General features: G+C 66.1%; 56 protein-coding genes and 1 pseudogene (1 of these 57 only partly in view). 21 read left to right on the top strand and 36 right to left on the bottom strand.

The window, feature by feature from the left end; all coding sequences use genetic code 11:
* Together ACPXCG_RS07330 and ACPXCG_RS07325 are read right to left on the bottom strand one after the other, a co-directional pair.
* Positions 1 to 57 carry the 5' portion of a cytochrome P450 gene (locus ACPXCG_RS07330; RefSeq protein WP_425790638.1) on the bottom strand. It extends 1,284 nt beyond the left edge of the window, so the window shows 57 of its 1,341 coding nt (coding positions 1–57); its start codon is at positions 55 to 57; the stop codon falls past the left edge of the window.
* 90 nt (positions 58 to 147) lie between these two features.
* Positions 148 to 1,143 (bottom strand): o-succinylbenzoate synthase, encoded by a 996-nt coding sequence (locus ACPXCG_RS07325; RefSeq protein ID WP_425790636.1) that lies wholly within the window; start codon positions 1,141 to 1,143, stop codon positions 148 to 150.
* 72 nt (positions 1,144 to 1,215) lie between these two features.
* Between ACPXCG_RS07325 and ACPXCG_RS07320 the strand changes: the two genes are divergently transcribed.
* Complete coding sequence (locus ACPXCG_RS07320) at positions 1,216 to 2,151, top strand: oxygenase MpaB family protein (protein ID WP_425790635.1); 936 nt, start codon at positions 1,216 to 1,218, stop codon at positions 2,149 to 2,151.
* Here the strand turns inward: ACPXCG_RS07320 and ACPXCG_RS07315 are convergent.
* From ACPXCG_RS07315 to ACPXCG_RS07280, 8 genes and pseudogenes are all read right to left on the bottom strand, one after another.
* Positions 2,088 to 3,062 carry a hypothetical protein gene (locus ACPXCG_RS07315; RefSeq protein ID WP_425790633.1) on the bottom strand — a complete coding sequence of 325 codons (975 nt, stop codon included), beginning with the start codon at positions 3,060 to 3,062 and terminating at the stop codon, positions 2,088 to 2,090. The two genes, ACPXCG_RS07320 and ACPXCG_RS07315, sit on opposite strands and share 64 nt — an antisense overlap.
* A gap of 50 nt (positions 3,063 to 3,112) precedes the next feature.
* Entirely contained in the window at positions 3,113 to 3,868 is a 756-nt protein-coding gene (locus tag ACPXCG_RS07310) for an alpha/beta fold hydrolase (protein ID WP_425790631.1), read from the bottom strand.
* A 55-nt stretch (positions 3,869 to 3,923) separates the two neighbouring features.
* Positions 3,924 to 4,832 carry an alpha/beta hydrolase gene (locus ACPXCG_RS07305; RefSeq protein WP_425792066.1) on the bottom strand — a complete coding sequence of 303 codons (909 nt, stop codon included), beginning with the start codon at positions 4,830 to 4,832 and terminating at the stop codon, positions 3,924 to 3,926.
* 338 nt (positions 4,833 to 5,170) lie between these two features.
* Positions 5,171 to 5,560, bottom strand: a pseudogene (locus ACPXCG_RS07300) (elongation factor Tu); the annotation flags it as partial.
* 181 nt (positions 5,561 to 5,741) lie between these two features.
* On the bottom strand, positions 5,742 to 7,409 hold the full coding sequence (locus ACPXCG_RS07295) for an FAD-dependent oxidoreductase (protein ID WP_425790629.1): 1,668 nt from the start codon (positions 7,407 to 7,409) through the stop codon (positions 5,742 to 5,744).
* A gap of 3 nt (positions 7,410 to 7,412) precedes the next feature.
* Positions 7,413 to 8,171 carry a crotonase/enoyl-CoA hydratase family protein gene (locus tag ACPXCG_RS07290; protein WP_425790627.1) on the bottom strand — a complete coding sequence of 253 codons (759 nt, stop codon included), beginning with the start codon at positions 8,169 to 8,171 and terminating at the stop codon, positions 7,413 to 7,415.
* On the bottom strand, positions 8,168 to 8,932 hold the full coding sequence (locus ACPXCG_RS07285) for an SDR family NAD(P)-dependent oxidoreductase (RefSeq protein WP_425790625.1): 765 nt from the start codon (positions 8,930 to 8,932) through the stop codon (positions 8,168 to 8,170). Before ACPXCG_RS07285 ends, ACPXCG_RS07290 begins: the two co-directional genes overlap by 4 nt.
* Positions 8,933 to 8,959: 27 nt before the next feature.
* Positions 8,960 to 10,138, bottom strand: coding sequence for a thiolase family protein (locus ACPXCG_RS07280; protein ID WP_425790623.1), 1,179 nt, complete (start codon positions 10,136 to 10,138; stop codon positions 8,960 to 8,962).
* A gap of 675 nt (positions 10,139 to 10,813) precedes the next feature.
* On the opposite strand from ACPXCG_RS07280, the gene ACPXCG_RS07275 reads away from it, so the two are divergent.
* From ACPXCG_RS07275 to ACPXCG_RS07240, 8 genes are read left to right on the top strand one after another with little or no spacing between them, the layout of a single operon-like run.
* On the top strand, positions 10,814 to 11,986 hold the full coding sequence (locus ACPXCG_RS07275) for an acyl-CoA dehydrogenase family protein (protein ID WP_425790621.1): 1,173 nt from the start codon (positions 10,814 to 10,816) through the stop codon (positions 11,984 to 11,986).
* Positions 11,987 to 12,002: 16 nt separating this feature from the next.
* Positions 12,003 to 13,655, top strand: a complete 1,653-nt coding sequence (locus ACPXCG_RS07270; protein ID WP_425790619.1) for an AMP-binding protein — start codon at positions 12,003 to 12,005, stop codon at positions 13,653 to 13,655.
* A gap of 29 nt (positions 13,656 to 13,684) precedes the next feature.
* Positions 13,685 to 14,851 (top strand): acyl-CoA dehydrogenase family protein, encoded by a 1,167-nt coding sequence (locus tag ACPXCG_RS07265; RefSeq protein WP_425790618.1) that lies wholly within the window; start codon positions 13,685 to 13,687, stop codon positions 14,849 to 14,851.
* A gap of 38 nt (positions 14,852 to 14,889) precedes the next feature.
* Positions 14,890 to 15,771 (top strand): HpcH/HpaI aldolase/citrate lyase family protein, encoded by an 882-nt coding sequence (locus ACPXCG_RS07260; protein ID WP_425790616.1) that lies wholly within the window; start codon positions 14,890 to 14,892, stop codon positions 15,769 to 15,771.
* A 28-nt stretch (positions 15,772 to 15,799) separates the two neighbouring features.
* A complete protein-coding gene (locus ACPXCG_RS07255; protein WP_425790614.1) occupies positions 15,800 to 17,290 on the top strand; it encodes an aldehyde dehydrogenase family protein in 1,491 nt (496 codons plus the stop codon).
* Complete coding sequence (locus ACPXCG_RS07250) at positions 17,290 to 18,507, top strand: CaiB/BaiF CoA transferase family protein (protein ID WP_425790612.1); 1,218 nt, start codon at positions 17,290 to 17,292, stop codon at positions 18,505 to 18,507. The genes ACPXCG_RS07255 and ACPXCG_RS07250 overlap by 1 nt, the downstream gene beginning before the upstream one ends.
* Positions 18,504 to 19,652, top strand: a complete 1,149-nt coding sequence (locus ACPXCG_RS07245; protein ID WP_267629947.1) for an acyl-CoA dehydrogenase family protein — start codon at positions 18,504 to 18,506, stop codon at positions 19,650 to 19,652. The genes ACPXCG_RS07250 and ACPXCG_RS07245 overlap by 4 nt, the downstream gene beginning before the upstream one ends.
* Positions 19,653 to 19,701: 49 nt before the next feature.
* On the top strand, positions 19,702 to 19,893 hold the full coding sequence (locus tag ACPXCG_RS07240) for an FAD-binding protein (protein ID WP_425790610.1): 192 nt from the start codon (positions 19,702 to 19,704) through the stop codon (positions 19,891 to 19,893).
* 313 nt (positions 19,894 to 20,206) lie between these two features.
* Here ACPXCG_RS07240 and ACPXCG_RS07235 read toward each other — a convergent pair whose 3' ends face one another.
* From ACPXCG_RS07235 to ACPXCG_RS07200, 8 genes are all read right to left on the bottom strand, one after another.
* Positions 20,207 to 20,737: a nuclear transport factor 2 family protein gene (locus tag ACPXCG_RS07235; protein ID WP_425790608.1), complete on the bottom strand. Its 531-nt coding sequence runs from the start codon at positions 20,735 to 20,737 to the stop codon at positions 20,207 to 20,209.
* Entirely contained in the window at positions 20,737 to 21,189 is a 453-nt protein-coding gene (locus tag ACPXCG_RS07230) for an acyl-CoA thioesterase (RefSeq protein ID WP_425790606.1), read from the bottom strand. Before ACPXCG_RS07230 ends, ACPXCG_RS07235 begins: the two co-directional genes overlap by 1 nt.
* 8 nt (positions 21,190 to 21,197) lie before the next feature.
* Entirely contained in the window at positions 21,198 to 21,605 is a 408-nt protein-coding gene (locus tag ACPXCG_RS07225; RefSeq protein WP_425790604.1) for a MaoC family dehydratase, read from the bottom strand.
* Positions 21,602 to 22,039 (bottom strand): hypothetical protein, encoded by a 438-nt coding sequence (locus ACPXCG_RS07220; protein WP_425790602.1) that lies wholly within the window; start codon positions 22,037 to 22,039, stop codon positions 21,602 to 21,604. Before ACPXCG_RS07220 ends, ACPXCG_RS07225 begins: the two co-directional genes overlap by 4 nt.
* Entirely contained in the window at positions 22,032 to 23,582 is a 1,551-nt protein-coding gene (locus ACPXCG_RS07215; RefSeq protein WP_425790600.1) for an AMP-binding protein, read from the bottom strand. The genes ACPXCG_RS07220 and ACPXCG_RS07215 overlap by 8 nt, the downstream gene beginning before the upstream one ends.
* 62 nt (positions 23,583 to 23,644) lie before the next feature.
* Positions 23,645 to 24,046, bottom strand: coding sequence for a nuclear transport factor 2 family protein (locus ACPXCG_RS07210; RefSeq protein ID WP_425790598.1), 402 nt, complete (start codon positions 24,044 to 24,046; stop codon positions 23,645 to 23,647).
* 40 nt (positions 24,047 to 24,086) lie between these two features.
* A complete protein-coding gene (locus ACPXCG_RS07205; RefSeq protein WP_425790596.1) occupies positions 24,087 to 24,647 on the bottom strand; it encodes a nuclear transport factor 2 family protein in 561 nt (186 codons plus the stop codon).
* Positions 24,644 to 25,120: a nuclear transport factor 2 family protein gene (locus ACPXCG_RS07200; RefSeq protein ID WP_425790594.1), complete on the bottom strand. Its 477-nt coding sequence runs from the start codon at positions 25,118 to 25,120 to the stop codon at positions 24,644 to 24,646. The genes ACPXCG_RS07205 and ACPXCG_RS07200 overlap by 4 nt, the downstream gene beginning before the upstream one ends.
* Before the next feature lie 220 nt (positions 25,121 to 25,340).
* On the opposite strand from ACPXCG_RS07200, the gene ACPXCG_RS07195 reads away from it, so the two are divergent.
* Together ACPXCG_RS07195 and ACPXCG_RS07190 are read left to right on the top strand one after the other, a co-directional pair.
* Entirely contained in the window at positions 25,341 to 26,960 is a 1,620-nt protein-coding gene (locus ACPXCG_RS07195) for a flavin-containing monooxygenase (protein ID WP_425790592.1), read from the top strand.
* A 44-nt stretch (positions 26,961 to 27,004) separates the two neighbouring features.
* Positions 27,005 to 28,441 carry an aldehyde dehydrogenase gene (locus tag ACPXCG_RS07190; RefSeq protein WP_425790590.1) on the top strand — a complete coding sequence of 479 codons (1,437 nt, stop codon included), beginning with the start codon at positions 27,005 to 27,007 and terminating at the stop codon, positions 28,439 to 28,441.
* 204 nt (positions 28,442 to 28,645) lie between these two features.
* On the opposite strand, the gene ACPXCG_RS07185 is transcribed toward ACPXCG_RS07190, so the two are convergent.
* The gene (locus tag ACPXCG_RS07185) at positions 28,646 to 28,843 is read right to left on the bottom strand and encodes a ferredoxin (RefSeq protein ID WP_425790588.1); all 198 of its coding nucleotides are present in this window, start codon (positions 28,841 to 28,843) and stop codon (positions 28,646 to 28,648) included.
* A gap of 141 nt (positions 28,844 to 28,984) precedes the next feature.
* Here ACPXCG_RS07185 and ACPXCG_RS07180 point away from each other — a divergent pair, with 141 nt between their 5' ends.
* Genes ACPXCG_RS07180 through ACPXCG_RS07160 form a run of 5 tightly spaced genes read left to right on the top strand, consistent with a single transcriptional unit; the run spans position 28,985 to position 33,552 of the window.
* A complete protein-coding gene (locus tag ACPXCG_RS07180; RefSeq protein ID WP_425790586.1) occupies positions 28,985 to 30,253 on the top strand; it encodes a cytochrome P450 in 1,269 nt (422 codons plus the stop codon).
* Positions 30,253 to 31,434: an NAD(P)/FAD-dependent oxidoreductase gene (locus tag ACPXCG_RS07175; protein WP_425790584.1), complete on the top strand. Its 1,182-nt coding sequence runs from the start codon at positions 30,253 to 30,255 to the stop codon at positions 31,432 to 31,434. The genes ACPXCG_RS07180 and ACPXCG_RS07175 overlap by 1 nt, the downstream gene beginning before the upstream one ends.
* Positions 31,435 to 31,462: 28 nt before the next feature.
* A complete protein-coding gene (locus ACPXCG_RS07170; RefSeq protein ID WP_425790582.1) occupies positions 31,463 to 32,245 on the top strand; it encodes an enoyl-CoA hydratase/isomerase family protein in 783 nt (260 codons plus the stop codon).
* A gap of 45 nt (positions 32,246 to 32,290) precedes the next feature.
* Positions 32,291 to 33,046, top strand: coding sequence for an SDR family NAD(P)-dependent oxidoreductase (locus ACPXCG_RS07165; protein ID WP_425790580.1), 756 nt, complete (start codon positions 32,291 to 32,293; stop codon positions 33,044 to 33,046).
* Positions 33,047 to 33,093: 47 nt separating this feature from the next.
* Positions 33,094 to 33,552: a MaoC family dehydratase gene (locus tag ACPXCG_RS07160; protein ID WP_267629964.1), complete on the top strand. Its 459-nt coding sequence runs from the start codon at positions 33,094 to 33,096 to the stop codon at positions 33,550 to 33,552.
* 92 nt (positions 33,553 to 33,644) lie between these two features.
* Here ACPXCG_RS07160 and ACPXCG_RS07155 read toward each other — a convergent pair whose 3' ends face one another.
* Positions 33,645 to 34,478, bottom strand: a complete 834-nt coding sequence (locus ACPXCG_RS07155; RefSeq protein WP_425790577.1) for a mycofactocin-coupled SDR family oxidoreductase — start codon at positions 34,476 to 34,478, stop codon at positions 33,645 to 33,647.
* Positions 34,478 to 35,518, bottom strand: coding sequence for an LLM class flavin-dependent oxidoreductase (locus tag ACPXCG_RS07150; protein WP_425790575.1), 1,041 nt, complete (start codon positions 35,516 to 35,518; stop codon positions 34,478 to 34,480). Before ACPXCG_RS07150 ends, ACPXCG_RS07155 begins: the two co-directional genes overlap by 1 nt.
* Before the next feature lie 240 nt (positions 35,519 to 35,758).
* On the opposite strand from ACPXCG_RS07150, the gene ACPXCG_RS07145 reads away from it, so the two are divergent.
* Entirely contained in the window at positions 35,759 to 37,372 is a 1,614-nt protein-coding gene (locus tag ACPXCG_RS07145; RefSeq protein ID WP_425790573.1) for a flavin-containing monooxygenase, read from the top strand.
* A 104-nt stretch (positions 37,373 to 37,476) separates the two neighbouring features.
* Here ACPXCG_RS07145 and ACPXCG_RS07140 read toward each other — a convergent pair whose 3' ends face one another.
* From ACPXCG_RS07140 to ACPXCG_RS07080, 13 genes are all read right to left on the bottom strand, one after another.
* A complete protein-coding gene (locus tag ACPXCG_RS07140) occupies positions 37,477 to 38,247 on the bottom strand; it encodes a FadR/GntR family transcriptional regulator (RefSeq protein WP_425790571.1) in 771 nt (256 codons plus the stop codon).
* Positions 38,248 to 38,370: 123 nt separating this feature from the next.
* Entirely contained in the window at positions 38,371 to 39,123 is a 753-nt protein-coding gene (locus tag ACPXCG_RS07135; RefSeq protein WP_425790569.1) for an enoyl-CoA hydratase/isomerase family protein, read from the bottom strand.
* Positions 39,120 to 40,688 (bottom strand): AMP-binding protein, encoded by a 1,569-nt coding sequence (locus tag ACPXCG_RS07130; protein WP_425790567.1) that lies wholly within the window; start codon positions 40,686 to 40,688, stop codon positions 39,120 to 39,122. The genes ACPXCG_RS07135 and ACPXCG_RS07130 overlap by 4 nt, the downstream gene beginning before the upstream one ends.
* Positions 40,685 to 41,224 (bottom strand): pyridoxamine 5'-phosphate oxidase family protein, encoded by a 540-nt coding sequence (locus ACPXCG_RS07125; RefSeq protein ID WP_425790565.1) that lies wholly within the window; start codon positions 41,222 to 41,224, stop codon positions 40,685 to 40,687. The genes ACPXCG_RS07130 and ACPXCG_RS07125 overlap by 4 nt, the downstream gene beginning before the upstream one ends.
* Positions 41,214 to 41,939, bottom strand: a complete 726-nt coding sequence (locus ACPXCG_RS07120; RefSeq protein ID WP_425790563.1) for an ABC transporter ATP-binding protein — start codon at positions 41,937 to 41,939, stop codon at positions 41,214 to 41,216. The genes ACPXCG_RS07125 and ACPXCG_RS07120 overlap by 11 nt, the downstream gene beginning before the upstream one ends.
* Complete coding sequence (locus tag ACPXCG_RS07115; RefSeq protein WP_425790561.1) at positions 41,932 to 42,684, bottom strand: ABC transporter ATP-binding protein; 753 nt, start codon at positions 42,682 to 42,684, stop codon at positions 41,932 to 41,934. Before ACPXCG_RS07115 ends, ACPXCG_RS07120 begins: the two co-directional genes overlap by 8 nt.
* The gene (locus ACPXCG_RS07110; RefSeq protein WP_425790559.1) at positions 42,681 to 43,580 is read right to left on the bottom strand and encodes a branched-chain amino acid ABC transporter permease; all 900 of its coding nucleotides are present in this window, start codon (positions 43,578 to 43,580) and stop codon (positions 42,681 to 42,683) included. The genes ACPXCG_RS07115 and ACPXCG_RS07110 overlap by 4 nt, the downstream gene beginning before the upstream one ends.
* The gene (locus tag ACPXCG_RS07105) at positions 43,577 to 44,461 is read right to left on the bottom strand and encodes a branched-chain amino acid ABC transporter permease (protein ID WP_425790557.1); all 885 of its coding nucleotides are present in this window, start codon (positions 44,459 to 44,461) and stop codon (positions 43,577 to 43,579) included. The genes ACPXCG_RS07110 and ACPXCG_RS07105 overlap by 4 nt, the downstream gene beginning before the upstream one ends.
* 64 nt (positions 44,462 to 44,525) lie before the next feature.
* Positions 44,526 to 45,683, bottom strand: a complete 1,158-nt coding sequence (locus ACPXCG_RS07100; protein ID WP_425790555.1) for an ABC transporter substrate-binding protein — start codon at positions 45,681 to 45,683, stop codon at positions 44,526 to 44,528.
* A gap of 214 nt (positions 45,684 to 45,897) precedes the next feature.
* Positions 45,898 to 47,055, bottom strand: a complete 1,158-nt coding sequence (locus ACPXCG_RS07095; protein WP_425790553.1) for an ABC transporter substrate-binding protein — start codon at positions 47,053 to 47,055, stop codon at positions 45,898 to 45,900.
* 104 nt (positions 47,056 to 47,159) lie between these two features.
* On the bottom strand, positions 47,160 to 47,996 hold the full coding sequence (locus ACPXCG_RS07090) for a mycofactocin-coupled SDR family oxidoreductase (protein ID WP_425790551.1): 837 nt from the start codon (positions 47,994 to 47,996) through the stop codon (positions 47,160 to 47,162).
* Positions 47,997 to 48,219: 223 nt separating this feature from the next.
* Complete coding sequence (locus tag ACPXCG_RS07085; RefSeq protein ID WP_425790549.1) at positions 48,220 to 48,642, bottom strand: nuclear transport factor 2 family protein; 423 nt, start codon at positions 48,640 to 48,642, stop codon at positions 48,220 to 48,222.
* A gap of 34 nt (positions 48,643 to 48,676) precedes the next feature.
* Positions 48,677 to 49,798 (bottom strand): NDMA-dependent alcohol dehydrogenase, encoded by a 1,122-nt coding sequence (locus tag ACPXCG_RS07080; RefSeq protein WP_425792065.1) that lies wholly within the window; start codon positions 49,796 to 49,798, stop codon positions 48,677 to 48,679.
* Between the two features lie 250 nt (positions 49,799 to 50,048).
* Here ACPXCG_RS07080 and ACPXCG_RS07075 point away from each other — a divergent pair, with 250 nt between their 5' ends.
* The gene (locus tag ACPXCG_RS07075; RefSeq protein WP_425790547.1) at positions 50,049 to 51,266 is read left to right on the top strand and encodes an MFS transporter; all 1,218 of its coding nucleotides are present in this window, start codon (positions 50,049 to 50,051) and stop codon (positions 51,264 to 51,266) included.
* A gap of 23 nt (positions 51,267 to 51,289) precedes the next feature.
* On the opposite strand, the gene ACPXCG_RS07070 is transcribed toward ACPXCG_RS07075, so the two are convergent.
* On the bottom strand, positions 51,290 to 52,186 hold the full coding sequence (locus ACPXCG_RS07070; protein ID WP_425790545.1) for an SMP-30/gluconolactonase/LRE family protein: 897 nt from the start codon (positions 52,184 to 52,186) through the stop codon (positions 51,290 to 51,292).
* A 174-nt stretch (positions 52,187 to 52,360) separates the two neighbouring features.
* On the opposite strand from ACPXCG_RS07070, the gene ACPXCG_RS07065 reads away from it, so the two are divergent.
* From ACPXCG_RS07065 to ACPXCG_RS07055, 3 genes are all read left to right on the top strand, one after another.
* Positions 52,361 to 53,278 (top strand): alpha/beta hydrolase, encoded by a 918-nt coding sequence (locus ACPXCG_RS07065; protein WP_425790543.1) that lies wholly within the window; start codon positions 52,361 to 52,363, stop codon positions 53,276 to 53,278.
* 10 nt (positions 53,279 to 53,288) lie between these two features.
* Positions 53,289 to 53,591 (top strand): EthD family reductase, encoded by a 303-nt coding sequence (locus tag ACPXCG_RS07060; RefSeq protein ID WP_425790541.1) that lies wholly within the window; start codon positions 53,289 to 53,291, stop codon positions 53,589 to 53,591.
* Between the two features lie 213 nt (positions 53,592 to 53,804).
* Positions 53,805 to 54,545, top strand: coding sequence for a FadR/GntR family transcriptional regulator (locus tag ACPXCG_RS07055; RefSeq protein ID WP_425790539.1), 741 nt, complete (start codon positions 53,805 to 53,807; stop codon positions 54,543 to 54,545).
* 93 nt (positions 54,546 to 54,638) lie between these two features.
* Here the strand turns inward: ACPXCG_RS07055 and ACPXCG_RS07050 are convergent, their stop codons facing one another.
* Positions 54,639 to 55,466, bottom strand: coding sequence for an SDR family oxidoreductase (locus ACPXCG_RS07050; RefSeq protein WP_425790537.1), 828 nt, complete (start codon positions 55,464 to 55,466; stop codon positions 54,639 to 54,641).
* Between the last annotated feature and the right edge of the window lie 247 nt (positions 55,467 to 55,713).

Here is a 55,713-nt window from a genome sequence, read left to right as displayed (position 1 = left end):
CGGCACCTCGAGCAGGTCGCTGCCGACCGGGGCCTTCGCACACACCGTCGCTGTCATGCCACGTCTCCTCACACCCACGGGTCAGGGGCCGACTGTGACCCCGATCGCATTCTCCCGAACCATTGGAACAGAATATCGAAAATGTTTCTAGTCCCGGTCGTGATCGACCCCCCGAGCGGACAGCAGCGCATGACAGCGGATCAGGCGGTCACGCCACCACCGCTCACGCCTCCCATCGGCCAGCGGCACGGCGCCCCGGTCGACGATGTGATCAGGCCCGAACCAGCGCGTGGTGACCGCCCCTCCCGCCGGGAGGAAGGGCACGGCCACATCGGCACCGAACAGGGCGCCGGTGCCGAGCCCACAGGCGTGGTCGAGGTTCGGTAATGCGGCCGCCGCGGCCAGCCCGGCGGAGATGCCCACCGCCGAGTCGAGGGCCGACGACACCACGACGGGCAGCCCGATCGCGTCGGCGATCTCGAGCGTTGCCCGCATCCCACCGAGGGGCGCGACCTTGACGATGGCCACGTCGGCGGCGTCGGCGGCGACCACCCGATATGGATCGGCCGCCTTCCGGATCGATTCGTCCGCGGCGATCGGGACGCCGACGGCGCGGCGCACTTCGGCGAGTTCCTCCACGGTCGCACACGGTTGTTCGACGTACTCGACGTCACCGATCGCCCGGATCGCGCGGAGCGCCTCGGCGACAGTCCATTTGCCGTTCGCATCGATCCGCACCCGCGCCACCCCGGCGCGGGCTGCGGCGACCCGCGCGACGTCGTCGTCGAGCGTCTGGCCGGGTTCGGCGACCTTGACCTTGGCGGTCGACGCCCCCGGATAACGAGCCAGAATCCCGGCGACCTCGGACGCCGGTACGGCCGGCACGGTCGCATTGATGGCGATCACGTCACGTAGCGGCGGCGGCGGCCCCTGATATGCCGCCTCGATGCCGGCCGCGAGCCACGCAGACGCTTCGTCGTCGTCGTACTCGACAAAGGGACCGAACTCCCCCCATCCGGCCGGTCCGCAGAAGACCATCGTCTCGCGCATGGTGAGGCCGCGGAACCGTGTACGCATCGGCAATCGGACCACCAATGCCGTGGCGAGCAGATCGGCCGTTGTGGGCAGTGCGTTCCCGGACATCACCGGTCCCTTCTCACGAGCCTCCTTGGAACAAATCTTTCACTTCGTTCCAAGCTGGGTTAGTCTCCTCACATGTCAGTCAACCAGGACTACGAGCAGTCGATCCGCGAGGCCGAACCGGTCATCGTCGACGACGATGCCGATGCGGCGGAGGCCTCGCCGCGTCTCGGCGCCGATTCCCTCGTCTGGAAGTTCTACGGCGACAGTCGCGGAATCCTCGGTTTCCAGCGCCTCGCCGGCACCGAGAACTGCATCGAGCAACTCGGCCAGGCGGTGCTCGACCATTCCGTCATCTTCGACGACTTCCTGGGCCGCGCACGGCGGACCGGACCACCGGTGATGAAGACCGTCTACAGCACCGAACCGCAGAAGTGGGGTCGCACGGTTCGCGACTTCCATCGCGACATCAAGGGCACGATCGGCGACGGATCCCGCTACCACGCACTCAATCCCGAGCTGTTCTATTGGGCTCATGCGACTTTCGTCGACCAGGTGCTCTACATCACCGATACGTTCATCCGCAGGTTGAGCTACGCCGAGAAAGTCCAGATCTTCGAGGAGAGCAAGGTCTGGTATCAGCTGTACGGGGTCAGTGCGCGGAGTCAGCCGCAGACCTACGAGGAGTTTCTCGCGTATTGGGATGACATGCTGAACCGGTTCGTTCCGCACAAGACCGTTGTGTACGCCACCGGCTACATCCGCCAGGGCCTCCCCCGGCCCAAGAAGGTCCCGGCGCCCGTGTGGAGGGTGGCTTCGGCCCCCCTGAACGGATTCATCCGGACGATCATCGTCGGCACGATCCCACAACAGATGCGCGACGTGTGCGGTCTCGAGTGGGATGCCAAACGGGAGAAGCGCTTCCAGCGTTTCGCGGCGGCCATGCGGGCGGCGAATCCGGTGTTCAACCGACTGCCACTGAAATGGCTCTACGTGCCATGGGCCTATCAGGCCTGGCGTGAGATCGGCGTGGACCCACGACCGTTGTACAACAAGAAGGGGTCGTCGTAGGACGACTCCCCCGGTGGTCGGAGGCGCGGCGTGGGCCCGAGGTCTCCGTCGAGCGCTCTGCTGATCGTTGGTCCGATCCGCGCGAAGTCGGCGGCCGCCGTCGACATCGGGTAGACATCGGCGATCAGTGCCAGCCAGTGATAGATCTGCCGGAGATCGTCGGTCGACAACGGCCCGTTGACCCAGTTGTCGCTCTTCCAGGTCTCACGTTCCCAGGTCTGCCAGGGGTAGTCCGCGTCGGCCGGCGGGGACACCGAGTACAGTCCCCGGACGATGACGTCGTTGCGAGCGGCCCCGGACTCCGTACGCCATCGGGCCACGACCTCCCCGAACCCGACGTAGTCGTCGGCCGTCCACGCGCTCACCGGGAATCGCTTCCACCCTGCACGACGGATCGTCCTGGCGATCTTGCTGTCGAGCACCTGGCTCGGATGGTCTGGTGCTCCGCCGCCCGCGAAGTACAGAAACCACGTGAAGCCGGTGGGCCCGAGGCGCTCGATCGTGTTGCCGCCACGTTCTGGCTTCAGCAGTTCGAAGGCGGTGGCCGGATCCTCGCGACTCGCCTGCGCCGCCTCCTGGAGCAATCCCCCGATCCGTCGTCGGTCGGTCGCCACCGCGACCATGCGGCGCTTGTTCTCGCCGGGGCGCCGACCGTGACAGAACGCGATGGTGTTCCACAGCAGGTTGATCGCATCGTCGGGAGACGCCAGGGCGGCGTCTGCCAGACCGAAAAGGCCTGTGCGCGATATTGTCTCGCCGCACAACACGCCGGGAAGACCGTGCTCGGCGAGTTGCTCGGCCCACCAGGGGCGGTCGACGCCGACGGTGTCGTCGAGGAGTTCTGTGGTGCGGTCGCCTGCGGCGAGCCAGTCGATCAGGATGGTCGGTGGTGCGAGATCGCGGGGACTCATGGTTCTTAGGACGCAGCCCGGCCCCAAACGGTTCCCGATGTCCGGGGGGGCTATGACGCCCTGAGGAATTCACCTGCCGCCGAGCCGAAGTCGGCAGCTCGGTCCCGATGCACACTGTGCCCGGCGTCGATCACGGCGAACCGGCCGTCGGGCAGCACCTCGCTGAGCGTACGGAGATGCTGTGACGGCAGGAAGCTTCGGCGGCCACCCGAGATGACCAGGGCAGGTGCCGTGACCGCCCGCAGACGCGTCCACCAGTCGGGGTCGGCGACCTCGAACTGGGTCGAGACGTCGGTGGCCACCCGTCGGTCGAATCGGATGATGGGAACCGGATTGCGCACGGCCCAGCCCAGTCCGCGCACGCGTTCGCCGAGCGATGCCGCGACGACGATGTTCTCGTCGAGATCGTGTTGATCCCGCGGCATCGGCGGGATCTCCTCGAGGACGACGCGCCGCACGCGGTTCGGCACATCCATCGCCAACCGGAGCGCGGAGTGCGCCCCGAGCGAATGCGCGACCACGTCGGCGACCTCGATGTCGAGGTCGTCGAGGACGAACCTCAGGTCGTCGCGGAAGTCGTCGAGCCGGTAGGTCGCGGCGTGCCCGCTCCGGCCGTGACCGCGGAGATCGACGGAGACGACCGACCTGCCCTCACGGCGTAGCGCCCTGGCGAAGGTGCGCCAGGTGCTGTGGTCGCCGGCCATGCCGTGCACCAGCACGACGGGCGGGCGATCGCGGTCGACCCCGGCGACCCGGACATTCAGTGCCAGTTCCCCGGAAGATGTCGATCGATGCAGCACGCGCATGCCATCGAGGGTAATGAGCGGTGCTCTCGCCGAGATTCCGGGTGCTGTCCGCGGGTCAGTCGCGGAACCAGCCGCTCTTCTTCGCACGCATCACCATGTCCTGCCAGTAACCCCACTGATGGGTTCCGAGCGCCGGATAATCGGTCGTGATCCGCACGCCGGCAATCGCCGCCCCGACCTCGAAGGTGCGGGTCTGCGCGAGCGAGATCACCTCGAGCGGGGTGCCCTTGATGGATCCGATCGCATCGGTGTTGTACTTCCCCCACAGGCCCGAGGCCGCTCCGACCCGGATGTGCATCCCACGCATCCTGGGGATCTGGACGAGGGCGTCGTTGCGAACCCACCGTTCGTTCCACGGCAGACCCCACATGGCGTCGGCGCTGAACGGACCGACCCCCGCGGCCATCCCCGCGTCGATGAGGGCCAGTCGCACCGCTTCCCGCATGGTCGGCGCGGACAGGTTGAGGAATCCCGACATCGAGAAGACATGGGAGATCCGCTTCCGGTGGTACGCACCGTAGATCATCGCCGCGTTGCCGCCCATCGAGATGCCCATGAGGGCATACTTACCCCGCGGCCCCACGGCGAGACCGCGCGCATCGAGTTCTCTCACAATGGTGTTCAGGCGGCACGTCCAGCGATAGCGGTACTTGATCTTGTTTCCCGGGCTGGCGGCATCCCAGTCGGTGTAGAAGCTCGCCAGCCCACCGACCGGTTCCACCACGTTCACGCCGGTGTCGGCGATCCGCTGAATCCGCGTCTCATGGCGCCAGCCGCTCTCGTCGTTCGTCGCCCGGAGCCCGTCGAGCGCGATCACCGTCTTGTAATTGCCCCATCTGGTCCACATGTCCACCGGCGTCGAGGGCATTCCACAACCCGCCACGTAGAAACGACCGAAGGAGGCCGCGTTTGCGGTCCCCGCGGCGACGACTCCCGTTCCGGCGGCCGCGGCGAGCGCGAGCAGAAACACGAGAAAGCGTCGCCGCGCGACGGCAAAGCGCCCGCGGTCGATGAGAACTGGCACCGCAGCACCGTAATTCGCCGGCACCGGCGATTGCCATGCTTGTGACCACAGCTCCGGCACATTGCAACCACGGTGTTACCAAAGTGGCTCATGTGATTCATGATGCGGACTCGACCAATCGATGAATCGCGTGCGACGCCGACACCTCGATGAGTCCGACAGAGATCACCGGACCGTGCACGTGCTCGTGACCGGCATGCGCAGACGACGAAGGCGCCCGGCCACTTTCGTGACCGGGCGCCTTCGTGTGTTCGTCTAGACCACTGTGACTGACAAGGTCACTTGTTGATCTTGGTGACGCGGCCGGCACCGACGGTGCGGCCACCCTCGCGGATCGCGAAGCGCAGGCCCTCGTCCATGGCGACCGGCTGGATGAGCTTGACGCTCATCTCGGTGTTGTCACCCGGCATGACCATCTCGGTGCCCTCGGGAAGGGTCACGACACCGGTCACATCCGTGGTACGGAAGTAGAACTGCGGACGGTAGTTGTTGAAGAACGGGGTGTGACGACCACCCTCGTCCTTGCTCAGGATGTAAGCCTGGCCCTCGAACTCCGTGTGCGGAGTCGTGGTGCCCGGCTTCACGATGACCTGACCGCGCTCGACGTCCTCACGCTTGAGACCGCGCAGCAGCAGACCGGCGTTGTCGCCCGCCTGTGCCGAGTCGAGCATGGCCCAAAAGCTACGGCGAATCGGACACCACCGATCACGAGTCCCTGGCGAGGAGGACACTCCGCTTCTCTGGATGAAACACATAATCCCGCAGCGGTTTCCGTAGAACGCATGCGGCGTCAGTTTCCGCCCACGACGGGTACTGGAGAACGTGACCGGGGCCCAACGCAGGCCGGCCTTACCCGGGGATCGGTCCGGTGGCGGCCTCGCGCAGCTTCGCGATCGTGACTATCTTGCGACGGACGCTTCCCACCGCGCGGCTCGCGGTGCGCTCGGCCTTGTCGATGTTCGACCAGCCGCCGCCGTCGATCGGCAGCACTCCGCGCGACGCGAGCATCGCGACGACGTCGTCGCGATGCAGGGGCGGTGTCGGCATCGCCCCGCCGACGATGTCCTCGACGATCACCGACGCCGTCTCCTGACCGCAGAACCGGTTGGTTCCGATACCGCCTGACGCGCCGCGCTTGAGCCAGCCCGCGACATACTGCCCGGGCAGGTGCTCGCCCTCGGTGTTGACGACGCGACCGGCATGATTGGGCACGGTACCCGTCTCCTCGTCGAACGGGAGCCCGTCGACGACTTGGCCACGGTAGCCGATCGATCGGATGACCAGGCCGGTGGAGATCTCGCTCGTCTCGCCGGTCGGGCACACCCGGCCCTGCGCGTCGTAGCTGTTGCGAACGATGCGCACACCGGTGACCGCCGAGTCGCCTAGCACCTCCGTCGGTGCCGTCAGGTACCGGAACACGACTCGTCGGTCTGCTGAGTGGGTGCCGTTCGCCGCGTACTCGCGAGCGAGCCGAACCTTCGATCCGATCGTGCTGTCGACGGTTCCGTCGTCGAGTTGCGCGGCGATCTGCGGCGACACTGTCAGATCGGCGTCGTCGATGACGACGTCGACCCCATCGACCAGGCCGGTCGAGAGGAACTCCGAGTTCGTGTAGGCGCCGTCGGCGATGCTGCGCCGGCCGAGAATCACGACCTCGCGGATCGACGACGTCCGCAGCGCCTCCAGTGCGTGCTGCGCGATGTCGGTTGAGGCGAGCTCGTCCGGATCGGTGAGCAGGATGCGCGCCACGTCGAGTGCGACGTTGCCGTTGCCGACGATCACCGCACGCTCCGACGACAGATCGTATACGTCGTCGGCGTGATCGGGATGCCCGTTGTACCACGCGACGAACTCGGTGGCCGCTACCGAGCCGGGCAGATCCTCGCCGGCTATCCCCAGCTTCTTGTCGGTCGACGCCCCGCTCGCGTGCAGCACCGCGTGATAGCGGTCGGCGAGCTCGTCGAGCGTGATGTCGCGACCGACGGTCACGTCGAGTCGGTACTGGAAGTTCTTCTTCCGCTCGGTCGAGGCGAAGGTTCGCTCCACCGCCTTGGTCGCCGCGTGGTCGGGCGCGACACCCGCGCGCACGAGACCGTACGGCGTCGGCAGCCGGTCATACATGTCGACCTGCACCGAACCGAACCTGACGAGTTCTTCGGCCGCGTAGAACGCGGCCGGACCGGCTCCCACGACGGCGATATACACGTCGCCGTCGGGGAGTTTCGGGGCCCGCCTCAATGGTGCCTCGCCCGCTTCACCATCGTGGTCGAGGTAATAGTCGGCGTTCAACCGGAGGTACGGCTCGTCCTCGTCGGCGAGTTCGCCGTCCGGGAAGATCGCACCGACCGGACACGCGTCGACACAAGCACCGCAGTCGATGCAACTCTCCGGGTCGATGTAGAGCATCTCGGCCGTGCGGAACTCGGGTTCTTCGGGCGTCGGATGAATACAGTTCACCGGGCAGACGCTGACGCAGCTAGCGTCGTTGCAGCACGGTCGCGTGATCACGAACGCCACGAATCAGCGTCCCTTCCACTGCGGCGCGCGCTTCTCGCGGAACGCGGTGGCCCCCTCTTTGGCGTCATCCGACGAACGGATCGGCTCGTAGATCTCCCACATCCGCTCAAAACGCTCGTCGTTGTCCCAGTCGCGCGCCTTGGTCCAGATCTCCTTGGTGCCGCGGACCGCGAGTGGACCGTTCTTGGCGATGCGCTGCGCCAGGTCGATGGCGGTGGCCAGCGCGTCGCCCTTCGGCGTGAGGCGGTTGATCAGTCCGGCAGCGCGCGCCTGCTCAGCGTTGACGAAATCACCGGTCAGGGCCCATTCGAGACCGAGTGCGTACGGCACCCGCTCGGGCAGCCGTAGCAGTCCGCCACCACCGGCGAGCAGACCGCGTTTGACCTCCGGCAGCCCGAAGACAGCCGTCTCGGAAGCGACGACGAGGTCGCACGCCAGGACGATCTCGAACCCGCCTGCGATCGCGTGGCCTTCGACGGCAGCGATGACGGGCTTGGCCGGCGGGGTCTGCGCGATGCCCGCGAAGCCGCGCCCATCGATGGACGGACGTTCGCCTGCGAGGAATGCCTTGAGATCCATGCCGGTACAGAACGTGCCACCGGCACCGGTCAGGACGCCCGCGGTGAGTTCGGGCGTGGCGTCGAGCTGGTCCATCGCGTCGGCGATCGCCTGCGCCGTCACCGTGTTGATCGCGTTGCGGACATCGGGGCGGTCGATGGTGACGACGAGGACGCCGCCTCGCACCTCGGTATGAACTGTCACTTCGGTGCCATCCTGATCGCGCCGTCGAGGCGGATGACCTCACCGTTGAGCATCCCGTTGTCGATGATCGCCAAGGCGAGCCGGGCGTATTCGTCGGGATCACCGAGACGGGCCGGGTTCGGGATCTGGGCGGCGAGTCCGTCGCGGATCTCCGGGGAGAAGCGCGACAGGATCGGAGTGTCGAAAACCCCCGGGGCAATCGAGTTGACGCGCACCAATTTGCGCGCCAGGTCGCGCGCGGCCACCAGAGTCATTCCGACGACGCCTGCCTTCGCCGAGGCGTAGGGGATCTGGCCGATCTGGCCTTCCCACGCGGCAACCGACGCGGTCATGATGACGACGCCGCGCTCTCCGTCGACCACCTCGTTGGTGACCATCCGGGCCGCCGCCAGCCGCAGAACGTTGAAGCTGCCGATGAGGTTGGTGGTGATGAGCGACGTGTACATGTCGAGCGATCCGGGCTGGCCGTCCCGTTCGACGACGCGGACCGTGCCGCCGCGTCCGGCGCAATGCACCACGGTGCGCAGCGGGGCCTTGGCCACGGCGAGGTCTAGGGCGGCGTCGACGGCCGCCGGGTCGGCGACGTCGGCAGGTCCGAACTGGACCAGATCGCCGAGGTCGGCCGCCACGTCGGCGCCTGCCGACGTCGGCAGGTCGACGATCACGACGTGGACGTCCTGTTCGACGAGTCGTTTCACGGTCGCCAGACCGAGGCCAGACGCGCCGCCGGTCACGATGGCGGATGAGTTGGTGAGTTGCATGTCGTGGTTCCTTTCCTGGGTGGGGGCTCAGACGAGGGACTCGACGATGGTGGCGTTCGCCATCCCGCCGGCCTCGCACATGGTCTGCAGGCCGTAGCGGCCGCCCGTGACGGCGAGGTGGTTGATCATGGTGGTCATGATGCGGGCGCCCGACGCGCCCAGCGGGTGGCCGAGCGCGACCGCGCCACCCACCGGGTTGAGCTTGTCGTCGGGAACCCCGAGTTCGGCTGCAATGGCGAGCGGGACCGACGCGAAGGCCTCGTTGACCTCGAATGACGCGATGTCACCGACGGACAGGCCCGCCTTGGCGAGCACCTTGCGCGACGCCGGTATCGGTGCGGTGAGCATGAGCATCGGATCGTCGCCGACGACCGCCGAGGCGACAATGCGGGCGATCGGTTTCAGCTTGAGCCCCGCAGCCTTCTGCTCGCTCATGATCAGCAGGGCCGACGCCCCGTCGGTGATCTGCGACGCGTTGCCCGCGGTGACCTTCCAGTCGATATGCCCGAAACGTTCCCGGTTGGCGTCGTTGCCGAACACCGCGCGCAGCTCACCGAGCTTCGCCGCGGTGGTCCCGGCGCGGATCGATTCGTCCTGATCGACGACCCCGGCCTCGGTGTGCACACCGATGATCTCATTGTCGAAGGCGCCGCCGGCCGCGGCAGCAGCGGCGCGTTCGTGCGACCGCGCAGAGTATTCGTCGAGCGCGGTGCGCGAGATGTTCCACTTGTCGGCGACGAGTTCCGCCGCGACACCCTGACTGACGAGGGCACCGAACCGACTCTGCACTCCGGGACCGAACGGATCCACGTCACCGCGCGCACTGCCCATCGGGACGCGGCTCATCGATTCGACGCCGCCCGCGATGACCATGTCGTACGTGCCGGCCATGACGCCCTGCACCGCGAAATCGACCGCCTGCTGGCCGGAGCCGCATTTGCGCTCGATCGTCACCGACGGGACGTGCACGGGGAAACCCGCGGACAGCGCCGCCATCCGTCCCGGCGTCGCCGATTGCTCGAGGTTCTGTCCGACGCAGCCGACCAGGATGTCCTCGACCTCGCCTGGCTCGATGCCGGTGCGGGTCACGAGCGCGCTCAGCACGCCCGCGAGCAGGTCGACGGGGTGGACGCCGGCCAGGGCTCCGCCCGCACGCCCCTTCCCCATCGGGGTGCGGACCGCGTCGACGATGACCGCGTTTGCCATTTCGAATCTCCTTGTCGGTCGGCGTGCTCGACAACGCCGACATTGATGATCATGTTTACCACAATTTAGGCGAGCGGGGTCCACAGTTGCCGGCAACCGGATGCCGACGCCACTCCATGAATGAGATCCAGATCATATTTATGATAATCCTTGTACTGGATTGACCCTCGCCCCGAACTTTCCCAAGGAGGTGGCCGATGAAAACGCGCCCAACCGTCGTCGTGACCGACGTGACCCGAGGGATCGGCGCCGCGAAGGCCGCCGCGAACGAGTCCCGGGACGGACCGACCACCGCCGCATCCGCGGCAACGCGATCACTCCGGGCTCGCCGTGACCGGGCTGTCGCAGGACTTCGTCCGCCGCGGGGTCATTCACGAGAAGGACCTCCTGGACCGGACCCCGATGCCGTTTCGGCGACCCGCCCGAGGTCGGGGAGCTCACATTCCCCCTCGGCATCGGGGCGCGGTTGTCCATCACCGGAGTGACGGTTCCGGTCGACAGCGGCTGAGCAGCCAGGGAATCGCGTGGAGAATTTTGACGACGACTAGTGCATCACGGCCTAATTTATGACTATAGTTATTACAGTTGTGTAGACCGCGCTCACATTTCACCATCCGTGAGCGCCGACGTCACAAGCACCCACCAGCGATTACCCGAGCGAGGAGAGGGGTCACCATGCCCACGCCCCACACTGACAACGACGACCTGCAGGCCATCAAGCAGTTGGCCGCACAGGTGGCACAGGAGCGGTTCGCTCCGAAGGCCGCCCAGTGGGACGCCGACCGCACCGCAGTCCCGCTTGAGGACCGCCGGTTCCTCGGCTCCCTGGGCTTTCTGGGCATCGCACTGCCCGAAGAGTACGGCGGCTCCGGCGCGCCACTCTCCCACGCCCTGACGGTCATCGAGCAGCTCGCCTATCACTGTCGCCCCGCCGCGTTCCAGGTGTTCGAGTCCAACACCGGCCCGGCTCAGGTCATCGCCCGGCTGGGCACCGAGGATCAGAAGCAGCGGTTCCTGCCGGGCATCATCGCGGGCGACATCACCATGGCGGTCGCGATCTCCGAGCCCGACGCGGGTTCGGCGGCGACCGACCTGACGACCAAGGCCGTCGTCGGCGCCGACAGCGTCCGGGTCACCGGCAACAAGCGCTGGATCTCCAATGGCAGCGAAGCCGACGTCTACCTGGTGTACTCGCGGATGTCGGACGCGCCGGGAGCCAAAGGCATCGGCGCCGTGCTCGTCGAGGCGAACCGCGACGGCGTCAGCTTCGGCTCCCGCGAGAAGCTGATGGGCTTCCGCGGCATCCCGTCTGCCGACATCTACTTCGACGACGTCGAGGTCCCCATGGAGAACATCGTCGTACGGCCCGGCGGCTTCCGGAAGCTGTTCACCGCGTTCTCCATCGAGCGACTCGGCAACACGACGATGAGCCTTGCCCTCGGCCAGCGTGCACTCGATCTGACAGTGCAGTACGTGCAAGAACGCGAGCAGTTCGGCAAGCCCTTGATCGAGTTCCAGGCCGTGCAGATGACCGTCGCCGACATGGCGTTGCAAGTGGAGCAGGCTCGCCTGCTCCTCGAACGCGCCGCGGCCGGCGTAATCACCGGCTCGGATCTGCCCAACCCGCTGCACGTGTCGCTGGCCAAGTGCACCGCCAACGAGATGGCCAAGAAGGTCACCGATCTCGCCATGCAGTTGCACGGCGGTAACGGCTACACCGAGGAGTTCGGCCTCGAGCGCATGCACCGCGACGCGCACGGCTGGGCCCTCGCCGGCGGCACCCCGACCATGCAGCGCACCCGCATCGTCTCGGAACTGCTCGGACGCAACTTCGATCAGCGCAAGTGAGTAAGGAGAACCATTAATGGACTTCTACACGGACCTTACGGCGAACTTCACCGATCCCGACGATTGGACGCTGGCCACGGTGCTGCGTACCCACGCCGCGAACACCCCGGACGCGTCGTGCCTGTTCGCCCCCGAAGAGGATCTCGAGCTGACTTACGCTGCGGCACTCATGCAGACCGAGCGGATCGCCGGATCGATCAAAGCGGCCGGCGCCGCGCACGGGGACCGCGTCGCAATCATGGCGCAGAACTCGTCCCGGTTTGTTCTGACCTGGTGGGCCACCGCTGTCGGCGGCACCGTCGAGGTGCCGATCAACACCAACTACGAGGGCGAGTTCCTCAAGCACCAGTTCTCCGTCGCGCAGGCGCACTGGGCCGTGATCGACGATGAGTACGCGGCACGATTCGCCGCGGTCGCCGACGCTGACCCGGCCAACGGCGTCAACGGGGTGAAGAAGTTCTGGGTCATCGACAACGGTGCCCTCGACGAGGCACTCGCGACGCTCACCGCGGCCGGTTTCGACGCCGCGCCGTGGGATGAGCTGCCCAGTGGGGAGCCGCTCAACGCACCGGCGCCGTCTCCCCAGGAACTCGGCGCGATCTTCTTCACCTCCGGCACCACCGGACCGTCGAAGGGCGTCGCGATGCCGCACGCCCAGCTGTATTTCTTCGCGCAGGAAGTGGTCTGCCTGACGCGCCTCACGGCGTCGGATCGCTACCTGACCACGACGCCGCTGTTCCACGGCAACGCGACGTTCATGGCGGTGTACCCGGCACTCGTCGCCGGCGCCGGCGCGGTGATCCGCCGTAAGTTCAGCGCAAGCCGGTGGATCGACCACGTCCGCGACTCGGGGGTCACCGTGACCAACTTCGTCGGCGTGATGATGGACTTCGCGTGGAAGCAGGAGCCACGCGAGGACGACCTCGACAACAGCCTGCGGTGCATCTACGCGGCACCCATCGCGTCGACGATCGCCGAGGACTTCAAGAAGCGCTACGGGATCGAGACGTTCGTCAACGCGTTCGGTCTCACCGAGACATCCGCACCGATCATCTCGCCGTACAACGTCGATATCCCCGTCGGCGCGGCCGGCCTGCAGGCGTCAGACTGGTTCGACATCAAACTGGTCGATCCGAAGACCGACCGCCAGGTGGCGATCGGCGAGGTCGGCGAGTTGGTCGTCCGCCCGAAGGTGCCGTTCATCTGCAGCAACGGGTACTACGGCATGCCGGATAAGACAGTCGAGGCGTGGCGCAACCTGTGGTTCCACACCGGCGACGCGCTGCGCCGGGACACCGACGGCTGGTACTACTTCGTCGACCGCTACAAGGACGCGCTGCGACGCCGCGGCGAGAACATCTCGTCGTATGAGGTGGAGCAGGTCGTGCTGGGCCACCCGGCCGTGCACGAGTGCGCCGTGATCGGTGTGCCCGCCGACGTCGACGCGGGCGAAGATGAGGTGCTGGCGGCGATCGTCCTCACCGAGCCCGTCGACCCGGCCGAGGTCCTCGCGTTCTGCGACGGACGTATCCCGGCATTCGCCCGTCCCCGCTATATCCGCACCGTCGACGCGTTGCCGAAGACGCCGTCGGAGAAGGTCCGCAAGGCAGTCCTCCGTGACGAGGGCATCACTCCGGATACCTTCGACGCCGAGCGCGCCACCGTCTGACCGGTCGAACACCGCAAGAAGGAAACACCATGGACTACACCCCGGACTCCACTCACGAAGACATCCGCAAAGCCGTCGAGCAGTTGTGTCAGCGCTTTCCCGACGAATACTGGATGGAGCACGATAACTCGCACGAGTTCCCGTGGGAGTTCTACCACGCGATCGCCGAGGGCGGCTGGCTCGGGCTCACCGTGCCCGAGGAGTACGGCGGCGGCGGCCTGGGCGTCACCGAGGCCGCGGTGGTCGAGCGGGCGATCTCGGCTTCGGGGGCCGGCATGGGCGGCTGCAGCGCCGTACACATCGGTATCTTCGGCTTCGAGCCGATCATCCACCACGGCAGCGAGGAGATGAAGCGCAAGTATCTGCCGCGCGTCGTCACCGGCGACCTCCACACGTCGTTCGCGGTCACCGAGCCGGACGCGGGCACCGACACCACCAACATCAAGACCTTCGCCACAAAGGTCGACGGCGGTTTCCGGGTCACGGGCAAGAAGGTGTGGATCACGAAGGCGCAGGAAGCCGAGAAGATGCTGCTGCTGTGTCGCACCTCGCCTCGCGACGAGGGCGCCAAGCGCACGGCGGGCATGACGCTGCTTTTCGCCGACGTCGACCGCGACCACGTGCAGATCCGCGAGATCCCCAAGATGGGCCGCAACGCTGTTGACACGAACGAGCTGTTCATCGATAACCTGTTCGTCGCTGACGGGGACGTCGTCGGCGAGGTCGGGCACGGTTTCCGCACGATCCTCGGCGGCCTGAACGCCGAGCGCGTCATCTCCGCGAACGCCGCGCTCGGCATCGGTGAGGCTGCGCTGCGGCGCGGCGTCCGCTACGCCAACGAGCGCGAGGTGTTCGGTCGCCCGATCGGGAAGAACCAGGGAATCGCCTTCCAACTCGCCGAGGCCCGGATCAAGCTCGACGCCGCGCAGGCCGTCCTCGACAAGGCCGCGTGGATGGTCGATGAGGGACTGCCCTGCGGTAGGGAGGCGAACGCGGCGAAGTATCTGTGCGCCGAAGCCGGCTTCTTCGCCGCCGACGTCGCCCTGCAGGTGCACGGCGGTTTCGGGTTCGGTCGAGAATTTCATGTGGAACGCTATTTCCGCGAGGCCCGACTCATGCGCATTGCGCCGATCAGCCAGGAGATGGTGCTCAACTACGTGGCCGAGCACGTCCTCGGCCTACCTCGCAACTACTGATCGACGCGCCGGCATCGAGTAACGCACGAGAGGCAACCATGCACCCCTACCGTTCCATCCTTTTCGTTCCGGGGCACCGACCCGCATGGGCGAAGAAGGCCATCGCTGCGGGCGCGGACTGCATCGTTCTCGACCTCGAGGACTCGGTACCGGCCGCAGAGAAGGCCACCGCCCGCGACACGGTCGCCGCGCTCATCGGAACCGTCCGGGAAAACCATCCGAACGTCGGGATCTTCGTCCGCGTCAACCCGCTGGCCACCCGACTGACCGGCAGCGATCTGGAGGCCGTCGTCGTGCCGGGGCTGAACGGGATCTTCGCCCCCAAGATCGAGGCCGAACGCGACGTGCTGCAGTACGACGCGCTGCTTGATCACTTCGAGATGCGCAACGGCGTCGACGGACTCGAGTACATCGTTCCCGTCGAGACGGTCAAGGCCATCTGGAACTGCCGGGAGATCGCCGCGGCGTCGCCGCGGGTCGGCGCCATGATCGGCCCGACCGCCGAGCACGCCGACATCGCCCGCGAGGTCGGTTTCGAGTGGACGCCCGAAGGTCAGGAGTCGCTGTACCTGCGCAGCCGGGTCCTGCTCGCCTGCCGCGAGTCGGGGCTGCACGCTCTCACCGCGCTCTGGGAGGACCTGGCGAACATCGACGGTCTGCGCGCCTTCGCCACGCACGGACGCGGTCTCGGGTTCCGCGGCATGATCGCGATCCACCCCAGCCACGTCGAGACGATCAACGACGTCTTCAGCCCGTCGGCCGCCGACATCGAGTTCTACCAGGGCATGGTCGATGCCTACGAGAAGGCCGCGGCCGACGGGGTCGGCGCGCTGCGCTACCGCGGGCTGCACATCGACAAGGCGCACTACGACAAGGCCGTCGGCTGGCTTGAGCGCGCCGCGGCGATCACAAACAAGTGACCCATCTTTTCGAAAGGAGTCTGGCCCCATGTCTGATGTGAAGCAGCCCGACCTGACGCACACCGTCGACCAGTCCTGGGTTCCCCCGAACCGCACCCTGCTGATCGGCGGCGCCGACGTCGCTCCCGAGGGCGACACCTGGGACGTCGTGAACCCGGCGACCGAGGAGGTCATCGCCACCGTTGGCGGCGCCTCCGCCCCCCAGGTCGACGCCGCCGTCACCGCCGCACGCACGGCGTTTCCGAAGTGGGCCGCGCTGTCCGGCGAAGAGCGCAGCGTACACATCCACCGGTTCGCCGACGCCCTCGAACGGGCGGCGGACAGACTGCTCCCCTCGATCGTCAACGAGGTGGGCACCCCCGTCGCGCTGGCCGAATACCTGCAGGTCAAGATGGCTGTCGACGAGCATTTGCGATGGGCGGCCGAGGCCGCCAAGACCGACCGCACCCTGCACCTGGGCGAGTACGACAAGCCGGTGCCGACGATGAGCGACGTGGTCCACGACCCGGTCGGCGTGGTCGCGGCGATCACCGGCTACAACTATCCGCTGAACCTGGCCGTCTTCAAGTTCGGCGCCGCGCTCGCCGCCGGCTGCACCGTGGTGCTGTTCCCGTCGCCGCGAACCCCGCTGACCACACTGTTCCTGGCCGAACTCATCAAGGAGTCGGGCCTGCCCGACGGCGTCATGAACATCGTCGTCGGCGGCGTGGACGTCGGTAAGCAGCTGTCGTCGCATCCGGGCGTCGACCGGGTGTCGTTCACCGGTTCGGACGGGGTTGGCGCGCAGATCATGGCGCAGGCGGCGGCCAACCTGACCGGCGTCACCCTGGAGCTCGGCGGCAAGTCGCCGAACATCGTGCTCCCCGGCGTCGACGTACGCAAGATCGCCGTCGAGATGCACCTGCGGTGGTCGCGCAACGGCGGTCAGGGGTGCGCCGCGCTGGCCCGCCTACTCGTTCACGACAGTGTGTACGACGAGTTCCTGGAAGCGGGTGCGAGCGCCTTCGACCAGATGGTCGTCGGCGATCCGTGGGACCCGCGGACCAATATCGGCCCGATGATCCGCCCGGATCACCGCGCGAGCGTGCAGAGCTTCATCGACGACTCGCTAGCCGTCGGCGGCCGCAAACTCCTCGAGGTGACCAAACCGGTGCCGGAGAAGGGCTACTTCATCAACCCGGTGCTGCTCGGCGACCTCGCTCCCGACGCCCGCGCCGTCCAAAAGGAGATCTTCGGCCCGGTGGCCGTGATCCTGCCGTTCAAAGACACAGACGATGCCATCCGCCTCGCCAACGACACCCCGTTCGGTCTCGCCGCGAACGTGTGGTGCGACGACCCCATCGAGGCGCGCCGCGTCGCGGAGCAGATCCGTGCGGGCACCGTGTGGATCAACGGCGGCGGCGCCATGCGTCCCGACGCCCCGTTCGGCGGCTTCGGCCGGTCCGGCGTGGGCCGCGAACTCGGCGAATGGGGTATGCGCGAATACCTCGAGCCCAAGCACATCCAGTGGAGGATCTGATGAGTGACAATGGCGCACCCCTCGCCGGCCTGAAGGTCGTCGAACTCGGCACGATGTACGCCGCCCCGACCGCCGGACGCATGCTCCGCGACTTCGGCGCCGACGTCGTCAAGGTCGAGGACCCGACCACCGGCGACTACGCCCGCCAGTGGGTTCCGCAGAAGGACGGGCTCTCGCTCGGCTTCGCTCGGCTGAACGCGGGCAAGCGGTCGGTCGGCATCGACCTGCGGTCCGGCGACGGCCGCGAACTGGTCAAGCGACTCGTCGCCGACGCCGACGTGGTCATCGAATCGTTCCGTCCGGGGCGACTCGAGGACTGGGGCCTGGGCCCCGACGTCCTGCACGAGATCAATCCCGGACTGGTGATCGCCCGCGTATCCGGCTTCGGCCAGACTGGCCCGAAACGGCTGCTCCCGGGATTCGGCACGGTCGCCGAGACCGCCAGCGGCTTCGCGAACGTCAACGGCCAGCCCGACAGCCCGCCGACGTCGCCGCCATTCGGTTTCGCCGACTCCATCGCCGGGCTGTCCGCCGCGATGGGCACCTCGATGGCCCTGTTCAACCGCAGCCGCACCGGCCGCGGCGAAGTGGTCGACGTCGCGCTGTACGAGCCACTGATGTTCATCATCGGCGACATGTTCCTCAAGTACACGGCGCTCGGCGAGATCCAGCAGCGCATCGGCAACAGCACCGGTGCGGCGTCGCCGCGCGGGATCTACGAGGCCGGTGACGGCCGGTACCTGTCGATCGCCGCCTCCAACCAGGCGATCGCCACACGACTGTTCTCGGCGATGGGCCGTCCGGAGGTGATCTCCGATCCGCGCTACGCGACCAACGCCGACCGGCTCGCCAACAACGACGAGGTGCAGGCCATGGTCATCGAATGGTGCAAGAGCGCTCCGCGCGACGACATCCTGGCGACCCTGGAGAAGTTCGAGGTGGTCTCCGCCGCCGTCAACGACGCATCCGACGTCGTCGCCGACCCGCACTTCCAGGAGCGGACGCTCGTCGAGATCACCGGCAACGACATCTTGCGTAACGCGCTGATGCCCGGGCCGGTGTTGCACATGGCCGGTTACGCGGGCCCCGTCTACGACGGTGTCGCGACGGTCGGCGAGCAGACTCGCGAAGTCCTGAGCGAGCGTCTCGGTCTCGACCACGCAGAACTCGAACGCCTCGCTGCCGCAGGCGTCATCAATCATGGAGGAAATAAGTGACCACCAACGAGCCGAATCTGTTCGACCTCCCGGATAGGTATCGCGAACTGCAGGAACAGGCTCGTGAGCTCGCCGTGTCGGTGCGCGACATCGCGGCCCGGGCCGACGAGTCCAGCAGCACCGATCCTGATGTCCGGGCACGTCTGGCGGCGTCGAAGCTGACCGAGTTGGCCGTACCCAAGCGGTGGGGCGGCCGGTTCGACGCCGTCGACTCGCTCGCGATGACCGTCGTGCGCGAGCAACTCGCCGCCGAGAGCGGGCACCTCGACTCGATGTTCGCGATGCAGGGCATCGGTAGCTACGGGCTCGCGGTCGCGGGCGCCGACACCGTTCGCGACAAGTGGCTGCCGCGGGTCGCGTCGCTGGATGCGATCGCCGCGCTCGGTCTGACCGAACCGCATGTCGGTTCCGACCTCAAAGCGCTCACGACGACCGCGGTGGTCGACGGTGACGAGATCGTAGTGAACGGCCACAAGTCGTTCATCACCAACGGCGGGGACGCCGCCTTCTACAGCGTGCTCGCCAAGGAGGGCGACGGTTTTTCCCTGGTCCTGGTGCCGGCCGATACGCCGGGCGTGACCACCGAACGCCCGCATCAGATCATCGCCCCACATGTGCTCTCCGACGTCATCCTGACCGATGTGCGGGTGCCGCTCGACCATCGGATCGGTGAGCCGGGCAAGGGATTCTCGCTGGTGCTGGCGACCCTCGCGACGTTCCGCGTCTCGGTGGCGGGTGCGGCGGTCGGCATGGCCGAGGCCGCGCTGCGACTGGCGCTCGACCACGCGAACAACCGTCACCAGTTCGGTGGGCCGCTGTCGCGATTGGGATCGGTTCCCGAGCATCTCGCGTCCTGCTGGACCGACATCGAGGCCGCCCGGTCGTTGACCTACCGCGCAGCTGCGGCGTCCGCACGCGATCCGCGCGCCAACCTGCACCTGTCGTCGATGGCAAAGGTCGCGGCGACCGAGACGTGCGGCCGGGTGGTCGACCGGAGCGTCCAGATCATGGGCCGGTTCGGTATCACCCGCGGCACCGACATCGAGCGTCTCTACCGCGAAGCTCGCCCGACCCGCATCTACGAGGGTTCCACCGAGGTCATCTTCGACTCGCTGGCCAAGCAGCTGATCAAGCGCGGGTTGTAGCCCGTTCCCGCTGCCGCCGACGGTGCTCGGCAGCGGAGTGCCCGGACTGATGGCGGCACTGTCCGCCACCGATGCGGGCGCGTCGGTCGCCGTGCATGAGAAGGCCGACCTGCTCGGTGGCACCACCGCACTGTCGAGCGGCGTCGCCTGGCTGCCGGCCAATCGATATGCCGCGGCGGCCGGGGTCACCGACAGCCTCGACGACGGTGTCGCCTACCTGCGGCCCTCGCGAACGGCATGATCCTTCCCGAGAAGGCGGACGCCTTCGTACGGACGGTCGAGCCGACGCTCGACTGGTTGGCGACGTGGATGCCGCTGCGCATGCGGCTGGTACCCGGCTACCCCGATTTCCTGGGCCGTATTCGACCAGTGCAGCGCCTACGACGTACCGGCCGGCGGCGAGATGGCGGCACTGGATCACGCGGGCCGACTCCGTCGCTCACCTGGCCGCCGGGCTGGGTTTGCCCGCCGATGAGCTGGTCCGCACCGTCGATCGCTGGAACGGATAGGTACTGGCACCGGCCCACGCTCCGTCCGGGGGCGTGGGCTCGCGGTCATGCGAACCAGCCACCCACCATCGCGCGCGGCGCGACACCGGGGAGCCGAACCCGATCGTCGGACGGAAGTACCTCCCCGTAGAGGTCCGAACGGGTCGCGTAAACGAACCGAATCCGGCGCGCTGTGAACACCCATCGCCCATCGTGGACAACGTAGAAGTCTTCGTATTCGTGGGCGGCGACGACGACGCCTCGGCCGGTGACGAGTTCGGCGTGCGCGGTCGCGATCCCCTCGCCCGTCTGCCCGGACACGTGCACCACATGCGTCTCCGGCGTATGCAGCATCCGGCGAAAGCCACGCATCGACGCGGCGAGCAGGTCGAGCACCGCCGGCCGCCCGGACGCGATCTCGCCGTCTCGATCAAGCACCGCGTCCGGCGCGAACATCAGTTCCAGCGCGTCGAGGTCGTGCGCGTCCACCGCGATCGCATAGAGACCGGCGAGGTCACGCAGGGACTCGCGGGCCGCCGCAGCACCGCCCTGGGTTACTTCCGTGCGAGCCCGCACCCACGACGACAGGTCACGCATCACACGTCGAAACCGGGAGCGGGCAGGGTCTGGAGAAGGTCCCGCATCCGCTGTGGAATCGGCGCCTTCGCGAAGTCGGCGTCGCGGACCGCGAACACCATCTGCCCCTTGGTGAGCAGTTCACCGTCGCGCGTGAACTCGAACCCCACGGCATACGACGAATTGCCTATCTTGTCGGCGACGGCCTGACAGCGGAGCTTGTCGAGCACCTTCGCCGTCTGCTTGTACTGCGCCGACGAACTGAGCCCGACGGTCAGAACGCCGACCTGGCCGAGGAGATCGCCGCTGCGCAGGCCGTGCGCGGCCAACCAGGTGGAGTAGCAGCGCTCCATCCACCGGTAGTAGATCCCGAAGTAGGCGATGCCGACCGTGTCGCAGTCGCCGTAGGCGAGCTGAAAGTCCAGCGTCCCGTTCGCGATCGGATCGTTATTGCTGTTGTTCGCTGAGGCCATAGTTTCTCTCACTTGTCCATGATCACGGTCGCGGTACCGGACATCACGCGTCCGACACCGTCGACGTCCAACCAGATCTCACACTCGATCCGCTGGCCCTCCGGCCCCTGCACCACCGCGGTGACCTCCGCGCCCGCGCGTACCGTCTGGCCGCCGAACACGTTGCCCAGAAACCGAGCCCGAAACTCGCGAATCCGGTCGCGCCCGCCCGCCCACTGCGCGAGCATCGACTGGATGTATCCCATATTGAGCGGCCCCTGATTGACCGGCGCGTCGCCGAGCCCGAGGTCGGCGACCGCACGTGTGTCCCAGTGGATGGGGTTCGGATCCTCCAGGAGAGCCGCCATGATCTTCATCTTCTCGGCGTCGACGACAATGTCCCGCCCGGTCACGACGTCTCCCACGGCAACGCTCACGACGCGTCCTTCCTCGGTAGCACCAACGAGTTCCAGCACGTGGCGACTTTCTCGTCGCCACGCCACAGATCGAATTCGTAACCGACGATGTCGAACGTTCCGGTCCGTCGGCCCACCTTGCGGTCGAACGACGTGATCGAACCGGTCACCCGGTACCTGCCGTAGGACAGCGGGGCGTGCATCGTCGTTCGGTGCTCGCCGAACATCGGCCCGTCGTCGGCGGTGGCGTCGAACCATGCGAACAATTCGTCCCAGGTCAGGCCTTTTCCGCCGACCGACGCCATCCACGCCAGCACCGGCGGCGGCGTCGGGTCGTACGGGTCGTCGCCGAGGGCATCGGCCAGCAACCACGCCCGCCACGGTGCGATGGTGTATTCGCCGCCGGGAAAGGCGCGGCCGACGATCGACGAGTATCTCTCGGTCTCGTCAGACATTGCCGTCGTGGTCCTCCCAGAAGGGTTCGCGCAGTTCTCGTTTGAGGATCTTGCCGGTCGGCGCCTTGGGCAACTCGTTGACGAACTCGATCGACCGCGGCTTCTGGTAACTCGCGAGATTCGCCTTCGCCTGCTCGATCAACTGCGCTTCGGTGACGTTCTGCCCCGGTTTGAGGACCACGAAGCCTTTGACGGACTCACCCCACTCGTCGTCCGGCACACCGATCACGGCGCATTCCAGCACCGCGGGATGCGTCGCAATGGCCTCCTCGACCTGTACCGAGTAGATGTTCTCCCCACCGGAGATGATCATGTCCTTGGCGCGGTCGACGATGAACACGTACCGCTCGGCGTCCCAGGTCGCGATGTCGCCGGTCCACATCCACCCGTCGCGCAGGGTGCGTTGAGTCTGTTCGGGTTTGTTGAGATAGCCGACCATGTTGGCCGGGCTCTTGACGATGATCTCGCCGGGCGTCTTGTTGTCGCATGCCACCGGGTCGCCGGTGAGCGGGTCGACCACCCGAACCTGTGTGACGAAACCTTCGCGGCCACACGACTTCAAGCGCTCCGGGTGGATGCCCGCAACGGCCTTGAGGTGGTCCTCCTGCGAGAGGAACGTCATCGTCGTGCCCTCGGTCTGCCCGTAGCCCTGGATCAGGGTGCACGGGAAATTGTCGAGCGCCTGTCGCACGATGTTCGATGGCATCGGGCCGCCGCCGTACTGGATGTTGCGCAGACTCGATAAGTCATAGGACGCGAAGTTCTTCTGCGCCATCATCCAGTTCAGCATCGTCGTGACGCCAAGGAACGCCGACACCTTCTCGTTCTCGATCAACTCCAGCGCCAGGGTCGGCTCGAAGTTCATCAGGACCAGCGGGCAACCGTGCTTCAGGTAGTTCATCGCCAGCACGATCGGGATGTGGAACATCTGCCCGGTCAGCATGTAGACGTCGGTCGGCACGATCCGTTCGGCGACGGTCTGGTTCAGCATGCCGGCCGCGGCACTGGCGTGGGTGTGGAGCGCGCCCTTCGACGGCCCCGTCGTGCCACCGGTGTACAGGAGGAAGAACGGGTCGTCGTCGGCGACTGGAATCCGCAGCTCGTCGGTGGATCCCCCGTCGATGAGGTCACCCAGGGTGCCATCGCTTCCGGCACCGAACGACAGCCAGTGCGGAATGTCCAGCCGGCCTTGGAGTTCGGCCATCACACCGGCGAACTCACCTTCGGCGATCAGCACCTTGGGCGCGGCGTCGGTCAGCAGTTCTGCCAACGCCGGCGTCGCGAGACGCCAGTTCAGCGGCTGAGCGACGACTCCAATGCGGCCGGCGGCGAAGTACAGCGCCTGGAATTCGACGCAGTTGCGCGAGATCATGGCGACCACGTCGCCGGGGACCAGACCCAGGGACAACAGCCCGTTGGCCATGCGCCGGACCAACTCGTCGAGTTCGGCCCAGGTGACGCGTCGATCGTTCGGGGCGTCGTAGATCGCCTGGTTGCCGGGGGTGAGGGCAGCCCATTTGGCGGGGATCAATCCCTGATTCATGTCAGTTCCCTAGTGCTTCGTGTCGCAGTGCTGGTATCTGAGTACTACGTGTCGGCGGCATTTCAGTAGGGCCGGTCGAGTTCCAGGTCGAGAACGTTGAGTCGAAGATCATCGTCGCCGACGATCTCGAGACGATAGACGCCCGCACTGAGCACCCGGATCTCACCGTTCTCGGTAGCGAGAAGCGTCAGATAGTGCGTCGTCGTGGTGATTCCGTCCGCGGTGCCGTGGACGATGAGGTTCGAGTTGACGTGTCGGCGTTGGTCGGTCTGCGTCTGCGCGGACTGACGCATCAACGACATGATGGCGTCTTTGCCCTCGAAACTGACCGGGTCGTTGCCGGGCAGTTTCATCCGGAAGACGGCCCCGTCGGTGAAACAGGAGGCGATGCCGTCCATGTCGGCGGTGTCGTATCCGAGCGAGTAGCGGTTGATCAGGTCTTCGACGGCTTCGCGAGTTGGCATGTTCAGTGGCCTTTCGGGTGCGGGTTGGGGATCGGGGTTTTCAGCGTGCTGCGAGGGAACGCAGCCAGGACAGGTCACCGCCGGTCAAGACCGACGGCCAGTCGGCCGGGCGGGGATCGCCGTAGGCGAGGTTGCGGTCATCAGAGGGCATCACCTCGACGTACCGGTCCGCGGGCGTGTAGTAGAAGTACGACATGATGCGGTCGGCGATCCGCCAGCCGTCGGAGGTACGCCGGTACCGGTCGCGGTAGCGGAGCCCGACGATCATCGGGGTGCCGTTGCGGACCACTTCGGCGTGACCGGTCAGCGTGCCAGATGCGACGTCGGAATCGGCGGCGTCGAACTCGACGATGAGCCCGTGTGAATAGTGGAAGGTGGCGCCGAGCGCGTCGAACCGCCCCTGGTAGGTGTCGGTGATCGCGGCCAGCCCGGTCGCGTCGAACACGCCGTCGCCGGACCCGAGGTGCGCGTCGGCGGTGAAGATCCGCGGCAGCGCGTCGAGTTCCCGCTCGTCCATCACGTGGAAGTACAGCAGGACGAGCTCGGCGAGTTCCTGACGGTCCTCGACTCGGCGTAGACGTGCTTGCAGTTCAGCGCTCATCGCGCGATCGCCCCGAAGGAGTCGATGGCGACGGGCGCGAGCATGGCCTCGTCGAACAGTGCGGTGCGGACCACGGCGATCCGCTTGGCGGTGAGGATCCAGCGTTCACCGTCGCGCACCATCGTGTCGTGGTATCGCCCCCAGATCTGGCGTGCGCCACCCGCCGCGTGCGTGGTGATGGCGAGAAACGCCGACCGCACGTCGACGCTGCCGTCGGCGTTGACCGTCGCGACCACGTTGGTCGCCATGTGCTGTGCCACGAGGACGTCGGACGCGGCGAATCGGCGGTACAGATCGAGGAACGCTTCGCGACCGCGCGTGGTCCCGTCCTGCCTGGTCAGTTCGACGTCCTGGCGGACGATCCGCGCCAGACCGTCGATGTCCTTGGCGTCGACGAGAGCTTGGTATTCGTAGAGCAGGCCGGCTGCGGCGTGATGTATCGCGACGGGGTCGTCAGCGTGATGGATCGACATCGGGTTCCCTTCGGTTCAACCGAGTGATGCTGGCAATCATATGCATAGACTATGGCACGGGTCACCACTTCGGACTAACCCGGAAGCGACGATAATCCGTCCGGCACTCGCATAACTCTGATTACTATGCGTATAGTTTGGATCACACGCCCAGTGTGATCCCCACCACCCACAAGCGCAAGCACGCGATGCGTCACGCACCTCAAGGAGCATCGAGAACATGACGAAACCACCGACAACCGTGACCGATTACGAAGTACTCGTCGTCGGTGCCGGCTTCTCGGGCCTGCACTTGCTACACCGCCTCCGCGGGGCAGGCCACCTCGTCCACGTCGTAGAACAAGCACCCGAAGTGGGCGGCACCTGGTACTGGAATCGCTACCCCGGTGCCCGTTGCGACGTCGAGAGCGTCGACTATTCGTACAGTTGGGACGAGGACCTCCAGCAGGAGTGGGACTGGACCGAGAAGTACCCCGCGCAGGGTGACATCCTCGCCTATCTCAAGCACGTAGCCGATCGGTTCGACCTGCGCAAAGACATCGACTTCAACACCACCCTGACCGGCGCGGAATGGGACGAGTCGCAGGGCCTGTGGACCGCGACCGCCGACGACGGCCGGATCTACCGGGCGCGCTATCTGCTGATGGCCGTCGGGTGCCTGTCGGTTCCCAAGGACATCGATCTGCCAGGCTTCGACAAGTTCGCCGGGCCCGTGCTGCGCACCTACGACTGGCCCGAGGGAGAGGACCTGAAAGGCCGGACTGTCGGCGTTATCGGCACCGGCTCGACTGGCGCGCAAGTGATTCCAGCCCTCTCCGAGACCGTCGGCGACCTCACGGTCATCCAGCGCACTCCCAACTTCGTCATCCCTACGCGTAACCGACCGCTGCACGACGGCGAGCTCGAGGAGATCAAGGCCGACTACGCCGATCGTCGAGTCCGCAACCGGTCGCACCCGGCCGGCGTGTTCCGATCCGACAACGAGAAGAACGCGTTCGACGTGGACGCGCAGGAGCGGTACGCGACCTTCCAGGAGCGTTGGGAAGGCGGCGGCATCAACTTCCTCGGCTCGTTCGCCGACCTGATGTTCGACCAGGCCGCCAACGACGCCGTCGCCGAGTTCGTCCACGCCAAGATCGACGAGATCGTCGACGACCCGGCGACCGCAGCTTCTCTCAAACCGCGCAGCTACCCGCTCGGTGCGAAGCGCCCGGTCATTGCCACCGACTACTACGAGACCTACAACAAAGACAACGTCCATCTGGTGGACGTGAAGCGCAACCCTCTCGACACGTTCACCGAGAAGGGTTTCCGACTCGCGGACGGCACCGAGTACGCGATCGACACAATGGTCCTCGCCACCGGCTTCGACGCATTCACCGGCCCCTTCACCAAGATGGATATCCGCGGCACCGACGGCCGCAGCCTGGCGCAGGTCTGGAACCGCGAGGGCGCCAGGACTCAGCTCGGATTCGGCGCTGCCGGCTTCCCGAACATGATCATTGTCGCCGGCGTCGGCAGCCCGTCAGTCCTCGCGAACATGGTCACCGCCATTGAACAGCACGTCGAATGGATCTCCCGCCTGCTCGACACCATGCGCGAGGAGGGCTACACCAAGATCGAAGCGCAGGAGTCGGCCCAAGAGGCCTGGGCGCAGACCGTCGAGGACGTCGCGGCGATGACGCTGTGGCCCAACGGCGACTCCGGATCGTGGTACCGCGGTGCCAACGTCGAGGGCAAGGTGCAGCTATTCATGCCGTACGCGGCCGGCATCGTCGAGTACGGCAATGCGATCGACAAGTCGGCCGAGAACGACTATGAGGGCTTCGTTCTCTCCTGACCAGCGCACATATTTCTCGCCAGACACAACGAGAGGAACCACACATGGCAATCCCCAGCTACGACAAACTGTTCATCGGCGGCGAGTGGGTCGAGCCGGCAACCGATCGCAAGATCGAGGTCGTCTCGCCCATCAACGGCAAGGTGATCGCCACCGTCCCGGAGGCGACCGAAGCCGATATGGATCGCGCCGTCGCGGCCGCCCGCAAGGCCTTCGACGAGGGCCCCTGGCCGCAGATGACACCGGCCGAGCGCGCCGTGTATCTCAAGCGCGTCGGCGAGGAGGTCGTCAAGCGCATCCCGGCGATGTCCGAGGCGTTCACCAACGAGATCGGCGCACCCGCCGCCGTGTCGGCGGCGTTCCACGACAACGCCCGCAAGATGTGGGAGGACTCGGCCACCCTGTACGAGCGGTTCGAGTTCGAAGAGGAGCGCACCTGGCCGGACGGCGGCTCCGGCAAGCTGGTCCGTGAGCCGGTTGGCGTCACCGCCACGATCATCCCGTGGAACGGTCCGGTCGCGACCGGATCCCTGAAGATCGGCCCCGCGCTCGCCGCAGGTTGCACCGTCGTGTTCAAGCCCGCACCGGAGGGACCGGTGAGCGTCATGATGCTCACCGAGGCGTTCGAGGCCGCGGGGCTGCCCGCCGGCGTCGTCAACGTCGTCCCGGCAGGCCGCGAAGGCGGGCAGTACCTGGTCGAGCACCCCGGCGTCGACAAGGTGTCGTTCACCGGTAGCACCGCCGCCGGCCGCAAGATCATGGCGACGGTCGCCGACCGCATCGGCCGCGTCAGCCTCGAGCTGGGCGGCAAGTCGGCCGCGATCATCACCGACGACGTTCCACTGGAGAACGTGCTGCCCACTCTGATCTTCGGTGGCCTCGCGAACTCCGGCCAGGTGTGCGCAGCACTCACCCGTGTCCTGGTGCCGCGCGCGCGTCAGGAGGAGGTGGTCTCAGCCATGGTCGACGCATATCGGGAACTCAAGGTCGGGGACCCCCGCGAAGACGACGTCGTGCTCGGCCCACTGGCCGCCGAGCGCCAACAGAAGCGGGTCCTCGACTACATCGAGATCGGCAAGAACGAGGGCGCCCGGGTCGCGACCGGCGGCGGTGTCCCGGAGGGCCTCGACGAGGGTTACTACGTCGAGCCGACGATCTTCGCCGATGTCACCGCCGACATGCGCATTGCGAAAGAAGAGATCTTCGGGCCGGTGATCAGCGTTATGCCCTACGACACGATCGACGAGGCGGTCGAGATCGCCAACGGCACCGAGTACGGGCTGTCGGGTGCTGTCTACGCCAAGGATGATGCAACCGCGGAAGCGATCGCCCGACGTATCCGCACCGGCCAGATCGGCGTCAACAACTGGGGCATGTGCGTCACCCAGCCGTTCGGCGGCTACAAACAGTCCGGCCTCGGCCGGGAGGGCAATGTCGAGGGCCTCGGCGCGTTCCTCGAGACCAAGTTGATCATGTACTGATCGGCCTACACCTGACAGTTCTTCCCCGTGTTGTGCTCCCTTCCCACCGCTGCAGAGCAAGGGAGGTGCGACAACACGGGGAAGAGTTCTTTCCCGGTCGGCGTGGTCGGCGGGCAGAAGGGCGGATTACTGAAACGCGGCCGACACGAGCGCCACTGGACTGTTCGTGGCCCTCGTCTCGGCCGCCTCGATGCGCGCGAAACCTCAGTCGTCGATGACAGTGAGCGCGACTTCTGGGCATGATTCGACGCCGAGCATGGCGCCGTCTTCGAGCTCCTCCGGAATCTCACCGGTGAAGCGGACGACGACCTGCCCTTCATCGTCGGTGTCGTACACCTCCGCAGCCGACATCCGGCATAGGCCGTGGCCCTGACACTTCGACTGATCTGCCTGAATCCTCATCTTTCTGACCTTCCCTTCATGAGCCGTGACCAGTTGTCGAACTCCGCCGCCCGGGCCGATCCCGACTCAGCACTTGACGTCCAACTAGTAATAACTATTATCATAGTATTAGGTGAGACGGCACACATTAAGGAGAGCAAAGTGACCAACAAGGCCCGCTGCCCGGTTGCCCAGTTCGATCATCATTCGCCTGAGCACACCGAGAGCCATGTCGCAATCTACAAGAAGCTGCGCGACGAGACGCCGGTCGCTTGGAGCGAATCTCACGGCGGCTTCTGGGTGCTGTCCGACTACGCCTCGGTGTACGAGGCGTCGCGCGACGACGACATGTTCTCGTCGGCACGACATGACGAGTACGGCGGACCAGGGCTGGCCGTGACCGTCCCGAAGGCGCCAACCCAGTTCCACATCCCGATCGAGATCGACCCGCCGAACTCGGCGCCTTACCGCAAGCTCATCAACAAGGTGACTGCGCCGAAGGCCGCCGAGAAGCTGCAACCCCTGATCAAGCACTACGTCACCGGCATCCTCGACTCGGTGATCGAGTCCGGGGAGGCCGATCTGGCGATCGTGGCCGGCGTGCCCGCGATGGTCACCGTGGACTGGCTGGGCCTCGATCCGGCCGACTACAAGATGTACGTCGACGCGATGCACACCCTGGTCTCCGCCGCACCGGACTCTCCGGAGTACCGCCATGCCGCCGACGTCGCCGTCCCGCAGGTGGAGCGGACTGTACGTGCCCACATCGCCCACCGCCGCGACAACCCGACCGACGACATCACCACGTACTTCATCGACTCCGACGTCAACGAACGAAAGATGACCGACGACGAGATCTACTCGATCCTCGAACTCATCATCTCCGGTGGCGTCGGCACCACGGCGTCCCTGGTCACCCAGTCGCTGGTGTGGCTGTATCAGAACCCTGAGGTCCGCACCCAGCTCATCGAAGAGCCGTCGATGCTCGATGTCGCCATCGAAGAGTTCCTGCGCGTGTTCTCGCCGACGCAGGCGCTCGGCCGCACCATCATGGAAGACGCGGACTTCCACGGCTGCCCGGTCCGCAAGGGTGACCGCGCATTGCTGTCCTGGGCGTCGGCGAATCGCGACCAGGAGCAGTTCGCCGATCCTGACGAGGTCGACATCACGCGTTGGCCCAACCGCCACATCGCGTTTGGAGTGGGCGTGCATCGTTGCGCGGGCCTGTACATCGCAAAAGGCCTCGCTCGAGAGATCTTCACGCAGGTCTTCGAGCGCATGGGCGACTACGTCGTCGACCTCGAGAACATGGTGACCTATCCCGACCAGGGCACCAACGCCGGCTTCCACTCGATCCCGGTCACGTTCACGCCGGGTGAGCGCCTCCTGGGCGACACGCCGATGTTCGCCGAGCACTACTCGAAGGCCTGATGAGCGTGATGGTCGCCGATGGCGGCGCCGTTGGGCTCGACGGTCGGATCGTGGTGGTCGGCGGGGGCCTGGCCACCGCACGCGTCATCTCGACCTTGCGCCGCAAGAAGGTGACCGGGCCGATCGACGTGGTCGCGGCCGAGCAGCATCTGCCCTATGACCGACCGCCGTTGTCGAAGGACGTACTCGTCGGGGCGAAGGACAGCTCGGCTCTGCGTTTCGACCCGGAGAAGCTGGACGTCACCGTCCACACCGGGCGAGTCGCGACGGGCGTGGACACCCGGGCGCGGATGCTGCACACCGATCAGGGCGACCTGCCGTTCGACGGCCTGGTCATCGCGACCGGCGCCGACCCGATCCGGCTGCCGGGCACCGGTGAACAGTTCACCCTGCGCACCATCGACGACGCGCTGGCTCTGCGCGACCGTCTGACTCCGGGCGCCCGGGTGGTGATCATCGGCGCCAGCTGGATCGGCGCCGAGGTCGCGACGACAGCGCTGGCCCGCGGCTGCGCGGTGACCTGCCTGGAGTACTCGCCGACCCCGCTGACGAGAGCCCTCGGCACAGACGTGGCAGGCCGTCTCCTGCCATGGTGGTCGGACATCGATCTGCGGTGCGAAACTTCGGTGAGGGAAGTCGCCGACGGGGGCGTCGTGCTCGACGACGGCACGATCATCCCCGCCGACGTCGTTGTCACCGGGATCGGTGTCCGCCCGGCGGTCGGCTGGCTCGGCGGCTCCGATGTAGAAGTAGACCGCGGCGTGATCACCGACGAATACTGCCGGACGTCCGTACCCGGCGTCGTCGCGCTCGGCGACGCCGCAGAGCGCTGGTCGCCGCGGGCGGACCGGCATCTGGTCACCGAGCACTGGGACGACGCAGGCGGCGCGGCCACGACCGCGGCCTTGGCGCTGCTCGGTGAGACGCAGGCCTACGATCCGGTGCCGTACTTCTGGTCGGATCAGTTCGGTCACAAGGTCCAGTACGTCGGCGCGCACGAGCCCGAGGACGTCGCACACATCACCACCACGTCGGACTCGGATGCCCTCGACACGGTCAGCTGGATCTCGCCGGGCGGCACACTCACCGCATGGTTGGGGGTCGACCGCCCGCGCGATGTGATCCCCGCTCGGCTGGCGATCGGATCGCCTGCCGCAGACTTCGCCGCCGCTCAAGCATGAATGACATCAACCTGAAGGAGGTGCGCCGATGACCGGCGTGAACGTTACTCGGCAAGACGACGTGGTCTGGGTGGAGCTGAACCGCCCGGAACGCTTGAACGCCTACGACATCGATATGGCCCGCGCAATGATCGACGCGTTCTCGTCGGCGTCGGACGCCTATGCTGTCGTCCTGACCGGCGCGGGCCGCGGATTCTGTGCGGGCGGCGCACTCGACCAGCTCGACGACCCGGACCCCGCGCTGCTGCGTGAGCTGTTCACCGCATCGCTGCAGGTGTGCGATGCGATCCGCAGCTGCCCGCGACCGGTGATCGCGGCGGTGAACGGTTCTGCTGCAGGCGGTGGCAATGAGCTGGTGATCGCGTGCGACTTCGCGATCGCAGCCGAGAAGGCGACCTTCGGCCAGACCGGACCGCGCGTCGGGTCGTCGCCGGTTCTCGGTGCGACGAATGTGCTTCCGATCCAGATCGGCGAGAAACGGGCCAAAGAGATGGCGATGCTGTGCCGTCGCTACACGGCGCAGCAGGCGCTCGACCTCGGCCTGATCAACGAGGTGGTGCCGGGTGACCAATTGCGCACACGCGTCGGTGAGTGGATCGACGAGATCAAGGCACTCAGCCCGCGCTACCTCGAAATCACCAAGTTGAGCAGCAATCTGTACTGGAACACCGCGCAGGATTCCATGCGCAATGGTCTGGGCATGCTGCTGCAGGCCATCGGCAGTCCCGACATGGTCGAGGGTGCCGGCGCATTCCTCGAAGGTCGGACGGCACAGTTCCCACCGCCGCCTCGTCCGCGCTCGGCCCAGTGATCCGATTTTCCCGTCGACGAACATCACCAGGAGTGTGAGACGCACATGTCCGCAACCGACTACGACCTGACCGGCAAGGTCGCACTGGTCACCGGCGGCAGCCGCGGCCTGGGTCGCGCGATGACCCAGGCTCTCGCCGAGGCCGGCGCCGACGTCGTGATCGCCAGCCGCAAACTCGATGCGTGCGAGGTGGCCGCGGCCGAGGTTCGGGAATCCACCGGGCGTCGTGCCCTGCCGTTGGCGTACCACGTCGGCAACTGGGACGACGCCCAGCCGACCGTCGACGCCGTGGTCGAAGAGTTCGGACGCCTCGACATCCTGATCAACAACGCGGGCATGTCACCGCTGTACGACGGTGTCGAGACGATCACCGAAGCATTGTGGGACAAGGTCTTCGACGTGAATCTGAAGGGCCCGTTCCGTCTGTCGATCGCCGCGGGCGAACAGATGCGCACACAGGGCGGCGGTTCGATCATCGGCATCAGCAGTCGCGCGTCGGAGCGTCCCCGCCCCCATACCCTGCCCTACGCGTCGGCGAAGGCCGGGTTGAACGCGCTCACAATCGCGCTCGCACACGCCTTGGGGCCCGAGGTGCGTGTCAACGCGATCATCGCCGGCACGTTTCTCACCGATGTCAGCAAATCGTGGGACGCCGAAGCGTTCGCCAAACGCGCCGAGACGTTCGCGCTAGGACGCGGCGGTGATCCCGCCGAGATCACCGGCGCCGCGCTATATCTCGCCAGCGATGCCAGTTCGTACACGACTGGGTCGATGCTCACAGTCGACGGCGGACAGCCCTGACCCACCTTTCACTCGTCACCCCGCACACACTTCACGAAGGAGAACGCATGCCAGGCCTCTGGTACGAAGAGTTCGAGATCGGCAAGGAATACAAGCACGCCTGGTCGCGGACGGTCACCGAATACGACAACGTCCTGTTCACGTCTATCACCATGAATCCCGCCCCGATACACCTCGACGCCGAGTACATGGCGACCCAGCCGCACGGTCAGCGCCTGATGAACAGCCTCTACACCGCGGGCCTCGTCGGCGGCATGATCGTCTATGACCTGACGATGGGCACCACCCTCGGCAACCTCGGCTACACCAAGTTCGACTTCCCCAAGCCCGTTTTCCACGGCGATACGATCCGCGCCGAGAGCACCATCCTCGACAAGCGTGAGTCGAAGAGTCGCACCGACTCCGGCATCGTCTATTTCGAGCACCGCGGTCTCAACCAGCGCGACGAGATCGTGCACATCTGCCACCGTGCCGGCCTGATGCTCAAGAAGCCGACGAACGCCTGACGCGTACACATCGAAAGACAAGCGCCCGACCGCCCTTGGCGGTCGGGCGGCTTTCGAGTTCAGGACCGACGACATGCCGAGCCGACGCAGCGCTACTTGACGAGCACACCCGCATCGATCGGCATCGCCACTCCGGTCACGTACCGAGCCTGCGGGCCGGTCAGGAAGACTATCGCGTTGCTGACGTCGTCCACCTCGACATAGGGGATGTCCAGCACATGCATACCCCGCATGATCGGCTCGACCTGCTCGCGGGTCGGGTTCGCGGCGTCGGGCAGGAAGAGCCGGTAAATGGCGTCATTGAGCAACATCGTCGTATCGACGTTGGTCGGCAACACCGCGTTCACCCGGATCCCGTCCGGTCCGAGTTCATTGGCGAGACTGCGCATGATGCCGAGGACGCCGTGTTTCGCGGCCGCGTAGTGCGCGTTGTTCGGCAGTCCCTTGAGGCCGGCCACCGAACTGGTGAGCACGATCGAACCGCCGTCGCCGGTGGCACGCAGATGTGGCACCGAGGCCTTCACCGTGTTCCACACGCCGGTGAGGTTGATGTCGATCATGTCGCGCCAGATCTCATCGGTGAGGTCGTCCACTGGAAAGCTGCCCGCGATGCCCGCGTTGGCGACGACGATGTCGAGGCGACCGAATGTCGCGACGCCCTCCGCAAGCACCGACGCCACCGCCGCAGAGTCGCGCACGTCGGCCTGCCGAACGTGGATCCTGCGTCCCTCCGCCTCGACGAGGCGCACCGTCTCGTCGAGATCGTCGGGCCGCGCCATGGCGTACGGCGCACCGCCGACCGGCGCACACAGGTCGAGCGCGATGATGTCGGCACCTTCCCGAGCCAGCCGAATCGCATGATTGCGTCCCTGGCCTCGCGCCGCGCCGGTGATGAAGGCAACTGCATCCGACACCGTGTCAGCCACTATCTCCCCGTCCCGGCAGGTGCCTTGAAGTCCACGCTCTGCAGGTCTGCCAACGGCTCGACGACCTCGCGGCCAACCCGCTCCAGGTAGGCCGCGGTCGCCTCGGCGTCCATCCCGGGCCAGTGCGGGCGGACCAGGATCGGGCCGACCGGCAGGCGTCCGGCGATGTCGCGGATCTGTTGGCGCACCTGCTCACCCGAGCCGAGCAGGACGTGATCCTTCACGTTCTCCAGGAACTCGCGCTCCACGCGGTCCTTGTCGAGCAGACCCATGCCCTGCCCCGCGTACGAGACGTACTTGACGCGGGCGACGCGGGCAAAGTCGTCGAGCGCCTGATCGAAGGTGTCGGCGACCTGCAGTTCCCGACGCAGCGGGAACTTGGAAAGCGGCAGGCCGAGCGCGCGGCGCTCGTCGACGTACAGGTCGATGAGGTCCTCGACCTGTTCGACGGTCTGCTGGGGAGTGATGGTCCACACGTCGCCGTGCCGTGCCGCCCGACGGACGCCCTGCTCCTTCATCGCGCCGAGCCAGATCGGCGGACGCGGCTTCTGGATCGGGTGCAGATGCGTCGGCCGGTCTTCGACCTGCCAGAACTTTCCGTGAAAGGTCACCCGGTCCTGCGTCCACAACTGCGTCATCAGCTCGATCTGCTCTTCGAGAAGGCTGTAGCGCTTCTTGTAGGGACGATCGAAGACTTCGTACTCGTGGTCCAGGTAGCCGGTGCCGATCCCGACGACGAGCATGCCCTTTGTGATGACGTCGAGGGTCGCGAGGTCCTCCGCGAGTTGCACCGGGTGGCTCAGCGGACCGATCAGGACCGTGGTGCCGATCCGGACGTCGTCGTTCAATTCGGCGGCGAGACGAGCCAGCAGCGGGATCGGCTGGAACCAGCGGAAATCCTGATACAGGAAGTGCTGGCCGATCGTCAGGTATTTGAACCCCGCCAGCTGCGCCGCCTCCACCTTGCGAAGCATCAGATCGAGATGCTCTTGCGGAGGTGTCGAGACCGGCTGGTCTCCCATCAGAATGCCGAAATCCACGTCGTTCCTTTCGCAGCACTATCAATGACCGGGCGGACATATGCGGTGACTCGCCACATACACGGCATCGACATATGACTGTCGTCTCACCATTCACCGTAGTCGACCATGATCATGAATATCAACTATTTGGCCCCTCAACCCCTTGGCTGGTGCGCTTCAATCATGATAATAGTTATGGTGGTACAACTCACTCACCACATCGTCCCTGAAGCACGTCGCCGAAAAGGAAGTTCACCGATGGCCACGACCACCACCCCGACTGAGACCGTCGACGCCGTCGTGATCGGCGCCGGCTTCGCCGGCATCTACATGGTCCACAAGCTCAACGAACTCGGCCTGATGGTCCGCGGCTTCGAGGCGGGCGACGGCGTCGGCGGCACCTGGTTCTGGAACCGCTACCCTGGCGCCCGCTGCGACGTGATCAGCATGGAATACGCCTACACGTTCTCCCCCGAGCTCATCGAGGAGTGGAACTGGACCGAGCGGTACCCGGCCCAGCCCGAGATCCTGCGCTACCTGAACTTCGCCGCCGATCGCCTCGGCGTGAAACCGCATTTCCGGTTCTCCACGCGGGTCGTCTCGGCCTGGTTCGACGACGACGCGAACCAATGGGAGATCACCACCGACGATGGCTCGGTCACCCGCGCCAAGTACTTCATCACCGCGGTCGGCTGTCTGTCGACGTCGATGACCCCCGATTTCCCCGGCCTGTCCGACTACGCCGGCGAGGTGTACCACACCGCGGACTGGCCGGCCGACGGCGTCGACTTCGCCGGCAAGCGAGTGGGCGTCATCGGCACCGGTTCGTCGGGCGTGCAGGTGATCCCCCTCGTCGCGCAGCAGGCCGCGCACCTCACCGTATTCCAGCGGACCCCGGCCTTCAGCCTGGCCTGCGGTAATCGGCCACTCACCGAGCAGGAACTGCAGGACTTCAAGGACAACATCGACGACCACAAGGTCCGCTCCCGGGCCAGCGGCACCGGCCAGTACACCGACACGCTCGAGTGCAATGCCCTCGACCACACTCCCGAGCGTCGCCACGCGATCTACGAGGAACGGTGGGGCCGGCACCGCGCGATCGACCTCATCGCGTGCTACCCGGACCTGTTCGCCAGCCGGGAGGCCAACGAGACGATCGCCGAGTTCTTCCGCGGCAAGATCCGCGCCACGGTCACCGACCCCGGCCTCGCCGAAAAGCTCACGCCGCGCACCTACCCGCTCGGAGCCAAGCGAATCACGCTGGACACCAACTACTTCGAGACCTACAACCGCGACGACGTCGACCTAGTAAGCCTCCGTGAGCAGCCACTGCAGACGTTCACCACCACCGGCATCCGCGCCGGCGACACCGACTACGACCTCGACGCGGTTGTCTTGGCAACCGGATTCGACGCCATCACCGGTCCGCTACTGAAGATCGACATCCGCGGCATCGGCGGGCGCACCCTGCAGGACAAGTGGGCCGACGGCCCGACGACCTACCTCGGTGTGGCCGTCGACGAGTTCCCGAACATGTTCATGCTCACCGGCCCGGGCAGCCCCAACGTGCTCACCAACGTCGTGTGCGCGATCGAACAGCACGTCGAGTGGACCGGCGACTTCATCACCGACCTGGAAAAGCGCGGCGCCGCCCGCGTCGCCCCCGTGGCCGCAGACGCACAGAAGTGGACCGCCGACGCCGTCGAATTGGCCGACGGCACCCTCTACCCCGAGGGCGAGTCCTGGTACACCGGCGTCAACATCCCCGGCAAGCCTCGGGTCATCATGTCCTACGTCGGCGGACTCGACGTGTACCGCCAGATCTGCGACGACGTCGCCGCCAACGACTACCGGGGTTTCGCGGTGTCCTGAGGGGGACGCATTCGGCCTCCTGATTGACGACTGCACGCGGCGGACGTCGAGGGAGCAATCCCGCCTGTCACGATCATCACGCAGACGATGAGCGCCGCGCGAAACTAGCCGAGCAGCTGCCCATTTCGCCACCCGATGTCCCAGGTGATCGGCCGGGCCAGTGCCTCGGGGAACTTTCGCGCCATGTACTTGGAATACTCGTCGATGTGGTCGGCCATCGAGGCCTCCGACGCGTCACCGTCGCGCAGCTTCAGTGCGTCGACGATCCGGCGGTGCGCCTTGAGTACCGCTTGACGACGACGCTCGTTGTAGTCGACGCCGACGACGGTGCCGTCGAAGATGTCGAGCATGGCGTCCACGAGGAATCCGAACAGTGAGTTCTGGGTGGCCCACGCGACGGAGTTGTGGAACTCCTTGTTGGTCTCCAGGAAGATCCCCAGATCGTCGAGGTGCACCGCCATACGGTCGACCGAGCGTTCCAGCTCGCCGAGTTCGGCGTCGCTCATCCGCGTCGCCGCCAACCGCGCCAGCAACGGTTCGATGCCGCCGCGGGTCTCGGCGACGTTGGCGAACGGCGCATTCTCGAATTGCAGGAGCAGCAGCATCGCGTTCGCGAGCGCCGACGAGTCGGGCTTCTCGATCGTCGGTCCGCCGCCCGGCCCCGGCTTGAGCGACAGCACGTTCTGCAGCTCGAGGAATCGTAGGGCCTCGCGGAGGGTTCCGCGGCCGACGCTGTAAGTCTCCAGCATGGCGCGTTCGGCAGGCAGTCGATCGCCTGCAATAAGCCCTCGGCGATCGATGTCGGCCACGATCGAGCGCGCCACGATCAGCGCGGCCTTCTCCGGGCGCGCACCTCCTCGGTGGTGGGTCGTCATCAGCGTTGTCCTTTCCTGGCGATGACACATTTCGCGTCATCGGACCCTCGGTGCCCGTCGCAATCAGACCTGGGTAATTATGGTATTGATTCCATAGATGACAATAGATATGTCACTGCAGAGTCAGCGCCGCGTTCGAAACGCGGCGACCGCGGCCCGATGCTCGTCGGTGCCAAATAGCAGCGCGGTCGCCTCCACCGATTCGGCGTAGCCCGATCCTGTGTCGCGGTTGAGGAATGCCTTCGAGACACGGACACCGAGCGGCGAGTGTGCGGCCATCTCTCGCGCCATCTCGAGGGCCTGCGCGACGAGTTCGTCGTCGGGAAAGGTCTCGATCACCAGACCAGCGCGCTCCATTGCGTCCGGTCCAACGGTGCGGCCGGTGAGCGAGAGGTACCGAGTCCAATGCCGCCCGATCACCTGCGGTGCCCGAATGACGCCGTAGCCGGGCATCAAGCCAACCGTCACCTCCTTGAAGGAGAAGGTGGCCGATTCGCCGGCCACGACGACGTCGCAGGCGAGCGCCAGTTCGGTACCGCCGCCGAATGCGATGCCGTTCACCGCACCGATCACCGGAACGGCGCAGGTCTCCACGCTGTGGAACGCCTCGTAGACGCGCCGAAGGTGCGGGCGCACGCGGGAGACGTCGCCGTTCAACCCCGCGAACATGTCGATGTCGCCGCCCGCCGAGAACGCGCGGCCCTCGCCGGTCAGCACGACGGCGCGCAGGTCGGGCGAGTCACCGAGCTCGGCGGTGAGTGCCGTGAGCTCGGCGAACCATTGTTGGTCCATCGCGTTCAGTTTGTGTGGACGGCACATCGTGACCAGTGCGACGCCGTCCCCGACGTGGGAGATCCGGAACCGTTCGTAGCTCATCCGCGTACCTTCTCTCGGTCCCACGTGTCGGCGGTGATTCCCTGCGCCCGCAACCGGTACTTCTCGACTCGTTGACTGTGGGTCAACGGCAACGCGTCGACGATCCGCACGTACCGCGGCCGAGCGAACGATGTCAGCTGTCCGTCGATCCGCGCGACGAGGGCAGCGGGGTCCACGCGCACACCGGGCGCGGGCACCACGGCGATCACCACGTCCTCCTCGGACAACTCCGACGCAACGCCGTAGGCCGCCACCTGAAGGACGTCCGCATCGTCGGCGACGACCCGCTCGATCTCCCACGACGAGATGTTCTCGCCCCGACGCCGGATCGTGTCCTTGACCCGGTCGACGAACGTGAGGAAGCCATCGGCGTCGATGATGCCGCGGTCACCGGTGTGGAACCACAGGTTTTGCCAGGCATCCACGGTGGCCTCGGGTCGCGCATCGTAGCCGTCGAACATGAAACCCGGCTTCTTCGGCCGCACGACGATCTCGCCGACCACTCCCGGGCCGGCGGGTTCGTCGTCGGCGTCGACGATCCGGACGTGATAGTTGATCGATTCGGTACCCGCGGTCCCGATCCGACGCCGGGCCGGCGGCATGTCGCAGACGATCGACGTCTCGGTGCTGCCGTAGATCTCGGTCAGTTCGATGCCGAACCGCGCTTGCACGTCGGCGAAGATCTCCGTCGGGCACGGCGCGCCGAACCCGGCGCGGACGGTGTGGTCACGGTCGTCGGGGCGCGGCTGTTGTTTGAACAGGATGCTCATCATGGCGCCCTGGTAGTTGAACGCCGTGATCTTCTCGTCGCGGCAGATGTCCCAGAATCGACTCGCCGAGAACGTGCGGTGCAGCACGACGTCGGCGCCTGCGTCGATCGCGGCCATCACCGAGCAGTACCGCGCGTTGGAATGGTAGAGCGGGAAGACGCTGTAGAGCCGGTCAGCGCTGGTGTAGGACATCAGCCCGACGGTGTGGCGGGCGAGGTTGACGTTCGCGCGATGGCTCAGCAGCACACCTTTCGGCGGACCCGTGGTACCCGACGTGTAGAGGATGACCGCCGACGACCGCGGATCAACCGGCTTGAGCTCGATCGGCTCGGTCTCCATCAGCGTGGCGAAATCGTCGGTATCGCCGGCTGATTCGGCTGCGACGATCACCGTCTCGATGGAGTCGACGCGACCGGCGATCTCGCCGATCAGGCAGGCGAACTCGGCGTGGCACACGACCACGCGCACAGCGGCGTGCTCGAGGCAGTACTCGAGGAGCGCCGGCCCGGTCCCCGGATTCAGCGGAACTTCGACGAACCCGGCACGCGCGATCGAGAACCACGCCTGCAGGGCTGCGACAGACGCCTTCATGACGACGCCGACACGATCGCCGCGCGTCAGTCCGAGCGCGGTGAGTCCGGCGGCGCCGCGCGACGCGGCAGCGTCGAGGTCGCCGACCGTCGTCGCGACACCGTCCACGGTCACGGTCGACGAGCGATCAGCGCACAGCGCCAGCCAGTCGCCGATGCTGGGCACCACTTCACTCGACTCAATCGCATGAGTCGTCGGGGTCATCGGTCGTCCTCGGGCCTGGCCGCCGGTCCGCCCCGCCCGTCGCCGACGAGACGACGCGAATCATGGCTGGCCACAACGGCTGTCGGCGTCACCTCGATGAGCCGCCGGCCCGGACTCGACAGCAGCGCGACGAACTCGTCGGGGTGCTCGGGCGCGAGCCGGGCCGCGAGGAGGTCGAGCTTGTCGGCGAGTCCGGCGATGTCCCGGTGCACAGTGGCCGTCCCCTTGACCGCGAGCATCTGCCTGCCCTGCGCCGTCGTCCCCGTGCCCGACACGACCAGTGACACCCGCGGGTCGCGCTCGACGCCGCGCACCTGCACCCGGCCCGCCACGCTGGTGATCCAGAACGTACCGTCCTCGACGGCAAAGCTCAGCACCACTGCGGCCGGCCCGCCGTCGGCGTCGAGGAAGCAGAAGGTGCACTCGGTCTGCGCCGCGAGCAGCTCGGCCCTGGCCGCCGCGGTCAGTCTGGCGCCCGCCAGCTTCTCGATGTCGGTGGCACCCGGCCGCTGATCGCCACCGTCCTCAGTGGTCATCGACATCTCCCTCGAGTACGGATTCGCCGAGGACCGCGTGCACAGCTGCCCGGTCGGCGTCGGCCGCGGCGCCGGTCCACACGGTCGTGCCGCGCGTGATGACCGATACCTGGTCGGCGATCTGCAATCCGGCGTCGGCGTTCTGTTCGACGATGAGGACGGCGATGCCGCGGTCGGCGATCTCCCGAACCTTCGTCATCACCGAGTCGACCATGGTGGGCGCGAGTCCCATCGACGGCTCGTCCATCAGGATCACCTTGGGCTGCGACATCACCGCACGACCGAACGCGAGCATCTGCTGCTCGCCGCCACTGAGCAGACCGGCCTGCTTGTCCTTGCGGTCGGACAGGATCGGGAACTGCTCATAGACCTCGGTGATCGTCGCCTCGACCTCCGATCGGGAGGCGCGGTAGCCGCCGATCCGCAAGTTCTCCTCGACGGTCAGCGTCCGGAAAACGCGCCGCCCCTCGGGGACGAGCACCAGCCTGTTGCGCACCATCTTGTGGGCGCGGCTGCCCGCGAGGTCGACGCCGTCGACCAGGACTGCGCCGGACTTGGGCTTGTGATAGCCGGCGATGGCGCGCAGGCTCGTCGTCTTGCCCGCACCGTTGGCGCCGAGAACCAGCGTCACCTTGCCGACGTCGGCGCGCAGGGTGACCCCCTGCACGGCGTTGACCGCGCCGTAGTTGACGTTCAGATCGTTGACCTCAAGCATCTCCTGCCTGCTTTCCCAGATAGGACTCGCGGACGGCCTTGTCGGCGACGACCGCCGCCGGCTTTCCCTGCGCGATGAGTTCGCCCTGGTTCATACCGAAGAGGTAGTCACAGACGTCGACCATCATCGCGACGTCGTGCTCGACGAGAAGTTGCGTGAGCCCCTCCGACTGCAACGCGCGCATCAGCTCGCTGACCTCGTCGCGTTCTGCGGTGTTCATGCCCGCGGTCGGCTCGTCGAGCAGCAGCAGCCGTGGTTTGCCGACGATCGCTCGCGCGATCTCGACGCGACGCTGCATTCCGTAGGACAGTTCGCTGGGCCGCACTCGCTGTATCGCGGTGATGCCGACCCGCTCCATCACCTCGTCGACGGCCGAGTCGGGCAGTTCCCGACGCCGTCTCCGCGACACCGTGTCCAGACCGAGGAGCACATTGTCCCGCACGGTGCGATCGTCGATGAGGCGGACGGTCTGGAAGGTGCGCGCCACCCCGAGGTGCGCCACCTGGTGCGGCCGCACCTTCGTGAACTGGGTGCCGTCGAACTTCATCTCGCCGCGCGTCAACGGGTTGAGTCTGGTCACCGCGCCGAGCAGCGTCGACTTACCGGACCCGTTGGAGCCCATGATCCCGTAGATCAGGCCTTCGTCGAGACTGATCGTGACGCCGTCGACTGCTTTGACACCGCCGAAATGCACGGCGATGTCGGTCAATTCGAGGAGCGGCGAGGGGGTGTCGCTGCTGGTCATGACTCCACCTTCGCGGGTTCGGGTCGGGTCGGTTCGATGCCGCCGCGGATGTCTCGCGTGCGTATGCGGTGCCACCCGTCGCGGATGATGCCGAGGACGCCGTTGGGCAGGTACAGCGCCGCGAGCACCACGATCACGCCGTAGATGAACTCTTCCCATTCGCTGACGAACGACACGACCGTCGGCAGCCACACGAACACGATCGAGCCGATGACGACACCGATCCACGAGCGGGCGCCGCCGACGACGATGACGGTCAGGGCCAGGACGACGAGGTGAAAGTTCACCTCGGCCGGGGTGATCGTGCTGCGCAGCAGCGTCGTGATGCCGCCTGCGAGACCGCCGACGAGTCCCGACGCGAGGAAGCTGAGCTGGCGATAGCGGGTGACGTCGATGCCCATCGCACTCGCCAGTTCCGGGTCCTCCCGGACGGCGTCGATGCGACGTCCCAGGCCGCGCGACTCGGTGAGCTGCGTGACGAGGACGACGATGAGGGTCACGACGAGGATCGACCCGAAGGTGAGGTCGCCGAGCGCCCCGAACAGGCCGGACGCGCCGCCGGTGAGCTCGCCGCCGTTGACCGCGACCACCGCGACGATGAGGGTGAACGCGATGGTCGCCATACCCAGATACAGCCCGTTCAGTTTCGCCACGATAAGGCCGAGGAGATAGACGATGACGCCGGGGAGCAGCATCCCGAGCAGTATCGCCGGGAACGTCGCCCAGCCGAGGTGGATCATCGCGGCGGCCGCGGTGTAACCGCCGATGCCGAACGCGCCGATGCCCGCGAACGAGAACACGCCCATGCGCATCGGAATCTGAATGCTCAACGCCATCAGGATGGTCGTGAGCGTCTGCTGGAGCAGAACTGCGTTGGCGTTGTACCAGTCGCTCATGTTCGTCTCACTTCCTTGGTCCCGAAGATGCCCTGGGGCCGGAACAGGAGCACCAGGAAGATCAGTCCGAACGACACCGCGTCCACCCAGGTACCGAGTGCGAAGTGGATCATCAGCGTTTCCGCGATGGCCAGGATGTATGCGCCGAGCACGGCGCCACCCATCGAACCGAGCCCGCCGAGGACGATGATGGCGAACGCCTTGATCAGCAGCGGATCACCGGACTCGGGGGCGATCGCACCGAGCTGCAGGGTGAGGAGCGCACCGGCGAGACCGGCGAGACCGCCCGCGACGGCCATCGTGCCCAGTGCGAGCGCGGACCGGTTGACGCCCATGCCCTCGCTGATCTCCTGGTCGACGCCGATGGCGCGCAACGCCAGACCCTGCCGGGACTTCTTCAGCCAGGCGGTCAGACCGACGCCGATGCCGATCGCCGCGACGAGGATGATGATCGTGGTCGTGGTGAACCGCAGCCCGGCGATCTCGTACACCGTGGCCTCGTATCCGGTGTTGAAGCCGAACGGGCTGGAACCGCTCTCGCGTTGCGCGATCGCGATGGGGATGGCTGAGACGCCGATGCCCGCGATGATGATCCGAAGTTCGAGCGTGCGGTGGTTGCCGCCGTCGTTGACGATCTTCTGGAACACCAGCAGTTGGGTGAGCAGCGAGAGGACCGCGCCGACCGTGATGCATATCAGCAAGATGATCGGGAGTCCAAGCTCGACCTCCTTGGTGGCGATGTGCGCGACGAGCACCGAGAAGACGAACGTCGCACCGTGCGCGAAGTTCAGGATCCCGATTGTTCCCCACGCCAGCGCCATGCCGAGCGCGAACAATAGGTAGATCGACCCCAGCGTCGCCGCATTCAGAATCTCCTGCATGTCGGACTTCCTGTCTGTGACCGGGTGAGGTCGCGGCCTGCCGCCGACCTCCGTACTAGGTGCTTCATTGGAGGAGGTCCTCTTTCCCGTCCTGCCAGCGGACGACCACGCCGGGTACGCGCATGTCGTTGCCGTCGAAGGTGATGTCGCCCATCGCGCCGGCGAAGCCCGTGCCGGCAACCTTCGTCAGTCCCTCGCGAACGCCTTCCCGGGACGAGTCGTTTGATGCCTTGATGCCGCGGGCGATCCACCAGATGGCATCAAAGCCCTCAGCCGCGTACGGGTCCGGCGACTTGCCGTACTTCTGCGTGTAGACCGAAGTGAAGGCACGCGATGCGGGTGCTGCCATCGCCGCCGAGAAGTCCACCGGGTAGACGAGACTGTTGGCCGCGGCTCCCGCGGGGGCGATCATTCCGGCACTCTGGTTGGTGGATCCGAGAACCTGACCGGTGTAGCCCGCCTGGCGCAGCTGCTTCATGAAGGTGACCGATTGGGGTGCGGTCAGCAGCATGACGACGGCCTGCGGCTTGGCCGCGGCGATCTGCTGGGACTGGCTGGTGAAGTCCTGGGTGGTCGACTGCACTTCAACGGTCTGGTCGATCGACAGACCGTACTTCTGCTGGTCGGGCTTGATGACGTCGCTGACCAGGCTCGCGTAGGTCGGGAGGGTGCCGTTGTAGATGAGCGAGAGCTGCTTGAATCCGTTGTCGCCCAACCACTTGTCACCCTTGGTGTAATACGTTTCCATCGGTGCGGTCGCCCGGAACGTGTAATCGCCGGTCACCACACCAGGCGAGCCGGACTGGGTGAAGACGGTCGCCACCTTGCTCTTGTTGACGATCGGTGCGACGGCTGCGGACTGTTGGCCGAGCGTCGGCCCGAGGATCGCCGAAACGTCGTTGTCGGCCATCGCCTTGGTCATGTCGCTGACCGCTCGTTCGATCTCGCCGGCCGGATCGGATTGCGGCATCGTGATGGTGACGCCTTCGCCGAGGAAGCGCTGTCCGTTGATCTGTTCGACGGCCAGCCGAGCACCGCGACTCGCACTGATACCCGCGTAGCCGACCGGCCCGCTCTGGTCGTTGACAGCTGCGATGGTGATCGTTTTCGCGATCCCTTGGCCGGTTTGCTGGGCCGAGCCGCCACCTGAGCTGCAGGCGGCCATGGTGAGAACACCAGACATCGCCAATGCGGCAAAGGCGGCATTTCTTCGGGTTTTCACCGTGTCGATACCTCTCGTGATTGCAGACCGGGCATCCCCGCCGGCAGCGACTCGCATCAGTCAGAGGCACGATCTTCCGGCGCCTCAATCTCTGATAATAGTAGATATGATCCGACACATAGTGTCAAGGCTCACAGCCCTGCCGACCCCCACGACGAAGCGACCGCGGCCTTCGACAAGGAAGGCCGCGGTCGCCCCGGCAGAACGAGATCCCCTAGTCGACGAGCGACTCCTTGCTGCCGTCCCACTTGACCATCGCACCGGTGACGCGCATGTCATTGCCGTCGAATGTCAGATCACCCATGGCGCCGGTGAAGCCGTGGCCGGCAACCTGCACGAGGCCCTTCTGAATACCGCTACGTGACGAGTCGTTCGATGCCTTGATGCCACGCGCTACCCACCAGAGGGCGTCGAAGCCCTCAGCCGCGTACGCGTCGGGCGCCTTGCCGTACTTCGCGGTGAACGCCTTGGTGAATGCCTGCGAGGTTTCACCGTTCATCGCGGACGAGAAGTCGACCGGATAGACGAGGCCATTGGCAGCGGCGCCCGCGGCGGCCGCGTTGCCCGAGCCCTGCACCGAGGTGCCGACGATCTGCCCCTGGTAGCCCGCCTGACGCAATTGCTTCATGAAGGTGACCGCCTGCGAGGCGATCAGCATCATGGACACGGCCGGCGGGTTCGCCTGCGCGATCTGCTGGGCCTGTCCGGTGAAGTCCTGCGTGGTCGACTGCACCTCGATCGACTGGCCGACCTTGACTCCGTTGGCCGCGGCGTCCTTCGGGAACACCGTCTTGCCAAGGTTGGCGAACGTCGGGTACGTCGCGTTGTAGATGACCGAGACGTTCTTGAGTCCGTTGTCGCCCAGCCACTTCGCTGCGATGTCGTAGTAGCTCTCCATCGGCGCCGTGGCGCGGAAGGTGTAGTCGTTGACCACGACCCCCTCGGAGCCGGACTGGGTGAAGACCGTCGGCACCTTGCGCTGACCGACCGCCGGTGCGACGGCCGCGGCCTGCTGCGCCATCGTCGGGCCGAGGATCACCGAAACGTCGTTGTCGGCCATCGTCTTGGTCATCTCACTGACGGCACGGTCGATCTCGCCCGCGGTGTCGGTCTGCTGAAGTTTCAGCGTGACGCCGTCGCCGAGGAAGCCCTGCTCGTTGATCTGGTCGATGGCGAGCTGAGCGCCCTTACTGGCGCCGACGCCTGCGTAGGCCACCGGTCCGGTCTGGTCGTTGACCGCCGCGATGGTGATCTGCTTCGCGACCCCCTGGCCACTCTGCTGGGTGCCGCTACCACCGCCACACGCGCTCAGGGCGAGCACGGCGACGGCCGCCACTGCCGCCACCGCAGTCTTCGTGGTCCCGATTTTCATGATGCGAGAGTTCCTTTGCGTTGCCCCGGATCGGGGACTTTATTTCTTATAATAGTAGACATGATTATGGCTATGCGATCAATGGTCGCTGCGCGCCCTCCGCATCACCGGATATTGGCACCCGCATCCACCGGAAACGTCACGCCGGTCACATAGCGCGCCTCGTCGCTGGACAAGAACAGCACGGCGTTGCTGATGTCGATCGACTCGACCCACGGAACCTGCAGCGCATTGAGGGACACGAAGCCGTCGCGGGCGTCGTCGACCGTCGGCTCGGCGACGTCCGGCGCGAACATGCCGTAGGTCCCCGGGTTCTGGATCATCGTCGTGTCGACGTTGGTCGGGTGAATCGTGTTTACGCGAATATTGTACGGCGCCAACTCATTTGCCATCGTACGCATCAGGCCGACGATCCCGTGCTTGGTCGACACGTAATGGGCGACGTGCTCAATGCCCTTGAGACCGCCGATCGACGACGTGAACACCATGGAACCGCCGTTGCCTGCCTCGATCATCGAGGGAATGGCGACCTTGGCGGTGTGGAACACGCCGGTGAGGTTGACGTCGATCATGTCGCGCCACTCCTGCGACGTCAGCTCCCACGACTTGGCGAACGACGCGATGCCCGCGTTCGCCACCACTGTGTCGACGTGACCGAACTCGGCCAGGCCTGCGTCGAAGGCCGCCTGCAGCTGATCGAGGTCCCGTACGTCGGCGACGCTGGTCACCATCTTCCGCCCGGTCTTGTCCACGAGCGCCCTGGTCTCCTCGAGTTCCGCCACGGTCGCCAGCGAGTATGTCGACACCGACGCGATGTCGGCGCAGATGTCGACGCCGATGATGTCGGCGCCCTCTTCGGCCAACCGGAGCGCGTGACTGCGTCCCTGTCCGCGCGCCGCGCCGGTGATGAACGCGACCTTGCCTGCCATCCGTTGTGTCATAAGAACGTGCTCCGATCTCGATAGCGATGTGGTGTCTTCAGTGATCTGGCGGGACAAGTCAGGCGATCGGACTGCCCGCCAGCTCATGACCGATCAGGTATGCAAGCGTCAGACCGCGACCGAGTGCGATCCCGGAGTTATACGCGGTGCCGGTCGGTGAACGCCCGAGGCATTACTCGTCCGGTCGCTCACCGTTCGATATGTGCGGTGGTATCGCGTCGCGTCACACCTCGAACGCGTCCATCTGCGGCGTCAGCATCGGGCTGATGACCCGCGCGGAGATCTTCCATCCGTCGGCGCCACGCTCGTAGGAGTCCCGGTTCAACGCGATCGCCTTGATCGCGCCGCCGTTGCGCATCTCGCATTCGGCGAACACATAGTTCGTCCCGTGTGCGTGATCGTCGTCGTCGAAATCGATGAGGTGGTTGGACAGGATGTGCGCACCACGTTCGACCGCCGCCGCATCCGCGACGAAGAAGGCGTGGATGGCGGCGTGGCCCTCGTATCGTTCGAGGCCGACTGCGGTGGCGTCCCACACCGCATCGGCGGTGAACGCCGATGCTGCTTCGTCCGGGTCGCCTAGATCGAGCCCGCGGGCGTAGAGATTCGTGGCCCGGACGATGTCGTTGATGTCGTCTGCGCGCATGTCTTTCCCTTTCCGAGAGTGAACGATCGGCCGCTCAGAGGTCGTACATGATGACGCCGCGGATGTTCTTGCCATCGCGCATGTCGGTGACCGCCTGGTTGATCTGCTCCAACTCGTAGGTCTTGGTCACCAGTTCGTCGAGCTTGAACTCGCCGCGTCGGTACATGTCGGCGATCATCGGGATATCGCGGCGCGCGTTGGTCGAGCCGTAGAGGGTGCCCTGCAGTCGCTTGCCGCTCATAGCGAAGGTGAACAGGTCGAACGGCACATCGCGCTGCGTGACCGGGGCAGCTGAGGTGAGGACCAGCGTGCCGCCGCGGCACACCATCTCCTGCGCGGGGTTGAGCAGGTGGCCGTAGGCGATGTCGACGGTGATCAGAACCTTGTCGGCACCCTGCCCGCCGGTCAGATCAGCGACCAGGCTCGCCGCCTCGTCGAGGTTGTTCACCGTGTGGGTGGCTCCGAACTTCTTGGCCTGGTCACGCTTGAACTCGACCGGGTCGACGGCGACGATGTTCTTCGCGCGCTTGTGGACCGCACCCTGCACGGCGTTCATTCCGACGCCGCCGGTACCGATGACGACGACGGTCTCACCGAGCTGGACGTCGGCGGCGTACACCGACGATCCCCATCCGGTCGGCACGCCGCAGCCGATGAGCGCAGCCTTGTCGAGGGGGATGTCCTTGCCGATCTTGACGCACGAGTCGATGTTCACGACGACGTACGGCGAGAAGGTTCCGAGGTAGGAGAACGGTCCGACGCCCTGGCCGCGAGCATGCACTCGGTGGGTGCCGTCCGGCGCGAAGCCTCCGAGGACGCCGGCGCCCATGGTGCATAGGTTGGTCAGGCCGATGTTGCACTTCTCGCAGCGACCGCAGGCCGGCATGAACGAGAGAACGACGTGGTCGCCGACCTCGAAGTCAGTGACGTGCGGGCCGACCTCTTCTACGATGCCCGCGCCTTCGTGGCCGCCGATGATCGGGGCCCAGTCGAGCGGGATGTCGCCGGTGTCGACGTGGTCGTCACTGTGGCAGATGCCGGAGGCGGCCAGTTTCACCTTGACCTCCCGACTCTTAGGCGGGTCGATCTCGATCTCTTCGACGCTCCAGCCCGATCGAGTTCCGGGCTCCCAAATCAGTGCACCCATCGTCTTCATGAAGATCTCCTCCGAGTCGCTCACCCGATTGGGGTGAGATCCGTACCACTGGTAGCTATCACAGTGACATTCATCGCGTGACTGCAATCACAGTAACTATTATCATAAACACTGCCCCGAGGAACAGGCGGGAAGGATTTCCGACCCCTTATTTGTTGCCATAATCACACTAACCATTATCATGGTAAGAATATCGGGGTGAACTCCGAGAAAGCATGCGCGCGTGGGTGACGGCGCAGAATCAACGCGGGTGAACCCGCCAGTCGACGCACCAACCGAGGGCCCACCGAGGTCCGTCGTACGGTACGGGCTGTCCGCAACCGTTGCGTTCTGCCTTCTCGTGGTCGGCTCCAACATCCCCGGCCCCCTGCTGCCGGCGTACCGCGACCAGTTGCACCTCAGCACCTTCACGGTGACCGCACTGTTCGCCGCCTATCTCGCCGGCCTCGTCGCCACGCTCACCGTGGTCGCCCGCACCGCCCTGGCGCGGTACTCGACACGCGTGCTCCCCGTCGCCCTCGTCTTCTCGCTCACCGGCGACATCGCACTACTCGCGGGCAATCACAACGTCGGCTGGCTGTTCGTCGGCCGCGTTCTGGTCGGCATATCGGTCGCCCTGGGCACCGGATCTGCCGCCACGCTCGTCCTGGCCACCCGCGGCGAACGCGGCCGCGCCATCGCCGCGACCGGAACGCTGGCCGGCTCCTTCGGCGGCATCGCGGTGTCCGCCGTCGTCGCGGATCTGCTCCCCGGCCCGACGACGACGATCTACTACATCCACATCGCGCTGCTCGTGGCCGCCGGGTCCGCCTTGCTCGCGCTGCAACAACGAGTCGGCAGCGAGGTGCAACGCCTGGTCGGCAACCGCGGCGAACCCGCAGCGCAGCTGCCCGACGAACCAGGGTCGAACCGTTATCCGCAACGTCTGCGTCTCGCGGGATTCGCCCTGGGCACCGCAGGCTGGGCGATCGGCGGCATCGTGGTGGCGCTGTTGCCGACCGTCTTCCGGGACATGACCGGCTCACCGTCGATCATCCTGACCGCACTCGGTCCGATGGTGCTGATCGGCGCGGCCTGCCTCGCACCGCTGGTCATCGGTTCGATCCGTCCACCGGTGACCGCCACCGCGATCGCGGTCGGGGCACTCCTCTGCGTGCTCGGCGTCTGGGCCGACAGCCTGCCGATCGCCCTCCTGTGCTGCCTCGTCTGGGGCATCGGCCAGGGTTTCGCATACAACAACGGACTCAAGATCGTGACCGCGGGCCTCGACCCGGTCGAGCAGGGGCGAACCGCCTCGCAGTACGCCTCGGTCGCCTACGGATTCACCGGCGTCCTGTCGGTGACCACCGGCGTGATCGCGACGTCGACCGACATCGTGAGCGGGTTGCTGTTCACCGCGGCGGTTTTCGTCACCCTGTGCGGCGTGACGATCGTGCTCGGTTTCGGCCGTTGGCCGCGCCGACTGTGAGATCTCGTCGACGCGGCAACCGGTCAGATGGAAACAGCGAGCAGACTGGCGTCTCGGGTGTCCCGACGCTGATGCTCCGACGACGACGGTGCGGCACACCCGTACAGGACATCGCCGTTCGCTCCTCCGACGGCGCACGCGAACACGCCGGTCCCGAACCGCTTCTCGTCGAGGATCTCGCCGCCCTCGGCCACCCGGATGACGCGCTGATGGAGTGCGTCGGCCACCCAGATGGTGCCGTCGTCGCCGAGGCAGATGCCGTCCGGCGCGACCTGCGACGCCGCCATCGCGTCCCGGACCGAGGACCGTGGCACCTCGGGTCCGAACGCCGCCCACACCCGACGGCCGGTGAGCTTTCCGGCCTGATCGAGGTCGAAGGCGGTCAGCCGGTTGCCCATGCTCTCGGCGACGACGAACGTCCGCACCTCGTCGTCGGGCATACCGAGAATCACCGACCCGTTCGGGAAGAGCAGATCGTTCGCCGCGACCTCCGCCGTCCCATCGGGGGCGACATGAATGAGGACGGCGGATTCGACGTACGACCGCGATCGGAACTCGAAACCGAACGTCGAGATGAACGCATGCCCCTGCTCATCGACTGTCATGTCGTTGAGTTTGCCGGTCGCGAGTGCGGAGACGTCGGCGTGCACCGCGGCCGACGCGGGGTCGTCGGCGTTCTCCCGGACGAGGATCTTGCCGTCGACCATGGACACGATCAGCATCCGTCCATCGGGCAGCCACCCGAGCCCCGACGGCTGGTCGTCGATCGACAGCTCGACGCGCGCGTCGTCACCGGAGCCGATCGACAGCACCTCGTGGGCGTAGAGGTCTGACACCCACAGCCGGCCATCCCGCCATCGCGGGCACTCCAGGAAGGCACGTCCGTCGACCACCGTGGTGACCGCCGACTCGTTCGTCATCAGTTCTCCTAGATTGAGAGTTCACCGGCGCCGTTCGGGCCGACTTCACCCTAATCATGCACATAGTTTCAACCCCAACACAATCGTGGGTGTGACCGTTGACACTCTGCTGAGTTCATCACTATGATGAGCATCAATAACCCAATTGGCGCACCCGACGACAAGGCAGATCAGATGAGTTTGGACGAAGCCACCGCAGGATTCCTAGCGCAAGCGGCCGAGGGCGGCAGCAAGCCGTTATACGAGATGACTCCCGATGAGGTCCGCGCGATGAACGACGGCTTCATCGAGCTGTACGGCCCGGGCCCCGAGATGGAAGCCGTGGAGAACGTCACCGTCGACGCGGCCGACGGCCATCAGATCCCGGTCCGCGTGCTGACCCCCTCGAAGAATCCGCGCGGCGTCCTCGTCTACTACCACGGCGGCGGTTGGGTCATCGGCACGCCCGACCAGTTCGACACCCTTGCCCGACAGCTCGCGGCGGGGACCGACTGCATCGTCGTACTGCCTGACTACCGACTCGCGCCGGAGAACGTCTACCCGGCCGCCGCGAACGACGCGTGGGACGTCGCGAAGTGGACCGCCGCGCGGTTCAGCGACCTGCCGCTCCTCGTCGGCGGCGACAGCTCAGGCGGCAATCTCGCCGCCGTCGTCGCGCAGCAGGCGGTGGCCGAGGCAGGCCCGCACATCTCCCTCCAGATCCTGGTGTACCCGGTCACCGACAGCGACACCGAAAATGCCACCTACCTCGATCCGGCAAATCAGCTGATGCTCGACAAGAAGTCGATGGACTGGTTCTGGGATCTCTACATCCCGGACAAAAGCATGCGCTCCAAATCGAACGTGTCCCCCCTGCAGGGCGACGTGACCGGAACCGCTCCGGCCGTCTTGCTGATCGCCGAACACGATGTGCTGCGCGGCGAGGGCGAGGCGTACGCCGCGCAGCTGCAGGCCGCAGGCGTGCCGGTGCAGCTGCGGGTCTTCGAGGGCCAGATGCACGGCTTCTTTCAGTTCGTCAACATCCTTCCCGGTTCTGCGGCCGGCGTCGAATACGTCAACGCCGCCGTGACCGCCCACCTCGACGCCCAGTAGGAGAGACGCCATGTTCCGAATCACCGTCAGCTACAACCACCCGACCGATCCCGAGCAGTTCCTCGAGCACTACCGCACCGTGCACGCTCCGCTGACCGCGACGATGCCGGGCGCCACCTTCGAATGGGGTGTCTGCGAGACGCTCGACGGCACCGCGCCCGAACACTTCGTCGTCGGCGTCCTGTCCTTCGAGTCAAAGGAAGCCGCCATCGCCGGGTTGAGCTCCCCCGAGGGACAGGCCGGAACCGCCGACATGCCGAACTTCGCCGGCGCGGGGGCCGTCGTCAACATGCACGACGTGAATATCGCCTGAACCTGATCGGCACACCGGACGACTGCCCCACAGCGGCCGGCACTCGTCGCGTCGGCCGCTCGCATCGGCGCGGGGCGCCCAATTCTGAAGTCGCTGCTAGTACCCTAATGGCGTAATCATGCACATCGTTCCACAGGACTGTCCTGCGGAAACTGTCCGTCAGGGGAATCGAATGCACACCGGAGGCTGCACTGGTTCAGACGAGGCCGTCCGATGACCGGGCCGGCGCGGTCCCCCAAAGCCGCGGTGGTCTTCAGTCAGCGGATCGTTCAGGAGGCCCTCGACGCAGGCTTGGGACCCGGCGACCTCCTGCCGTCGGAGAAGATCATGGTCGAGAAGTACCAGATCGGTCGGGGCACACTCCGCGAAGCGTTGCGGCTGCTCGAATTCCAGGGCGTCGTCGTGATGAAGCCCGGACCCCGTGGCGGCCCGGTGCTGCAGGAGCCCAACGGCGCGTTCCTGTCCGGCGCATTCGTACTCCTCATGCAGCTGCGAAACGCGCCACTGCGATCGATCTTCGAGGCACGCCTCTCCATCGAGCCTGTGATCACCCAGTTGGCCGCCGCGAACATCTCCGATGAGCGCCTCGCCGAGGTGGGCGCCACTGTCGAACAGATGAAGTCGGCACTGCGCAGCGACCGGCGGGCATTCCTCGAAGCCAACAAGGAGTTTCACGACATCATCGCCTGGTCGACGGACAACCCACTGCTCGGCTACCTGGCCGACTCGTTGCTCGAGGTCACCAACGGCACCATCGTCGGCATGGACTTTCCGCAGGCCCGTCGCAAGGCCACGCTGGCCGCACACGAATCGATCTACACCGCGATGAGCGAACGTGACGCCGGGGCGTCGATGGCGGCGATGAGCGAGCACATCGACGACTACCTCTCGTACGCGGAGAAGAAGTTCCCGGACATCATCAGATCCGTGGTCCGGTGGGATCGGGACCTGTAGCCCCCGGACCGACAGCCACAGCACCTCGCAGGAAGGCCCCGTCCCGGTGAACCCGGAGCGGGGCCTTTCGCGGCGATGCCGACCGACTGTGAATCAGAGCAGCAGCGTGCCCATGTCGACCGCGAGCGACTGTCCGGTGACGAATCGCGACTCGTCCGAACACAGCCAGGTCACCGCGTTGGTGATCTCCTCCGGCTCCACCGGGCCGCGGTTCATGACATTCGCCATCCAGCCGCCGGGAGCGTCGTCGGCGAGATCCGCCTCGAAGAACTCATTCTTGATCATCTTGGTGGCGACACCGGCCGGGATCACCGTGTTGACGCGCACGCCGTACTTACCAAGCGCCATCGCGAAGTTTCGCATCAGCGACAGGACACCGCTCTTCGCGGCGCCGTAGCCCATCTGGCCGGGGTTCAGGAGTTCCTCCTTGTACGCGACGCCGATGTAACTCGACGTCGAGCCCGTGATGACGATCGCGCCGCCGTTGTTGCGTTCGGCAAATCCCGGAGTCACCGCACGCAGCAGATAGTAGACGCCGTTGAGCATGATCGCGACTGAATCGTCCCAGGCGGCCATGTCGTGCTTCTTCTTGCCGTAGCTGGCCATGACACCCGCATTGGCGAGGACGATGTCCAGGCCGCCGAACTCGGTCTCGACCTGCTTGACCGCAGTCTCGACCTGAGCCTGGTCGCGCACGTCGCACTGAATCGCCAGCACCTTGCCGCCGAACTCCTTGAGCTCGGCTTCGGTGGCCGCGAGGTCTTCGAGCGTCGACGTCGGGTAGACGACGGATTCGACCTGGGCAGCGATGTCCAAGATCGCGACGTCGGCGCCCTCGCGGGCCAGCCGCAGCGCATGCGAACGACCCTGTCCGCGAGCGCCGCCCGTGATCAGTGCCGTCTTACCGTCGAATCGTCCCATGTCGTCCTCCACTAGAAATCGCTCGAACCGAGGTGGATCACACCTCGACGCATTGGTGACTCAGATAATACCAATCATACGCATAGATTGAAATCTCGATCTCGATCCGCAGGCGCACGGAGCCAAATACCACGACGAAGGCGCCCGGCCACTTTCGTGACCGGGCGCCTTCGTGTGTTCGTCTAGACCACTGTGACTGACAAGGTCACTTGTTGATCTTGGTGACGCGGCCGGCACCGACGGTGCG

Origin of the sequence: Gordonia sp. DT218, assembly GCF_049847105.1 — a bacterium.
Taxonomy (GTDB): Bacteria; Actinomycetota; Actinomycetes; order Mycobacteriales; family Mycobacteriaceae; genus Gordonia.
This window is presented reverse-complemented; position numbering and strand designations above follow the sequence as displayed.

Excerpts from the sequence above, each read along its gene's own strand:
- ACPXCG_RS07325 (WP_425790636.1), bottom strand. The coding sequence starts at position 1,143 with ATGTCCGGGAACGCACTGCCCACAACGGCCGATCTGCTCGCCACGGCA.
- ACPXCG_RS07320 (WP_425790635.1), top strand. The coding sequence starts at position 1,216 with ATGTCAGTCAACCAGGACTACGAGCAGTCGATCCGCGAGGCCGAACCG.
- ACPXCG_RS07315 (WP_425790633.1), bottom strand. The coding sequence starts at position 3,062 with ATGAGTCCCCGCGATCTCGCACCACCGACCATCCTGATCGACTGGCTC.
- ACPXCG_RS07310 (WP_425790631.1), bottom strand. The coding sequence starts at position 3,868 with ATGCGCGTGCTGCATCGATCGACATCTTCCGGGGAACTGGCACTGAAT.
- ACPXCG_RS07285 (WP_425790625.1), bottom strand. The coding sequence starts at position 8,932 with ATGCAACTCACCAACTCATCCGCCATCGTGACCGGCGGCGCGTCTGGC.
- ACPXCG_RS07280 (WP_425790623.1), bottom strand. The coding sequence starts at position 10,138 with ATGGCAAACGCGGTCATCGTCGACGCGGTCCGCACCCCGATGGGGAAG.
- ACPXCG_RS07275 (WP_425790621.1), top strand. The coding sequence starts at position 10,814 with ATGCCCACGCCCCACACTGACAACGACGACCTGCAGGCCATCAAGCAG.
- ACPXCG_RS07270 (WP_425790619.1), top strand. The coding sequence starts at position 12,003 with ATGGACTTCTACACGGACCTTACGGCGAACTTCACCGATCCCGACGAT.
- ACPXCG_RS07265 (WP_425790618.1), top strand. The coding sequence starts at position 13,685 with ATGGACTACACCCCGGACTCCACTCACGAAGACATCCGCAAAGCCGTC.
- ACPXCG_RS07260 (WP_425790616.1), top strand. The coding sequence starts at position 14,890 with ATGCACCCCTACCGTTCCATCCTTTTCGTTCCGGGGCACCGACCCGCA.
- ACPXCG_RS07255 (WP_425790614.1), top strand. The coding sequence starts at position 15,800 with ATGTCTGATGTGAAGCAGCCCGACCTGACGCACACCGTCGACCAGTCC.
- ACPXCG_RS07250 (WP_425790612.1), top strand. The coding sequence starts at position 17,290 with ATGAGTGACAATGGCGCACCCCTCGCCGGCCTGAAGGTCGTCGAACTC.
- ACPXCG_RS07240 (WP_425790610.1), top strand. The coding sequence starts at position 19,702 with ATGGCGGCACTGTCCGCCACCGATGCGGGCGCGTCGGTCGCCGTGCAT.
- ACPXCG_RS07235 (WP_425790608.1), bottom strand. The coding sequence starts at position 20,737 with ATGCGTGACCTGTCGTCGTGGGTGCGGGCTCGCACGGAAGTAACCCAG.
- ACPXCG_RS07230 (WP_425790606.1), bottom strand. The coding sequence starts at position 21,189 with ATGGCCTCAGCGAACAACAGCAATAACGATCCGATCGCGAACGGGACG.
- ACPXCG_RS07220 (WP_425790602.1), bottom strand. The coding sequence starts at position 22,039 with ATGTCTGACGAGACCGAGAGATACTCGTCGATCGTCGGCCGCGCCTTT.
- ACPXCG_RS07215 (WP_425790600.1), bottom strand. The coding sequence starts at position 23,582 with ATGAATCAGGGATTGATCCCCGCCAAATGGGCTGCCCTCACCCCCGGC.
- ACPXCG_RS07210 (WP_425790598.1), bottom strand. The coding sequence starts at position 24,046 with ATGCCAACTCGCGAAGCCGTCGAAGACCTGATCAACCGCTACTCGCTC.
- ACPXCG_RS07205 (WP_425790596.1), bottom strand. The coding sequence starts at position 24,647 with ATGAGCGCTGAACTGCAAGCACGTCTACGCCGAGTCGAGGACCGTCAG.
- ACPXCG_RS07200 (WP_425790594.1), bottom strand. The coding sequence starts at position 25,120 with ATGTCGATCCATCACGCTGACGACCCCGTCGCGATACATCACGCCGCA.
- ACPXCG_RS07195 (WP_425790592.1), top strand. The coding sequence starts at position 25,341 with ATGACGAAACCACCGACAACCGTGACCGATTACGAAGTACTCGTCGTC.
- ACPXCG_RS07190 (WP_425790590.1), top strand. The coding sequence starts at position 27,005 with ATGGCAATCCCCAGCTACGACAAACTGTTCATCGGCGGCGAGTGGGTC.
- ACPXCG_RS07185 (WP_425790588.1), bottom strand. The coding sequence starts at position 28,843 with ATGAGGATTCAGGCAGATCAGTCGAAGTGTCAGGGCCACGGCCTATGC.
- ACPXCG_RS07175 (WP_425790584.1), top strand. The coding sequence starts at position 30,253 with ATGAGCGTGATGGTCGCCGATGGCGGCGCCGTTGGGCTCGACGGTCGG.
- ACPXCG_RS07170 (WP_425790582.1), top strand. The coding sequence starts at position 31,463 with ATGACCGGCGTGAACGTTACTCGGCAAGACGACGTGGTCTGGGTGGAG.
- ACPXCG_RS07165 (WP_425790580.1), top strand. The coding sequence starts at position 32,291 with ATGTCCGCAACCGACTACGACCTGACCGGCAAGGTCGCACTGGTCACC.
- ACPXCG_RS07160 (WP_267629964.1), top strand. The coding sequence starts at position 33,094 with ATGCCAGGCCTCTGGTACGAAGAGTTCGAGATCGGCAAGGAATACAAG.
- ACPXCG_RS07145 (WP_425790573.1), top strand. The coding sequence starts at position 35,759 with ATGGCCACGACCACCACCCCGACTGAGACCGTCGACGCCGTCGTGATC.
- ACPXCG_RS07140 (WP_425790571.1), bottom strand. The coding sequence starts at position 38,247 with ATGACGACCCACCACCGAGGAGGTGCGCGCCCGGAGAAGGCCGCGCTG.
- ACPXCG_RS07135 (WP_425790569.1), bottom strand. The coding sequence starts at position 39,123 with ATGAGCTACGAACGGTTCCGGATCTCCCACGTCGGGGACGGCGTCGCA.
- ACPXCG_RS07130 (WP_425790567.1), bottom strand. The coding sequence starts at position 40,688 with ATGACCCCGACGACTCATGCGATTGAGTCGAGTGAAGTGGTGCCCAGC.
- ACPXCG_RS07125 (WP_425790565.1), bottom strand. The coding sequence starts at position 41,224 with ATGACCACTGAGGACGGTGGCGATCAGCGGCCGGGTGCCACCGACATC.
- ACPXCG_RS07120 (WP_425790563.1), bottom strand. The coding sequence starts at position 41,939 with ATGCTTGAGGTCAACGATCTGAACGTCAACTACGGCGCGGTCAACGCC.
- ACPXCG_RS07115 (WP_425790561.1), bottom strand. The coding sequence starts at position 42,684 with ATGACCAGCAGCGACACCCCCTCGCCGCTCCTCGAATTGACCGACATC.
- ACPXCG_RS07110 (WP_425790559.1), bottom strand. The coding sequence starts at position 43,580 with ATGAGCGACTGGTACAACGCCAACGCAGTTCTGCTCCAGCAGACGCTC.
- ACPXCG_RS07105 (WP_425790557.1), bottom strand. The coding sequence starts at position 44,461 with ATGCAGGAGATTCTGAATGCGGCGACGCTGGGGTCGATCTACCTATTG.
- ACPXCG_RS07095 (WP_425790553.1), bottom strand. The coding sequence starts at position 47,055 with ATGAAAATCGGGACCACGAAGACTGCGGTGGCGGCAGTGGCGGCCGTC.
- ACPXCG_RS07090 (WP_425790551.1), bottom strand. The coding sequence starts at position 47,996 with ATGACACAACGGATGGCAGGCAAGGTCGCGTTCATCACCGGCGCGGCG.
- ACPXCG_RS07085 (WP_425790549.1), bottom strand. The coding sequence starts at position 48,642 with ATGCGCGCAGACGACATCAACGACATCGTCCGGGCCACGAATCTCTAC.
- ACPXCG_RS07080 (WP_425792065.1), bottom strand. The coding sequence starts at position 49,798 with ATGAAGACGATGGGTGCACTGATTTGGGAGCCCGGAACTCGATCGGGC.
- ACPXCG_RS07070 (WP_425790545.1), bottom strand. The coding sequence starts at position 52,186 with ATGACGAACGAGTCGGCGGTCACCACGGTGGTCGACGGACGTGCCTTC.
- ACPXCG_RS07065 (WP_425790543.1), top strand. The coding sequence starts at position 52,361 with ATGAGTTTGGACGAAGCCACCGCAGGATTCCTAGCGCAAGCGGCCGAG.
- ACPXCG_RS07060 (WP_425790541.1), top strand. The coding sequence starts at position 53,289 with ATGTTCCGAATCACCGTCAGCTACAACCACCCGACCGATCCCGAGCAG.
- ACPXCG_RS07055 (WP_425790539.1), top strand. The coding sequence starts at position 53,805 with ATGACCGGGCCGGCGCGGTCCCCCAAAGCCGCGGTGGTCTTCAGTCAG.
- ACPXCG_RS07050 (WP_425790537.1), bottom strand. The coding sequence starts at position 55,466 with ATGGGACGATTCGACGGTAAGACGGCACTGATCACGGGCGGCGCTCGC.